This is a genomic window from Pantoea sp. SO10, assembly GCF_005281435.1.
GTDB lineage: Bacteria > Pseudomonadota > Gammaproteobacteria > Enterobacterales > Enterobacteriaceae > Pantoea > Pantoea leporis.
Genome location: NZ_CP040095.1, coordinates 57,110 through 114,508, shown reverse-complemented (window position 1 = coordinate 114,508; position 57,399 = coordinate 57,110). Strand labels below are relative to the sequence as shown.

Here is a 57,399-nt window from a genome sequence, read left to right as displayed (position 1 = left end):
TTCTCTACATTTTATTGACGCATCAATTTGTCAACAGTTGCAATGAACGTCAATACAGTGTGGGGTTATTTACATAGAGTGTGACTAAGTGCAAGCAACGATAAAAAACACCCTTCACAGCCTAAGCCAAAATTAAAAAAGGTGATAAAGCGCTCAATGCCGCGTGATTATCTGGCTATGTAGTCAAATAGCAGTGATTATCACCGCTAAAAAACACACAAAACTTATTGGTAAATGTTGAATATCTGAACGATTCTGCGTGCGTTATGACGTTCAGGCAGCGGAATGTGCTAGGGAAATGGCATAAGAAATCAGCATGATGCATAAACCGGTCATAAGAAGAATGTTTCGCGAATTAAGCGCGCGGGTTCGATTTGGCGTGGGGTACGCGGGAGTTAGTGGAGATAATGGTGAGTATTGCTGGTTTAGGGGATGGAATGGGTATATTTAGGGGTTTTGCTATTCGCTCGGTGCGTTGCTCAGGAAAGGCGGCTCGAACGCAAAGTCGGCGTGAATACGTCCCTGTAGCCTCGACCGCCGCATCCCTGCGGCGGACGCTTTGCTAAACGAGCCGCCTTCCCATCGCCAGGTTGGCTTCTGTTTTGCTGTTAAAAAAATGCAGAGGAGTTTGAAGAAGGATGGAATACAGGGCCGCGGAGTAAAGCTTCCGGCGCAGGGATGCGCCGGCAGAGCCCACAGGGATGTGTCCACGGCGACTTTACGGAGCGGCCCTGTATTTCAGCCTGATCGGCACAAGACCCAACAAATTACAGACGAAAAAAAACCTGCTTATAAAAGCAGGCTTCTTCAAAGATGGTCGGCGAGAGAGGATTCGAACCTCCGACCCACTGGTCCCAAACCAGTTGCGCTACCAAGCTGCGCTACTCGCCGATGGGGGCGCATATTACTGCGCTGCTAAAAAAGCGTCAATGCCTTTTACCGAAAACCCAACTGATCGCCTGGAAAGCAAGCAGCGGTCAACAACCCCAAAAAATCACAGCGCTTTAGCAGGCGCGGCCGCTGGTGCTGAACACCAATTATTTGCGTCTTTAATTCCGCCGTCCGGCGAGGTGTAGCCGAGGCAACCCATGATGGTGTCGAACAGCTCAACATGGCGATGGGTTTTACCCACGCGCTGCTGCGCCTGTAAACGTTCGAAGTTGCTGCGGTTGGTTGGATCTTCAAGATACTTATCAGAAGCCCACACCATCATCGGTACACGGAACTGCTCCGGTGGCGCCATCTCGCGCGGCGTACCGTGCAAGTGCATATTCTCGCTGATTGATTCACCGTGATCGGAGGCGTAGAACACAATCGCCTTCTTATCACGCAACTGATCGAGCACGCTATCCAGCATGGTATCCACGTATAAAATCGAGTTGTCGTAGGCGTTAATCAACTGCGCTTTACTGCACTTCTCATCAACGCCCATGCACTCCGGCTGATAGCGCGCGAAGTCTCGCGGATAACGTTGTGAATAAAGGTAATGCGAGCCTTTGGTGTGCAGAATCACCACGTGCTTGCCTTTCGGGAAGCGCTGTAACGATGCCTGCAACTCCGGCACTAACAGCATGTCATCGACCGCTTTGCCCTGATTACGCTTCTCTGAACCAATCTGCTCGCGGAACGAGAAGTTATTGGTGTCAGCGTTATCGTAGAACCACACTTCGCTCTGCATCGCGAACAGCTCAGAGGTGAAGCCCAGCTCTTTCAACACGGCGAAAACATTTTGTTCTTTCAACGTGCGGCCCGGATTATCCATGGTGCCGCCTTCGCGCACGAACATGCAGCGCAGCGACAGCTTGGTGGCGGTATCACAAGATTCACCACGGAACGCGACCAGGTTCTTCTCTTTCGACAGCTTCGGCGTGGTATCACGATCGTAGCCGAGCATGCCCATGTGATCCCAGCGCGTGGTTTCGCCAATCACAAACACCATATAGGTATCGTCGATGCCCGCAGGCGCGACGTAAGTAAACTCTTTTGCCGGATCGAGTAACTTCTGGCCATCCCACTCTTCATCAACTTTGGTCCAGGCGAACAGGCCTAGCGCGGCAATCCAGTTGGATGGCAGATACGAGTGCGCCACCACGCCGCCATAGCTCGGCAAATCGATGTTGGTGATCTCTTCATTCACCTTCTGCAGCTTGTCGAAATAGCGAATCGGCAGCCAGACCAGCGCCACGCTCAGCAGCATAACGGCTACCGGCTTAAGACGTTGGCCAGGCGTTTTAAGTTGTTCAATCAGTGTCTGGCTAAGCTTATTGCGCCAGATAAGCAGCAGCGGCAGCGCACTCACCAGCACCATCCACAGCACGAAATGCAGACCAATCACTTCTTTAGAGAGATCGATATCGGTGGTCATCACCGAGGCGATAATGCCGTAGCCAATCACCACGTTGAAGAACGCCATGTAATAGGCGGCGGCAACAGAGATGACCACGGTGAGTGTGGCGAGAATGCGGTAAACCCATTTGCCGCCCAGCGACAGCAAGCGCATCAGGAAGAAAGTCAGCAGTACCGCTGCCATCACTTCCGCCACTGCAGAGAGCCAGTTAGAGATATTGGATTTCGTTAAGAAGCCGTCAAAGCGGCGATAAAATATCGGTAAATTCAGTAAGATACCGAGATACAACGCAAGCAGCAGAGACAGCTTTTGCTGCGTTAAACTTTTAATATAATTCATGAAAATTTTCTATTCCCGACCTGGTGTCGTTGTATCAACCGTTATGTGACTGTTTAAAGACAGCAGAGTTCGCTAAACCGCAGTAAAAGCGTGACGCAAGATGCAGGATCGGGACGATTCCGACTGGCGAAAGGGCGATGGCGCGAAGCCGAGCAGTAGAACATTTAACCAATGGTAAGACCAGATAAATTTTCTCATCGAACCGGTTAGCGTTTTATTCAGATGTGAAAAAGGCTCCCGCAGGAGCCTGTTATCGTGAACAACATCAATTAGTTGATGATGTTCAGCGTCACGTCGATATTGCCACGCGTTGCGTTTGAGTATGGGCAAACGATGTGTGCCGCATCTACCAGCTTCTGCGCTTCAGCTGCATCCATCTCTGGCAGATGAATATTCAGTTTGGCTTCAATACCGAAACCGTTCGGGATTGGGCCAATGCCAACTTCGCCTTCAATCCACGCATCTTTCGGCATCGAAATCTTGTCGCGGCCAGCCACAAACTTCATCGCGCCGAGGAAACACGCTGAATAACCTGCAGCAAACAGCTGCTCCGGGTTAGTCACTTCGCCGCCTGCGCCGCCCATCTCTTTTGGCACGCCCAGTTTTACATCCAGCACGTTGTCGGAAGAAGTAGCACGACCATCACGACCGCCGGTAGCTTTAGCTTTTGCAGTGTAAACAACTTTTTCTAAAGACATAATAACCTCATCAATTCGCTATATAATCGCGCACTACTTATTATGCGCAAACCTGAACGTCATCTTTTGGGTTGTCGGGACAGCGACTTCCCCTGTTTATTAATTGGCGCGGTAAAGGCTATCGCGCAACTCGTCTAACTGAGCTTTCAGAGATGCCATCACCTGGTCATCGCAGGCTGTTGCGCACTGAATGGCTTCCGGAATACTTTCTGCTTTGTCACGCAACGCACGACCTTCATCGGTCAGCGTTACCACAACCTGACGCTCATCCTGACGGGAACGCTGGCGATGCAATAAACCCGCGCTCTCCAGACGTTTCAACAGCGGCGTCAGCGTGGCTGAATCAAGAAACAGCTGCTCGCCAATCTCAGAGACCGTCACATCGTCCTGACTCCACAGCACCAGCATCACCAGATATTGCGGATAGGTAATCTCCAGCTTTGATAGCAGCTGGCGATAGACTTTGTTCATCGCGAGATTCGCCGAATACAGTGCAAAGCAGAGCTGCTGATCTAACTGAAGTGGCGCCTGCTTCACTTTTTTGTCATCTTGATTACTGTTCATGGGTTTCAATATAAATAGCGCGCTAGATAATTGCAAGCGACTTTTCTCTGGGAGAGTGAAATATGCGAGATTCACTGGAAGAGCAAGCGCGCCGTTATGCCACTGAGGCGCATGCCGCTGCGGGTCAACGTCGCAAATACACTGACGAGCCTTACATTGTGCATCCGGCTGCCGTCGCCGAATTAGTGCGTAGCGTTACCGATGATGAACAGATGATTGCCGCCGCCTGGCTGCATGACACGGTAGAAGACACACCCAGCACCATTGACGATATCGAACGCCATTTCGGCCCGCGCGTGGCGGAACTGGTGGACCAGCTCACCGACAGCGCGCAGCCTGCGGCAAAAAACCGCGCCGCACGTAAGCTGGCGCATTTCCGTCATACCGCCGATGCCTCGCCCCAAGCGCAAACCATCAAGCTGGCCGACATCATCGACAACACCCGCGCCATCGTGCAGTACGATGCCGACTTTGCGCGCGTCTATCTGGTGGAAAAGCAGATTCAGATTCAGCTGTTACGCCAGGGCGATAGCCATCTTTGGCGGCAGGCAGAGCAGACCATTAAACAAGGGCTTGCGCAGTTAGCGCAACCGCCGTACAGCGTGCCGGAGAGCTGGTTCGTTAAACAGGCAGCAAAATATGGCGCCATAAATTAAAAAACCCGCCATCAAGGCGGGTTGGATCATCCCCAAAAAGGGATTACTCCAGCAGCTGGCGCCCTAAATAAGGGTTGGCCTGCAACAACTTCATCAATTTACGCGCCGTAGCGGAAGGACGTGTACGTTGCGCCTCCCAGCTTTTCACTGACGAAACGCTGACACCCATCACACGGGCAAATTCGTCAACCTGCATGCCGGTCATCTCGCGTAAACGCTGCGGCTCGGGAACTGTAGTCTGGTTGATTGAAATTTCTGATACGGATGGCTTCGCGTCACGTGTCAAAACAATCTGCTCAAGGCTGCTGAGCAACTCGACCATGGGATCTTTTAATTCCATAGAGAACTCCTTAAAAACTCACTATGAAGCACGTGAAAGTAGAGAGGTAAGCGCCACCAGGCGCTGAAACCGGACGATCAGGCTGTATCCCGAAGCGGTTTCGCATAGTTATTATCAAACCGATGCGGGACACAGCCTGTTGAGCACTGCAAAAGATGTCAGGGCAATGCAACAATAGTTCGGGTTTCTAAGTATGGGACATATCCCCGACTTTGCTGCCAGATTCCTGATTATTTTTTATTCTTTCTTATGCCACTTTTGGGTCGATCACCATAAGCAATTGACCTGCCTGCACTTGCTGCCCAGGTTGCCGCGTCAGACTATGGATTTTTCCACTGACGGGCGCGACGATCGGGATTTCCATCTTCATTGATTCGAGAATGCCGACCGTGGCCCCCGCACTGATTTCACTGCCTTCCTCCACCAGCCATTGCCACACGCTGCCCGCCACCTGGCTCTCAACGGGATGACAACCGGCTGGCACCACACTCTCTTCGGTGCTCTGCGCTTGCAGTTGGCTATCAAAGGTAAACTGCCCTTCCGCTCGCCAGCGCGCCAACTCCTCATCAAACGCCTGCTGGCGCTGCTGCTGGAAGGCATCAATCTCCTGCGCGTGCTGCGTCAGCATCGCCTGATACTCGGCGAGGCGGAATTCACCCTGTTCCACGCGTAGCGGATAATCGCCCCACGGGAAACGCTCACGAATCTGCAGCAACTCGTCGGCATCTACCGGATAAAAGCGAATTTGATCGAAGAAGCGCAGTAACCACGGCTGGGTAAACGCAGCTGTAGGGCGATCGCGGTTCCACATCTGCATAGTGCGTCCAACAAACTGATAGCCGCCCGGCCCTTCCATGCCGTACACGCACATATAAGCGCCGCCGATACCGACTGAATTTTCCGCCGTCCAGGTGCGCGCCGGATTGTATTTGGTGGTCACCAGGCGATGGCGCGGATCGAGTGGCGTAGCCACCGGCGCACCGAGATAGACATCGCCCAATCCCATGACCAAATAAGAGGCGCTAAATACGATCTCTTTTACCGATTCAATGCTATCCAGCCCATTGATGCGGCGAATAAATTCAATATTGCTTGGGCACCACGGCGCATTCGGTCTGACGGATTGGTCGTAGCGCACAATCGCTTCACGACAGGCCGCATCATCCCAGCTAAGTGGCAGCCAGACGGTGCGCGCAGGCACGGCCGCATCGGCCAGGCTACCCAATGCTAAATCAGCGTGCAATATTTGCGCCACTCGCTCACTTCTGCCACACATTTGTGCGTCATAATGAATTTGTAGCGAGCGGATGCCAGGCGTCAATTCCAGTTGCCCCGGCAGCGGGTGCGCTTCCAGCCATTGCATCAGCGCATGCACGCGAAAACGCAACGCGATATCCAGTTGCAAATCGCCATATTCCACCAGCAGAAAACGGTCGCCCGCCGCCCGAATACAGAGCGAAGGACGTTGCTCCGTTGCCGCATGATGGTGCAGAACCGGATCAATTAAGGGCAGCGCCGCGTTCACTGTAATCGGTTGAGATTGCAGTTTGATGATCTCGTCACGCTGCGCCTGCGCCAGTTGATCGGCGGTGGCAAGTTCGATCGGCTGGAACTGGATGCGATCGCCAGCTTTCAGCTGCCCCAGCTTCCACAGATCGGCTTCGATCACCGTTGCCGGACATACAAATCCTCCCAGCGATGGGCCATCCGGGCCGAGGATCACCGGCATATCGCCGGTAAAATCCACGGTGCCGAAGGCGTACGCATTGTCGTGGATGTTCGAGGGATGCATGCCCGCTTCGCCGCCATCGCTGCGTGCCCAGGTCGGTTTGGGGCCAATCAGGCGAATGCCGGTGCGGCTGGAGTTGTAGTGCACTTGCCACTCAGCGGCAAAAAATTCCGCGATGTCATCATCGGTGAAGAAGGTTGGCGCGCCATGCGGACCGTAAATCACCCGCAGCTGCCAGCTGCCGTTCAGTGACGGCAGCAAATTATCCGGCAAGCTGGCCGCTGTCAGTACCTGCGGCGCGGCGAGATGCAGCACATCACCGGCGCGCAGCGCGCGTCCGGCATGACCACCAAATTTGCCGAGGGTGAAAGTGCTGCGGCTACCCAGATAGCGCGGCGTATTGAGGCCACCGGCCAGCAGCAAATAGCTGCGGCTGCCATCTCGTACTTCGCCGAGCGTCAGCGTTTGCCCGACCTGCGCCGTCAGCCGCTGATGCATCGGTATCGTTTGTTGATCAAGCTGCGCGGCAATCGGCGCGCCGGTCAGGACAAAACTGCAGGCCTGGTTGAAGCGCAGCGTCGGGCCACGCAAGGTGATCTCCAGCCCGGCGGCCTGCGCATCATTGTCTAGCAGGCGATTACCCAGCTGGAACGCGCGGCTGTCGAACGGACCGGAAGGCGGCACGCCAACATGCCAATAACCGATGCGGCCCGGCGCATCTTGCACTGTGGTTAAGGTGCCGCCGCTGAGAATATCCAGCGTTGGCGGCTGCCACTGCAGGGTGCCGAGCGTGGCGGTGATGATGCGTCCCTGCTGCACGTCCGGCAGCGTGCACAGCTGGCGCAGCCACAGCAAATTGGTTTCGATGCCGTACAGTTCGGTGGCGGACAGCGCCTGCGCCATGCCGCCTAGCGCGCTGGTACGGTCAGCGGCATGCACGATAAGTTTCGCCAGCATCGGATCGTAAAATGGCGAAACCTCCATGCCGCTCTCAACGCTGCTGTCGATGCGCAGCGTAGCGCCCTCAATCGTAGTCGGGAACTGCACATGGCTGAGCAATCCCGCGCTGGGCTGGAACTGCTTAGCCGGATCTTCAGCGTAAAGCCGTACCTGAATGGCGTGACCTTGCGCCACCGGCTGCAAATCGGCCAGCGGCGGCAATTTTTGCTGCGCCAGTTCCACCATCCAGCGCACCAGATCGACGCTATACACCATTTCGGTGACGCCATGTTCTACCTGCAAGCGCGTGTTCACTTCGAGGAACCAGAACTGCTGGCTGGCATCGTCATAAACATATTCCACCGTGCCCGCGCTGCGATAGTTCACCGCCCGCGCCAGCCTTAAGGCGCTGGCCTGCAACTGCGCGCGCACCGCAGCGCTCAAGCCCGGTGCGGGCGTCTCTTCCAGCACCTTTTGATTGCGGCGCTGGGCCGAGCAATCACGCTCGCCGAGCGCGATGACTTCACCTGCGCCGTCGCCAAAAATCTGCACTTCGATATGGCGCGCACGCGCAATAAACTTCTCTAAAAACACGCCATCGTCGGCAAAGTTGTTGCCCGCCAGGCGCTTCACGCGGGTAAATGCCGCGTCGAGCTGTTCGGCATCGTCGCAGCGCTGCATGCCAATGCCGCCACCGCCCGCGGTGCTTTTCAACATGACCGGATAGCCAATCTGCGCCGCCATCTGCTGCGCCTCGGCCAGCGAAGACAGTAAGCCGCTGCCCGGCAGCAGCGGCACATTATTCTGTTCAGCCAGCGCACGCGCGCTGTGTTTCAGGCCAAAGGCCGCCATCTGCTCGGCGCTCGGCCCAAGAAAATGCACGCCCGCCGCTTCGCAGCGCGTGACAAACTCCGGATTTTCACTGAGAAAACCGTAGCCGGGATGCAGCGCCTGCGCGCCACTCTGCGCGGCTATCGCCAGCAATTTATCCTGATTGAGATAAGTGTCTCGCACCTGACCTTCACCGAGCGACCAGGCTTCATCCGCCAGACGCACATGGCGCGCATGACGGTCGGCTTCGGCGTATACGGCAATCGCCCGGATATTCATGGCTTGCAGGGTTCGAATAATGCGCACGGCAATCGCGCCACGGTTGGCAATTAATACGCGATCAATCATGACTGAATACTCTCGTTGCGGCAGGTCGTCCTGCGTAGCATTGACGGCAGAAAACGGGTCGTCCCGTTGCGTCAGAAAATCACCACACGCTGACTAAAATCGGCGTTGGGTTGTAACCGTTGCAGGGATTGTTGAGCTGCGGGCAGTTGGAGATCAGCACCAGCACGTTGATGTGCGCCAGCATCTCGACATATTTGCCCGGCGCAGAAATGCCGTCGGCAAAGGTCAATCCGCCATCCTGCGTCACCGGCACGTTCATGAAAAAGTTGATGTTGTGAGTAATGTCGCGACGCGTCAGGCCAAACTCCGGCTGTTCCGCCACCGCCAGCATCCAGCTATCGCGGCACGAATGCATATGGCGCTTCTCCAGGTCATAGCGCACCGTGTTGCTCTCGCATGAACAAGCGCCGCCGAGCGTGTCGTGACGGCCGCAGGTATCGGCAGTGATGGTCAGCATTGGGCGATCAAAGTTCGAGCGCAGCACGCTGCCGGCCGTCAGAAACACATTGTTTTGCCCGCGCAGCGTGTCGCTCATGCTGTAGCGTTCGGCGGTGTCATCAGCATTGAAAAACAGCGTATCGGCGGCTTGATTGCCTTCAAGATCGGTGATGCGTAGCGTTTGGCCCGCCTCGATGCGCTGCAGCCAGTAATCACCGGCATCAATTTGCTGCTGGAAGCGCGCTTCGGCTGGATTGCGCTGACTTTCAATGATCATCACATTTCTCCTTGCAGTTGATACAGCGCGTTATTGCGCAGACCGCGCTGATTCTCGTCGCGCTCGAGACACATCGCTGGCAGCGGCGCGTGTTGCGCATCCAGTTCGATCTGCACCGGCTGGCGCGGATAATCCTGCGATGCGCTGAGCGGATGCGGGCAAGTGTGCAGCAGCACCAGCGTGTCCATCGCGAAGCGTAAACGCACGCTGGCACCCGCCGCGCCCTGACGTTCCAGCTGCAAAGTGCCACTGTCGTCGGCGCGCACCTGCGCAAACAGGTTGAGGCAGGACGCGATATCGCGCTGGCCGAGCCCATATTTGGCCAGCTCGACAAGAAAACTGTCGTAGCCATTTTGATGGCGCAAATTGCGCGCCTGCTGATAGGTGCTGGCACCAAAACGCGCGGCGGTTTGTGCGGCATTCAGCGTGCCGCACACGCTTTCGTGCCAGCCGAAGCTGTCGTGTTCGATGCCGCAGAAAATACGTCCCATATCGGAATAGAGACAATGACCGGCGGTGAGGCGGAAAGTGTGCTGGCACTTCAGGGTGTCGGGCGCGTTATAGCGCTCCAGCAGGTTTTCCGGGTTGTAAAACAGCAGGCCGACGTTGGCGCCACCTTCGACATCGGTGAGGGTCAGCGCGCTGCCGCTGCGCATCACCAGCGACCAGTGTGCGCCGCTCGGCAACAAGGTTTGGTAAGGCTTCATGGTTTTCTCCTTTAGGCGACCTGCGGTTCGGATGGCTGTGCGCGATCCAGCGGCAGGTCGTAAGTGATGGTCGCGCCCCAGGCTTCAGGCGCGTGCGGATCGTGGCGCAGCTTGTCGAACACCAGCAGACGCGATGCAAGGCTAAATCCCTCTTTCAAATCGTGGGTGATCATGAAAATGGTCAGGTTATGCTGCTGCCACAAACGGGTGATCAGTTGGTGCATCTCGCTACGGATGCCGGGATCGAGTGCGCCGAAGGGTTCATCGAGCAGCAGAATGCGCGGCTGCTTCATCAGCGCCTGCGCCAGCGCCAGACGCTGCTGCATGCCGCCCGACAGCTGATACGGATATTTATTCTGTGCCTGTTCAAGCCCGACCTGCGCCAGCATGGCCTGCGCGCGCTGGCGAATCGCCCGGCGTTTCTTTCCCCACACGCGGCCCAGCCAACGCGCACTGCTGAACTCGTCGCCCAGCATCACGTTGCCCAGCACCGTCAGATGCGGAAACACGGAATAACGCTGAAACACCACGCCGCGATGCGCATCCGGTTCGTCGGGGATAGGTTCGCCATCCAGCAACAGCTGGCCTTTGCTGGGCGCTTCAGTGCCGAGCAGCATATTCAGGAAGGTGGTTTTGCCGCAGCCGGACGCACCGACAATCGCCACAAACTCGCCCTCTTCAACCTCGATGTTGAGGCGCTCCAGCACCACTTGCTGGCCGTAATGTTTCTCAAGGTTTTTCAGCTGCAGTAACGGCATCGCTCGCCCCTTATTTCGCGTGATACCACGGCCAGCAGCGACGGCTAATCAGCCGCAGCAACAGGTCGAGCAGGAAGGCCAGCAGCGCGATCCACGCCACGTAGGGTAGAATCACATCCATTGCCAGATAACGCCGCATCAGGAAGATGCGATACCCCAGGCCTTCCGTGGCGGCGATGGCTTCGGCGGCAATCAGAAATAGCCACGCCGACGCCAGCGACAGCCGTACCGCATCCAACAGCCGCGGCATCAGCTGCGGCAGGATCACGCGCCATAAAATCTGCGCGCTGTGCGCGCCGAGCGTCTGCGCTTTTACCAGCTGCTCGCGCGGGATCTTCTGCACCTGCAGCTGCAAATCGCGGGCAATCAGCGGCGTAATGCCGATGACAATCAGCACCACTTTCGATACTTCGCCGAGACCAAAACAGATAAACAGAATCGGCAGAATCGCCAGCGGCGGCACCAACGCAAACAGCGTCACCAGCGGCGCCAGCACCGCACGCACCACCGGCAGCGCGCCGGTGAACAGACCCAGCGCCAGCGCCAATAGCGCGCTGATCGCCACACCACACAGCAAACGCAGCAAACTGGCGGCGGTATCGCTCCACAACAGATATTCGCCGGTGCGCGGGCTGGGCTGAAACGCCATGCGGCTGATGGCGTCGCCCATGGCGTTAAAGCCCGGCAACAGCTTGTCTGCCGCATTCAGACTGAGACGCGCCTCCGACGCGAACAGATACACCAGCAGCAGCGCCAGCTGCGGCAGAATGCCCAGCAGCAAGCGCCCCAGCGGCAGCGGTTGGTAGTTGATCAACTTACGCATCGGCATCGCCTCGCTTACAGCTGCCCGGCGGCGGCCATTTTGGTGTACTCATCGGTGAAGCGCAGTTTGAGGTTACCCGCATCGCCCCAATTGCCCGCAGGCGTTGCCACGCCAACCACATCGGCGCTCGGCGCGCCCTCGCCCAGCAAACCGTGCTTAAACGAGAACTCGGCGACCATCTGCATGGTGGCTTTGAGCTGTGGGCTTTGGACGAAATCGAGGGTGGTTTTGGCATCGCTAAACAGATGCGTGGCGGCCAGCTGCTGGTCAAAGCCCGCCAGATCGGTGCCGGAAGCCTGCGCCATTTGTGTACGTGCCGCTTTAGCGCTGTCGGTTGGGCCGGACATGGTTTTCAACGTTTCATACCATGCGCCGGTCAGCGCTTTGCCGAGCTGCGGATACTTCTGCAGCGTGGCGCTGTTGACCACCAGCAGATCGAGGATTTCGCCAGGAATTTGCGCGGAAGAGAAAATCAGATGGCTGTTCGGCTGCTTCTCCGCTTCGGCGAGCAGCGGATTCCAGGTAACGATAGCGTTGACGTCGGCAGTGCCGAACGCCGCCACCAAATCGGCATCGGCGGTGTTCACCACTTTGACGTCTTTCTCGCTCATGCCGGATTTCTCCAGCGCCCGCGCCAGCAGGTAATGCGAAACCGAGAGTTCGACCAGATTGATCGGCTTGCCTTTCAGCGCTGAGAGGTTGCCCGCGCCTTTTAGCAGAATGCCGTCGTTACCGTTGGAGTAATCGCCGACGATCAGCGCCGTGCTATCCACGCCGCCGGTGGCCGGAATGGTCAGCGCATCCATGTTGGTCATGGTGCAACCAGCAAAACCCCCGGCGGTGTATTGATTCACCGACTCGATATAGTCGTTAACCTGCACAAACTGGATATCGATGCCGTATCTGTCAGCCCATTTTTTGACGATGCCGCTCTGCTGCGCGTAATCCCACGGCATCCAGCCCGCGTAGATCGACCAGCAAATCTTAAAGGAGGGTTTGTCGGCGGCCAGCGTGTTGACGCTGAACAGCGTGATGGTGCAAAGCAACAGCAGGCGAAGGCAGGCTTTGATCATGATGGTTCCTCTGGCGTTAACGGACGAAAAAAAAGCAGGAGGCGGCGAGCAACGTTCTCGCTTTCCTCCCGGGCTTTTTTCCCGCCGTGTAACCGTCAGAGGACGGTCGGTCACTCTCGGACCAGCATCTTTCGACCGGAACCCTAGTGACCCATTGCAAATTGTCTGGCGACCTCGGTTGCCCGCTATCGCTCCTGCATCTGCGTTAACACATACAAAATAGATGCCAAGGTTATATCCCGCTGAAAACCATCGGTTATTAACTCACCGCGCGTCGCCGCACTGCTGGCATTGCACAGATAAGCAGCGCGCGCGCACCACCGTGAAGCAGCATGCCGGTGAGGACGTTGACGCTTATCGCAATTCTCAACCGGCACTGAAAAAACTTTTACTTTGCGATCATGTGGTTATTACACATTGATGACACGCCAATCCGAACCAATTAAATATTGGTTCACTTCTTGCCTACGCTAAGAAAGCTGCCGAATTCGCCTTTCATCAGCAAAAGTGCTGGATACGCGGCGATTACCGATCTTTTTCTGATGCATAAACAGGCGAACCAATCATGAATGACACGCCAGAAACCAGCCGCAACTCCAGCACCGCACTTGAGCAACTGCGCCAGCTGATTCAGCAGCAGGAGCACACGCCCGATCGCGCGCTGCCCACCGAACGTGAGTTAGCCGAGCGGTTTGGCATCGGTCGCCGTGAAATTCGCCGGGCATTAGATGTGCTGGAAGAAGAGGGCCGCATCTGGCGTAAACAGGGCAAAGGCACCTTTGTTGGGCCCTCCGCGCCAGTGCAGCCGCTGGTGCTACAGGATCTGCCGCAGCAATCGAATCTGCTTGAAGTGATGGAAGCGCGTTTACAGCTGGAGCCGGGGCTGGCAAGTCTTGCCGCCCTGCGCGCCACCAAAGAACAAATCGCCTTAATGAATCGCCTGCTGGAGCGCATGCACGCCATCACGCCGCCTGAAGATGGCGATCAGCATGAACTGTGGGACAGCGCCTTCCATCGCGCCATCGCCGAAGCGGCGGGCAATCGCCTGATGCTCGGGCTGTTTGATGCCGTCGATGCGGTGCGCCGCGATCCCGGCTGGCAGCATTTGCGGGTGCAGGCGCGTACCCCGGCACGCCTGGATAACTATGACACCCATCATCAGCGGCTGGTGATGCACATCGCCCAGCGCCAGCCCCATGAAGCGGCAGCGGCGATGCGTGAGCATCTGCTTGCGCTGCAACAGGCGCTGATGGAAACGCTCTATTCCCGTCAGGAGGAAGCGCCATGACCGCACATCCCGTTTTATCGCTACGCAATCTGCGCGTGCAGTTTCGCGGCTCGCCTGTCACGGTACTGGATGATATTTCTCTGGAGCTACAGGCGGGAGAAACGCTGGCGCTGGTCGGTGAATCGGGCTGCGGCAAAAGCATCACCTCACTCACGTTGATGGGTTTGCAGCCTGACAGTGCGCAAATCTTGCAGGGCGACATGCTGTTTGATGGCCGCGATCTGCGCCAACTCAGCAGCAGTGAATACGCCAGCCTGCGTGGCAACCAATTGGCGATGATTTTTCAGGAACCGATGACCTCGCTTAATCCAGCCTTCACGCTTGGCGATCAGCTGAGCGAAGCGGTGATGCGCCATCGCAAAGTGAGTAAGCGCCAGGCAATGGACGCGGCGCTGGCGATTCTGCAAAAAGTGCAAATTCCAGCAGCGGAACAGCGGCTGAAAGCCTATCCGCATCAGCTCTCCGGCGGCATGCGCCAGCGCGTGATGATTGCCATGGCGCTGATCAACCAGCCAAAACTGTTGATTGCCGATGAACCCACTACCGCGCTCGATGTCACCATTCAGGCGCAAATTCTGGCGCTGTTAAACACCCTAAAACAGGAAACTGGCACCGCAGTATTGATGATCACGCATGATCTCGGCGTGGTAGCGGAAGTGGCGCAGCGCGTGGCGGTGATGTATGCCGGTCAGGTGGTGGAGAGCGGCAGCGTGGAGCGTATTTTCAACGATCCGCAGCATCCGTACACCATTGGCCTGATGGGCTCAATTCCCAGCCTGAGCGCGCGTGAAGGGGCGCTGGCCACCATTCCCGGCCAGGTGCCGCTGCCGGAAAACATGCCGGCTGGCTGCCGCTTTGCCACGCGTTGCCCCTTCGCCGAAATACGCTGCCACCAGCATCGTCCGGCGTTGCGCGCACTGGCGAACGATCATCAGGTGGCCTGTTTCCGCGCTCCGTTAGAGCAACACGTCACGCTGGGAGAAAGTGCATGAAGCCGATTTTAGAGTGCCGCGATTTAAGCAAAACCTTCTCCACCGGCAACCGGCTTTTTTCACGCAATCGCGGCGTGACGGCGGTCGATCGCGTTGCGCTACAGGTGATGCCGGGCGAAACGCTGGCGATTGTCGGCGAATCCGGTTCCGGTAAATCGACGCTGGGACGTTTGCTGCTGCGTTTATTAGCCGCCAGCGCCGGCGACGTGTTCTATCAGGGTGAAAGCATCACCGATGCCAGCGGCGCGCGACTCAATCAGCTGCGTCGCGAATTGCAGATTATCTTTCAGGATCCGTTTGCCTCGCTCAATCCGCGCATGACGGTGCAGCAGATCGTGGGCGAACCTTTGTGGCTGCACGAAAAGATGAGCCGCGATCAGCGCCACGCGCGCGTCGCCGAACTGCTGCGCACCGTTGGCCTGCCTGCGGCCTGGGCCGAACGTTACCCGCACGAGTTTTCAGGCGGTCAGCGCCAACGCATTGGTATTGCTCGCGCGCTGGCCTCACAGCCGAAATTACTGCTCGGCGATGAGCCGGTTTCAGCGCTGGATGTGTCCGTGCAGGCGCAGGTGGTGAATCTGCTTGAGAGCCTGAAACAGCAGTTTGGCCTGACGATGGTGATCGTGGCGCACGGTTTGGCGGTAATCCGCCATATGAGCGATCGCGTGGCGGTGATGTATCTCGGTCAGATTGTCGAACTGGCCAGCGTCGATGAGATTTTTGATGCGCCGCTCCATCCTTATACGCAAGCGTTGATTGCCTCCGCGCCACAAATGCAGCCGGGCGTCAGTCGCACCATCCCAATGCTGCAGGGTGATTTGCCCAACCCAGCAGATCCACCTAGCGGCTGCCGTTTTCATACCCGTTGTCCCTATGCCACAGCGGAATGTCGCCAGTTTGAACCGATTAATCAGGTGCTGAGCGGCGGCCGTCAAATTGCCTGTCACCGCTGGCAGGAGATTAATCGCGATCGCAGCGTCATCACCCTTGCGCCACCTTCCGCCGCTTTTTTACGTCGCCGCGCCCTGTTTGAGCAGGCGGTGAATCAGCAAGCCTAACCTCTGGAGATACACCGTGAAGCAAGCTCGTCATACGTTATTAACCGCCCTCAGCGGTCTGTTACTGCTCGGGGCTAGCGCCCACAGCCAGGCTGACAGCGTGATTCGCATCGGCCTGGGCGCCGATCCCGACATGCTCGATCCGCATCTGGCGCGCACCTATTACGGCCGTTTTGTGTTTGCGGCCATGTGCGATCGTTTGGTCGATGTTGACCAAAACCTCAAAGTGGTACCGGGTCTCGCGACCGATTGGGCGTGGAGCGAGGACGGCAAAACGCTGACCATGAATCTGCGCAGCGGCGTGACCTTCCACGATGGCGAAAAATTTGATGCGCAAGCGGTGAAATTCAATATCGAACGTGCGCAAACGCTGCCGGGTTCGCTGCGTAAAAGTGAAATCTCCTCGATTGAAAGCGTGGAAGTGAGCGGCCCGATGCAGGTGAAGTTCCACCTGAAAAGCCCGGATGCGGCGCTGCTGAGCCAGCTGACCGACCGCGCCGGAGCCATGCTGGCACCGGAAGCGGCGAAAAAGCCCGATTTCGCCGCTCATCCGGTCTGCTCTGGCCCGTATCAGTTCGACAGCCGTGTTCAGCAGGATCGCATCGTGCTGAAGCGCTATGACAATTACTGGAATAAAGGCGCCTATCACTTCGATAAGGTGATTTTCCTGCCGATCCCGGATGCTTCAGTGCGCCTCGCAAACCTGCGTGCCGGCGATTTGGATCTCACCGAAGGCGTGGCCGCCAGCGATGTGAAAACCGTTGAAGCCGATAGCAAACTGGCGCTGGCAAAAGTCACAGGTCTTGGTTATCAGGGCATCACTTTCAATATCAACAACGGCAAAGTCGATGCTAATAGTCCGCTGAAAGATGCGCGGGTGCGTGAAGCGTTCTCACTGGCGATTGACCGTGATGCGCTGAATCAGGTGGCGTTTGAAGGCTTATATACGCCAGCCAATCAGGCGTTTTCACCGGTCAGCGCGTATCACGTCAAAACACCGATCGCACCGCGCGATGTTGAGAAAGCCAAAGCACTGCTGAAGGCTGCGGGTGTTACCACACCGCTGAATCTGACGCTGCTGGTCAGCAATAACCCGACCGCGCAGCAGGTGGGCCAGGTGATTCAGGCGATGGTCGGTGAAGCCGGTTTCAACCTCAATCTGCAAATGAGTGAGTTCGCCACCCTGTTGGATCGCCAGCAGCGCGGGGATTATCAGCTTAGTCTGTCGGGTTGGTCTGGTCGTCCGGATCCGGACGGCAGCATCTATTCGTTTATTAACAGCAAAGGCACGCTCAATGACGGCCGCTACAGCAATGCGCAGGTCGATGAGTGGCTGAATGCCGCGCGTCTCACCAACGACCAGGCACAGCGTCAGGCGCTGTACACCCAGGTGGTGAACCAACTGCAAAGCGATATGCCGATTGCGTACCTCTACTTTGAGCCACGCATTTTTGGCATGTCGAAAAAACTGCAGGGCTTCAAAGCCTGGCCGGACGGATTGGTACGTTTGGCTGGCGTAAGTCTGGCGCAGTAAACCGCTAAGGAGCGAGGATGCTGGAACTGATTGTAAAACGGCTATTGCTGGCCATTCCGACGCTGCTGCTGGTGAGCATTATGGTGTTCGCACTGCAAAAGCTGCTGCCGGGCGATCCGGTGCTGGCGATGGCGGGCGAAGAGCGCGATCCAGCGGTTATCGCCCAGCTGCGGGCGGAATATCATCTGGACGATCCGATTCCCGCGCAATATTTCGCCTGGATGGGTAATGCGCTAACCGGCGATTTGGGCATGTCGCTGCGCACCAAAGAGCCGGTGACGGCGCTGATCGCCAGCAAATTGCCGGTCACGCTGGAATTGTCATTGCTGGCGATGATTATTGCGCTGGTGATTGGCATCAGCATGGGCATCATCGCCGCGGTGCGCAAAGACAGTTGGGTCGATCACACCACCAACTTTGTCGCGCTTTCCGGGATTTCAGTGCCTCACTTCTGGCTCGGTATTCTGCTGATTCTGCTTTTCTCCGTGCACTTGCAATGGCTGCCGGCATCGGGTTTTGTACCGGTTAGCGAAGATGTGGCGCAGAACCTGAAAACGCTGCTGCTGCCAGCGCTGGTGCTCGGCACCGGACTGGCCGCCACGTTAATGCGCCACACTCGCGCTTCAATGATCGCCGTGCTGAAAGCGGATTACATTCGCACCGCACGCGCCAAAGGGCTGCTGGCAAAGAAAGTGGTGCTCAAGCATGCGTTACGTAATGCGCTGATGCCGATAGTTACTCTCACCACGCTGCTGTTTGGCGAGTTGCTGGGTGGCGCGGTGCTGACCGAGCAGGTCTTCACGCTGCCCGGCTTTGGCAAGATGATTGTCGATGCGGTATTCAACCGTGATTACGCCGTGGTGCAAGGCGTGGTGCTGGTGGTGGCGATTGGCTTCTTGCTGCTCAATCTGCTGGCCGATGTGCTCTATATGATCATTAACCCGAAAATGCGAGGCTGACCATGAGCGAGGTATTAACCGCTGGCGCACTGCCTGCAGTGGCAAAGCCGAATCGTCGGGTGCTGAAAAAGTTCCTGCGTAATAAAAGTGCGCTGATTGGTGCGGTGATTGTGCTGCTGTTTGTCGCCGTGGCGCTGCTGGCACCGTGGCTGGCACCGTTTGATCCCATCAAAGCCAATTTCCTTGCGGTGCGTAAAGCACCTACGGTGCTGCACTGGTTTGGCACCGATGAGCTGGGGCGCGATATTTTGTCTCGCCTGGTGTGGGGCGCGCGTACTTCGCTGCTGGCGGGTTGCATTTCGGTGCTGATCGCCATTCTGATTGGTGTGCCGCTTGGGTTGATTGCCGGTTACTGGCAAGGCTGGTGCGACGGCATTATTTCGCGCTTTATCGAAGCGCTGCTGGCATGCCCGTTTCTGATTCTGGCAATCGCGCTGGGAGCGTTTCTCGGCCCGAGCTTATCAAATGCAATGATTGCCATCGGTTTATCTGCGATGCCGATTTTCGCGCGCTTGACGCGCGGCCAGGTGATCGCCATTCGCCACGAAGAGTACATTGACGGCGCGCGAGCGATTGGCTTACCCGATCGCTGGATCATCCTGCGTTACGTGCTGCCTAATGTGCTATCGCCAATTCTGGTGCAGGCCACGCTGGCGATTGCTTCGGCGATCATTACCGAAGCCAGCCTCTCATTCCTTGGCCTCGGCCAGCAACCGCCCTCGCCTTCATGGGGTGCGATGCTGAATACCGCCAAAGGCTTTCTCGAACAGGCGCCGTGGATGTCGATTTTCCCCGGCCTGGCTATTTTTCTCACCGTGCAGGGCTTCAACCTGCTGGGCGACGGTTTGCGCGACGCGCTCGACCCACGTGATGACTCACACTAAGGAACGATCATGAGTGAACTGGATTTTAACGTCAGCTATGCCTCACACCGCGTACCGATGATGGGGCGCAACGCGGTTGCCACTTCGCAGCCGCTGGCGGCGCAAGCCGGGATGCGTATGTTGCAACAGGGCGGCAATGCGGTAGATGCGGCGATTGCCAGTGCAATGGCGTTGACCGTGCTGGAGCCTAGCGGCAACGGACTCGGCAGTGACGCCTTTGCGATTATCTGGGATGGCAAACAGCTGCACGGTTTGAATGCCTCGGGCCGCTCGCCCACCGCATGGAACCCGGAACGCTTTGCCGGACGCGATGCCATGCCGGAAATTGGCTGGGAAGCGGTCACCGTGCCGGGCGCGGTTTCGGCGTGGGTGGTGCTGGCCGAACGCTTTGGCACGCTACCACTCACCACGCTAGCGCAACCGGCCATCGAATACGCGCGCGATGGTTTCCCGGTTTCACCGCTGATTGGTCATCTGTGGCAGCGCGCCTACCACAAGCTGAAAGATCAGCCTGGTTTTGTCGAGTGCTTTGCGCCCGATGGACGACCGCCGCGTGCCGGCGAGCTGTTCCGTAATCCGGCGCAAGCCGAAACGCTGCAAAAAATCGCCGAAACGCGCGGTGAAGCCTTCTATCGTGGCGAGCTGGCGGAAAAGATAGTGGCGTTTGCTGAGCAGCATGGTGCGGCGCTGAGCCTTGATGATCTGAAAAATCATCGCGCCGACTGGGTAGAATTGTTATCGCGCCCGTTTGCGAGCGGATCGGTGCAGGAACTGCCGCCGAACGGTCAGGGCATCGCCACCCTGATTGCGTTGGGCATTCTGGAACAGTGGGATATTGGTCGCTATGAACCGGATTCGGTGCCGTGGCTGCATCTGTCGATTGAAGCGATGAAGCTGGCGCTGGCCGATCTGGATCGCTATGTCAGCGATTACGATCACCTTGAGTTCCCGGCAGAATTGCTTCTCAGTGATGAGTATTTAAAACAGCGCGCGCAGTTGATTAATCCCGATCGGGCCGGAGATTTTACCTTTGGCTCCCCGCAGCAGAGCGGCACGGTTTATCTTTCTACCGCTGATGCCAGCGGCATGATGGTTTCCTTTATACAGTCAAACTACATGGGCTTCGGTTCTGGCGTAGTGGTGCCGGGCACCGGCATCAGCCTGCAAAATCGTGGCTGCGGTTTCTCACTCGATCCGCAGCATCCCAATGTGGTGGCCGGCGGCAAACGTCCGTTCCACACCATCATTCCAGCGTTTGCCCTCGACGGTAACGGCCAGCCGCTGATGTCGTTTGGCGTGATGGGCGGCCCGATGCAGGCGCAAGGTCATTTGCAGATGGCGCTGCGCATCATGCAGCATAAGCAAAACCCGCAGGCAGCGATTGATGCACCGCGCTGGCGCGTTGAGCAAGGACGTGCGGTGGTGGTTGAACCCGGCATCGACCGTAACGTGCTGGCGAAGCTGCGCGAGATGGGGCACCAGATTACGCTGGAAGATCCTTTGCTTGGCTATAACTTCGGCGGTGCGCAGGCGATTGTGCGCGATCCGCAAGGCTTCTATATCGCCGCCACTGAAAGCCGTAAGGATGGGCAGGCGCTGGTGTTTTGATTTAACGTGTTAAAACGGTCACCATTATTGGTGACCCTGGAATTCCGCCATTTCCTTATCGGGTGCGCATTTATGCGCACCAGGCAAACGCCGCCCGTTGTACCCGTCAGGCCATTGCACTATTCTTTAGGACCATTCCCATCGAATCGAATTAGCCATAACAGGAGTTCATCATGGCGTCAGGAATTTCTCGCATCTGGATGCGTACCGGCATGCTGATGGTCAGCGCGTTAGTGGTGCTGCAACTCACAGCCTGCGGTGACAAAGAGGGCGATCAGCGTAAAGCGTTCAGTGACTTCCTTCAGAACACGGTGATGCGCAGTGGCGAACATCTGCCAAGCCTGAGTGAAAACCAAAAGCAAACCTTCGGCAACTACGCCAGCGACTACGCCATCCTTTATGGCTTCTCGCAGCAGACCAATCAGGCGATTGAGCAAGGTATGCGCCCGGTGGTTGATGAGTTAGCAGCGATTCGTGTACCCCAGGATTACCTCACGCGTCGCGATAGCCTGCGCCAGGCCAGCGGCAATCTGAGCGTGCTGACCCAGCAGATTCAGAGCGCCAAAATGCAGGCGGACAGCAGCAAAGCCACCCTGAAGCAGCCGGATGATCTGAAGAAAGTGTATGACGCGGCCTACGTCAAAGTCGTGACGCAGCCAGCTAGCACGCTGATTCCGCTGCTGCCACAGCTGCAGGCGCTGAGCCAGGCAGCCGTGCAAACCGGCGACTATCTGCAATCGCAAGGCACGCGCGTAACCTTCAACGATGGCGGCGTACAGTTCCCAACCCAGGATCAGGCAACGCAATACAACACGCTGATGAGCAATCTCTCCAGCAACGCGCAAGCGCTGACGCAAGCACAAAATGCGGTGCAAGGCGGGTTGTAACAGCCGAACTATTTTAGTGGTCGCCATCAATGGCGACCCTGAAAGTCTGTTGTCCCTTTCCAGAATTTCGTCACTTCCTTACAGCTCACTTGTCTGCTGCAGCATATTGTGATCTGGCGCATTTTCAACCAAAAATAGTTTGTGACATTGATCACACTTACACAACAAAGCACCCACCTTAAAAGGTGACTTAAGTCACATTCATCGCCTTGTTTTGCTTAATTTTTCGGCACCGTTGCTTTCTTACAGCGCCTTTTTGTGATCGATGTCACCTTATTGCCCCCCAACCACCCCAGCTTAGCGTGATCTGCATCACACTTAGGTGCAGCTCTACGCAGCGTAATAAACTAGTGCTAGAGTCCGCGTGCATACAGTAATGCCACGGCCCCCGCCGTAACGTTCAAACAAAAACAAACGCGCTCTCTTATTGCAGCGCGTCTCAATAAGGGGTGGGTTTATGTCCTCATCAGTAAAGGTCAAGGTTCAGAGCTTTGGTCGCTTTCTGAGTAATATGGTGATGCCTAACATCGGTGCGTTTATCGCATGGGGTATCATCACTGCGCTGTTCATCCCAACCGGATGGATTCCAAACGAAACGCTGGCGAAACTCGTCGGCCCAATGATCACCTACCTGCTGCCGCTGCTGATTGGTTTCACCGGTGGACGTCTGGTTGGCGGCGATCGCGGTGGCGTGGTCGGTGCGATCACCACCATGGGCGTGATTGTCGGTGCCGATATGCCGATGTTCCTCGGCTCCATGATTGCCGGCCCGCTGGGCGGCTGGGCAATCAAATCCTTTGACCGCGTTGTTGATGGCAAGATCAAAAGCGGCTTCGAGATGCTGGTTAACAACTTCTCGGCCGGTATCATCGGTATGCTGCTGGCGCTGCTGGCGTTTGTCGCTATCGGTCCACTGGTTGAAGGCCTGTCTCACATTCTCGCCGCGGGCGTGAATCTGATGGTGCAGAACAACCTGCTGCCGCTGACCTCAATCTTTGTTGAACCGGCGAAAATCCTGTTCCTCAATAACGCCATTAACCACGGTATCTTCTCTCCGCTGGGTATCCAGCAGGCGAGCGAGGCGGGCAAATCAATCTTCTTCCTGATTGAAGCCAACCCTGGTCCGGGTATGGGCGTGCTGGTTGCCTACATGGTATTTGGCCGCGGTAGCGCCAAACAATCTGCAGGCGGTGCAGCGATCATCCACTTCCTTGGTGGTATCCACGAAATTTACTTCCCATACGTGCTGATGGCGCCGCGTCTGTTGCTGGCGGTTATTCTCGGCGGTATGACTGGCGTATTCACCCTGACACTGCTGAACGGCGGCCTGGTCTCTCCGGCTTCTCCAGGTTCTATCCTGGCGGTGCTGGCGATGACGCCAAAAGGCGCTTACTTCGCGAATATCGCTGCCATTATCGCTGCGTTTGCCGTCTCCTTTGTGGTCTCAGCTATCCTGCTGAAAACCAGCAAAGTGAAAGAAGATGAAGATATCGAAGCGGCGACACAGCGCATGCAGGATATGAAAGCGCAGTCAAAAGGTCAGGCTGTTGCCGGTTCGCCAGTCGCTGGCGATGCGATGAGCGTTGACCTGAACCACGTGCGTAAAATCATCGTAGCCTGTGACGCCGGTATGGGTTCAAGTGCGATGGGTGCAGGCGTGCTGCGTAAGAAAGTGCAGGACGCGGGTCTAAGCAATATCTCTGTCACCAACACGGCGATTAACTCGCTGCCGGGCGACGTTGATCTGGTGATTACCCACCGCGATCTGACCGAACGTGCAATGCGTCAGGCGCCGCAGGCGCAGCACATTTCGCTGAACAACTTCCTTGATAGCGCGCTGTACAGCAACCTGACCGAACGTCTGGTGGCCGCTAACCGCAGCGAAGCGCGTCGTGAAACCGTGCAGACCACGCTGGCTGACAGCTACGACGAAGGCAACGCGCACCTGTTCAAACTGGGTGCAGACAACGTGTTCCTTGGTCTGAGTGCCACCCATAAAGAGCAGGCGATTCGCTTTGCGGGTGAGCAGCTGGTGAAAGGTGGCTACGTACAGCCGGAATATGTTGATGCGATGCTGGAACGCGAAAAGCTGACGCCAACTTACCTCGGTGAATCCATTGCTGTGCCACACGGTACTGTAGAAGCGAAAGACCGCGTGCTGAAAACCGGCGTGGTGTTCTGTCAGTATCCGGCGGGCGTACAGTTTGGTGATGAGCCAGAAGACGTGGCGCGTTTGGTGATTGGTATCGCCGCTCGCAATAACGAGCACATTCAGGTGATTACCAGCCTGACCAACGCGCTGGATGATGACAGCGTGATTGAGAAGCTGGCCAATACCACCAGCGTGCAGGACGTGTTGGATCTGCTCTCGGGCAGCACCGTCAAAGCGTAATACCCCGTTTTACCTTCCCTGGGGCGGGTAAGCCCGTCCCACATTTCCGGGGCGGACTTGCCCGCCCTTTCGTCATTTGATATGGGTCAAATTTATGAAAGCGTTACATTTTGGAGCAGGTAACATCGGTCGCGGTTTTATCGGTAAGTTACTGGCAGATGCCGGCATCGAGCTGGTGTTTGCTGACGTCAATCAGGTGGTACTTGATGCCCTTAACGCCCGTCATGAGTATCCGGTTCATGTGGTTGGCGAACAGGCAAAAGTCGAAATCGTAACAGGCGTGAGCGCCGTCAACAGCACCAGCGATGACATCGTTACGCTGATTGCTGAGGTTGATATCGTGACCACGGCGGTTGGCCCGCAGATTCTGGAGCGCATCGCCGGTGGCGTCGCGAAAGGTCTGGCCAAACGCAGCGACAGCGGTAATGTGCGTCCACTCAACATCATCGCCTGTGAAAACATGGTGCGCGGTACCAGCCAGCTGAAACAGCACGTGCTAAAAGCGCTGCCAGAGCAGTATCACGCATGGGTTGAAACGCATGTTGGCTTCGTGGATTCCGCGGTAGACCGCATCGTGCCGCCGTCCGAAGCGGGCACCACCGATCCGCTGGAAGTGACAGTTGAAACCTTCAGCGAGTGGATTGTTGATAAAACCCAGTTCAAAGGGGAATTGCCGAACATTCCTGGCATGGAATTGACCGACAACCTGATGGCATTCGTTGAGCGCAAGCTGTTCACTCTCAATACCGGTCACGCCATCACCGCGTATCTCGGCCAGCTGGCTGGTCACGCTACCATTCGTGACGCGATTCTCGATGAGAACGTGCGTGCGGTAGTGCAAGGCGCGATGCAGGAGAGCGGCGCCGTGCTGATCAAGCGTTATGGTTTTGAAGCCGATAAACATGCTGCCTATATCCAGAAAATCCTCACCCGCTTCGAAAACCCGTACCTGAAAGATGACGTTGAGCGCGTCGGTCGTCAGCCGCTGCGTAAACTCAGCGCGGGCGATCGCCTGATCAAGCCAACGCTGGGCACGCTGGAGTATCAGTTGCCGCACGATAATCTGGTTCAGGGCATTGCCGCCGCGATGCACTATCGCAGCGAAGCCGATCCGCAGGCGCAGGAACTGGTCGCGCTGCTGGCAGAAAAAGGCCCGCAAGCCACGCTGGCGGAAATTTCTGGCCTGGATGCCAACAGCGAAGTGGTCACCTCAGTGGTGAGCGCTTACAACGCTATGGCATAATGCGCGCCCTTTAGTGGTTAACTCGGGCGCGCTTGCGTGCCCGCTGGCGGTAGCTGAACGATGCAGGCAATGATGGAAGAGAAGCAGGCTTTTGAAAACCGGGTGCTTGAGCGCCTGAACGCCGGTCGTTCGGTGAGAAGCTTCCTGATCGCCGCCGTTGAGCTGCTGACCGAAGCGGTTAACCTGCTGGTGCTGCAAGTGTTTCGCAAGGACGATTACGCGGTTAAATACGCGGTAGAACCGCTGCTGCTGGGTGATGGTCCGCTGGGCGAACTCTCGGTTCGCCTCAAGCTGATTTACGGCCTGGGCGTGATCAACCGGCATGAGTACGAAGATTGTGAACTGCTGCTGGCGCTGCGTGAGGAGCTGAATCACGATATCAGCGATTATCGTTTTACCGACGATGAGATCCTCGGCCCGTTTGGCGAACTGCACTGCGTGGCCGCCTGGCCACCGCAGCCAGACTTCAACCGCGACGACGACCAACTGCGCTCCATGCAGCAACAGCGCTATCTGCAGATGGTGCGTTCAACCATGGTGCTGTCGCTCACCGAGCTGATTTCACGGATTTCGCATAAGCAGGTGTTTAAAAAGCCGGCGCTGTAGTTTTTGTATGAACAAGCACGATGAAGCGTGCCGCTGCGGATAAGTGCGCGTGAGGCATCTACGTCTTAAATCAGCACGCATTGTCGCGGCGCGATTTATCGCGCGAAGTCATGCGCTGCAAAGTTGCCTGAATTTGATGTATCCTTTGCCTGTTTTCCTTAACGAGTTTTCCCCCAATGAAAGAACAAGAAAAAGCCGAGATCAAACTTCTGAGCGATCAGCTCGATGCGCTCAACCGCAAAGAAGCCCCGCTGTTAGCCTCTGGCGATGCCGAAAAGCTCGGTGAACTGCTGCGTGAAAAAGAGAAGCTGGAGCTGGAAATTGAGCGCCTGCGCGGTGTGCGCACCGAGAAGCTGAGCAAAGAAGCGCAACAGCTGCAGAAGCTGGGCTTTAGCCGCGAAATCACCAAAAAAGAACAAGCCAACATGGGCGCATTCAAGAAAAGCGTGCGCGGCTTGGTGGTGGTACACCCAATGACCGCGCTCGGACGTGAGATGGGACTGAAAGTGATGACCGGCTACGCGAAGCAGCCGTTCTAATCTTGACTTACGCGGCGTGTGAAACGTCGCGTAGGATGCCCGCCGCCTGATGAACTTGTTGATTCAGACTGTCCAGCAAGGCATAACGACGGCGATACTCGGCGCGCTTTTTGCTGGCAATCTCTTCCAGATCTTTACGCTCCGCGCGTAACGGCAACGCAAATAGCTCATCGCCACGCGCCACGCCACCCAACGACAACCAAAACTCGCTGTAGCTGGCAAAGAACTTATCGCCTTTACTGTGACGATAGCGCAGGCTGCGAAACACGTGCGTGGTATCGCCAACGGCGGTGATCGCCTCAACGCCACACTGTTCCGCCAGATTAAATACTGCTTCCATCAGCAGACGTTTTGGGAATACGCCATGCGCCGCTTTGGTGGCATCGCGAATCACATCGTTAGAAATATGCTTACGCGGCCCCTGCAATCCACCAATTAATAACGTGCGCTTCTGCTGTTCGCGAATAATTGAGAAAGAGAGCGACGCAATTAACTGCGTTTCATAGCGCAATTCCAAAGTAATTTCACCTTCACGGTCAAAGCGGCCCGGACAGCAGTGAATCACATACGTCTCATCATTTTTGCCGCTCAGGGTGGCCAGTAAATTATCACCCGGACTCTGCAACAGCTGACGCAGCGCCGCATTATCTAACTGATCCATCAACGTATAGTGATCGATGATCGCCTGTGCGCGCTGCGCCACGCTGAATCCCGCACGCAGATAAGGACGATGTGGCTTCGCCGGCAGCAAACCCTGCATGGTCAGCAGCTGTGGTAACGCAGATAATTGCGCCAACTGGTGCAGGTAATTAAAGGTAGTTACAGGAAAGACCAGCGATCTTAAGGCAAATTTCGCGCGAAATCTTCCGCTATTCCATAATTTATTTGGCCTGAACTTTCCGCTTATTAACGGCAAAAACAGCGGTGCTGACGAATCATTATTCGTCACAGAAGTTGTGATAGTAGACATGATTATTTAGGCTTGGCGAGACAAATTATCGCCACTATATGCCCCAAATTATCAACGGCAGGTTAATAGCTTTCGCAGCGGAATAGTCGTGTGCGGGAATATTCAGGTCGTTTAGTAAGGGTTTATAAAGGCGAAAAAAAACCGGTGAAGAGATCACCGGTTTAGTGCGTTGCGGCTATCGCCTGAACTTACTTCGCAGCAGCGAAACGTGCTGCAGCTTCGTCCCAGTTCACTACGTTCCAGAATGCTTTGATGTAATCAGGACGTTTGTTCTGATACTTCAGGTAGTAAGCGTGTTCCCACACGTCCAGACCGATGATCGGCGTGCCTGAAACGCCAGCAACGGCTTCACCCATCAGCGGGCTATCCTGGTTTGCAGTTGAAACCACAGCCAGTTTGTCGCCTTTTTTCACCAGCCACGCCCAGCCTGAACCGAAGCGAGTAGTCGCAGCTTTCTCAAACTCAGCCTGGAAAGCTTCAACGCTACCGAAATCTTTTTCGATGGCGGCTTTGAGGTCGCCCTGCAGCGAGGTGCCCAGCTTCAGACCTTTCCAGAAGAAGCTGTGGTTAGCGTGGCCGCCTGCGTTGTTACGCAGGGGACCTTTTTTGTCTGCTGGCAGCTGATCCAGTTTGGTGATCAGCTCTTCTACCGGCAGGTCAGCGAATTCGGTACCTTCCAGCGCAGCGTTAGCGTTGTTAACGTAGGTCTGGTGGTGTTTAGTGTGATGGATTTCCATCGTCTGCTTGTCGAAGTGCGGTTCCAGTGCGTCGTACGCATACGGCAGGGATGGCAGTGAATAACTCATGTTCTTCCTCTCCATTTTAGTGTTTTGCAGCACCACCTCACTGGGCGTGCCGCGTAAGCAGTCGGATCATTATAGTTAAAAACATGATCCGTAAAAGGGTTATCAATGCCTTAGAATTGATAAGGATTTGATGAATCTGGGAAAAGGTGCGCACGCACGGCTACACCTTGTGACTGCTGGCGCGCAGTTTTAGCTGCACCGGCAGTTCATTGATGGCTGGCGGCTCATCACCTTTGAGCGCCGCCAGCAGACGTTTACCCGCCATGCGCCCCATCTCTTCATACGGCAGCACAATGCTGGTGAGCGGCGGCGAACATACGGCCGCTAGCGGACCGCCGCCGATGCTGGCAATCGCCAACTGGCTGGGAATCGCAATCCCCGCCGCATGGCACGCCATGATAGCGCCGCAGGCCACTTCGTCGCTGGTGCAAATCAGCACATCCAGCTCCGGCCAGGTCAGGCGAATTTCCGCCAGCAAGCTGTGCCCGGCGGCAAAGGTCGGCATTTTCGGCGAGGTCACCACGCGATGCGGCGCCTGATTCATCGCCAGCATGCCGCTGTGCCAGCCATTCAGCAGCTGGCGGAAGATGGTGTTATTACTCTGCGAGCACAGCAAACCGAGATTGCGATAGCCGCGCTCGACCAGACTTTGCACCAACTGGCGAATCGCTTTGGCGTAATCGACACCAATGCTGATCCCCGCCGAATCCTGATGCACGCCGCCAATATCCATGACCGGCAGCCCGGAATTGCTCAGCAGACGATGCGCTTCGGCGGCGTTATCGAAATTGAAATGCACCATCGCCGCCGGATTATAGGAGAGCAACATTTCGATCAGCTCGCTCTCTTCTGCCGCCGAATGGTTGGCTTCCGCCAGCATCATATTGTAGCCCTGCGGCCGCAGCACTTCCTGCAGCGCTTCGGACACAATCGCACTGCCCGGCGTAGCAAACGACGGCACCACCATGGTGATCAGGCGTGATGTCGCCGATGCCAGATTGCTCGCCTGCACATTCGGCACATAGGAGAGCTCAATCACCGCCGCATCGATTTTGGCGCGAATTTCAGGCGACACTTTCTCCGGCATGCGTAGCGCGCGCGACGCTGTCATGGTGCTTACGCCCACCAAACGGGCAACATCGGCTAAAGTGCTTTTACCGGTACCGCGCCGTTTTTTTTCTGTCATGCGATCTCCTGCATTACTCGCTACTTTTTTGCCAGGACGCAGCTTAAAACCAAATCTGTTAACGCGCCATGTGAAAAACCACAGTTTCGGGCATGCCTCACCCCGCGATCTTTTCAGAATGATTGAGCATGTCAGGTGCTTGCAACCAAGACAAACGCACAGCAAGGAAATGTTAGCGATAACACGTTTTTTAACAATAACGGTGTTAGCGCTAACTTTTGCGACAATCATCACAGAAAACCGCTGAGAAAATAACCTACATTGCACTCCATCGACGAATAAACAGGAATGACTGATGCTCACTCAATGGCTAACGCCGCAACATATTCGGGTAGTCGAGCAGGTTAGCGACTGGCAGGAAGCAGTGCGATTATCTGCCGAACCGCTGCTGGCCGCTGGGGCGATCAGCCCGGCTTATCTCGATGCCATCTTCACTTCGCATGCCGAACTCGGTCCTTACTACGTGCTGGCGCCGGGCCTGGCGATGCCGCATGCCCGCCCGGAACAAGGCGCGCGCAAAAACGGCCTGTCGTTACTGCATGTGAAAAATGGCGTGAATTTTCAGGCCGATGAAAACGATCCGGTTTATGTGGTCATCATGCTGTGCGCGGTATCTGGTGACGATCACATTCAGATGATCACCGCCTTAGCGGACGTGTTCAGCGACGAATCCCGCCTGCAGCAGTTGCTGTCGGCTTCTACCCTGTCAGCGATTGAAGCTGTCATTGAAAATAAATAACCAGAGAACCCTATGATGAAAAAAGTCCTGATTGTGTGTGGAAATGGTTTAGGTAGCAGCTTTATTGTTGAAATGAACGTGAAGAAGATTGTGGCGGAATTAGGCAAAGAGGCAGAAGTGGGCCACACCGATTTAACCTCTGCGAAATCTGAACAGGCTGATTTAATCATTGCCGCAAAAGATATTGCCGACCAATTAGCCGGGCACAGCGCGAAAGTCGTTGGTCTGACAAACCTGCTGGATAATGCAAAGATTAAAGAAATTCTGGCTGAAAATATCTAATAACAGTTTATCCCGAAAAACTTTACTCACTATGGAGTAAGTTATGCTGCAGTTTATAATTAAGGATGTTCTTGGAACACCCGCTATACTTGTCGGCCTTTTTTCCCTGTTTGGTTTATTACTGCAAAAGAAACCGGTTTCTGATGTTATTTCCGGTACGCTTAAAACCATCATGGGTTTTGTTATTCTCATCGCCGGGGCCAATTTAATTGCGGCCACGCTGACCATCTTCAGTCAGCTGTTTGAGCACTCTTTTAATATTCAGGGCGTAGTGCCAAATACGGATGCAATGGCCGCGCTGGCGCAGAAAAGTTACGGCACCGAAACCGCCATGATTATGGTGTTTGGTATGCTGGTGAACATCTTGCTGGCGCGCATTACCCCGTTGAAATACATCTTCCTGACCGGTCACCACACGCTGTATATGTCGGCGATGCTGGCGGTAATTCTGTCGGTAGGCGGCATTCACGGCTTCTGGCTGGTGCTGATTGGTTCGCTGATTCTCGGCACCATGATGGTGGTTTGCCCGGCGATTCTGCAGCCGTTCACCCGCAAAATCACCAACTCGGACGATCTGGCGCTCGGCCACTTTGGCTCAACCGGCTATCTGCTCTCCGCGTTAGTGGGCAAAATGGTCGGTAAAGGCAGCCCGTCGATTGAAGAGCTAAAGGTGCCAAAAACCCTCAACTTCCTGCGCGACTCATCGGTAGCGATTTCGCTGACCATGATGATTCTGTTTATCGCGCTGGTTCTGGTTGCCGGTAAAGAGTTCACTGAAAGCATCAGTGGCGGCCAAAACTACATTGTGTTCGCCATCATTCAGTCGATCACCTTTGCTGCGGGCGTCTATATCATCCTTGCCGGTGTGCGCATGTTGATTGCCGAAATCGTGCCGGCCTTTAAAGGTATCGCCGATAAGCTGGTACCCAACGCCAAACCGGCGCTGGATTGCCCAACCGTGTTCCCGTTCGCGCCGAATGCGGTGATCATCGGCTTCCTGTCGAGCTTCTCCGCCGGCTTGATCAGCATGTTCCTGTGTCCGCTGTTTGGTCTGAGCGTTATCGTTCCGGGTCTGGTACCGCATTTCTTTTGCGGTGCGACCGCTGGCGTCTACGGCAATATCACCGGCGGACGTCGCGGCGCTGTGATCGGCGCCTTTGTGCAAGGCTTGCTGATCTCCTTCCTGCCAGCGATTCTGCTGCCGCTGATGGGCGACCTCGGCTTCGCTTCCACCACCTTCGGTGATGCCGACTTCGGCATTGTTGGTATCGTGCTCGGCCACATTATTTCGTTCTTCCATTGATGTCATCAACAGCGCCTGCGGGCGCTGTTGTTGTAATGAGGAAATAAGTTATGCAAGCCAAATTCTCCCCCTCCTTAATGTGCATGGATCTCACGCGTTTTCGCGAGCAGGTTGAAGCGATGAATAGCACCGCCGCCTTTTATCATGTCGATATTATGGATGGCAGCTATGTGAAGAATATTACGCTGTCGCCGTTCTTTATTGAGAACCTGCGTAAAATTACCGATGTGCCGATTGATGTGCATTTAATGGTAAATCATCCGGAAGATATTATCCCAATGTGCATTGAGGCCGGCGCAGATATTATTAGCTTCCACCCGGAAACCGCTAATAACAAAATTTTCCGCCTGCTGACGCAAATTAAAGACGCAGGCCGTCGCTGCGGCGTGGTGTTAAATCCGGCCACACCGGCAGAAACTATTCGTGAATATGCGCACCTGCTGGATAAAGTCACGGTGATGTCAGTGGATCCGGGTTTCGCCGGGCAGACATTTATCCCGCAAACGCTGAATAAGATTCGCCAGTTGATCGCCATGCGCGAAGAGCACGGTTATCACTATCTGACCGAAATTGATGGTTCATGCAACGCACGCACCTTCCGGCAGATTGCTGCTTCAGGCGTGGATGTGTTTATTGTGGGCACGTCAGGTTTGTTTAATCTGGATGACGATGTCGCGCAGGCGTGGCAGAAGATGGAGAGCATTTTCGCCGAGGAAACCGCAGCTGCGTAAACCTGCACATATCGTAGCGGCGCAATTTATTGCGCGATAAATCGCGCCGCGACAAAATATGCACAATCAATGATCTGTTAACGCCCCAGCTCACTCAGCGATTTATCCAGCGCGCCCACCAGCCAATCGATATCCGCTTCCTGGAACGCCAACGGCGGACGCAACTTCAGCACGTTGCCATAAGGTCCCGCCACTGACGTCAGCACGCGGTGTTCGCGCAGTTTCTCGATCAAATCCAGCGCCAGCGCTTTATCCGGCGTTTTACTGGTGCGGTCCTGCACCAGTTCGAAACCAATAAACAGACCCGCACCGCGCACGTCGCCGATCGACTCGTGGCGATCCATCAGTTTCTGCAGTTCACTCAACAGTTTGGCGCCCACCACGCGGCTGTGCTCCTGCAAGTCCTCTTCTTTAATTACCGTCAGCACCGCTTGCGCGGCGGCCATCGCCACCGGATTACCGCCAAAGGTGTTGAAGTAAGGAATCTCGTCACTAAATGCCGCTAGCACATCGCTTTTCGCCAGCAAACCTGAAACCGGAATGCCGTTGCCCATTGGCTTGCCGGTGGTGATCACATCGGGCACCACGCCGTGACGCGCAAAGCCCCAGAACGCATCGCCGGTACGACCAAAGCCCGGCTGCACTTCATCAGCAATGAAAATCCCGCCGTTGGCATGCACCACATCGACCGCTTTTTGCAGGAAGCCGCGCGGGTTCGGCAATACGCCATCGGATGAGAAGATCGAGTCAGCGAGGAAGCCGGCAAACTTAATGCCGTGCGCTTTCATATCGTCAATCTGCTGCTGGATTTCATTGGCAAACCACTCGCCGAGATCGGGCGCATTCACGCGATAGGCATCCGGCGGCGAAACCAGACGCGTGGTTGCCGCCAACGGCTGTCCGCTGCCGAGGGCGGGCGACACACCTGACGTGAGATCGCTGGTGCCGTGATACGCCTCCTGCGACACGATAATGCCGGTGCCGCCGCTGAAAGCCCGCGCCACGCGGATCGCCAAATCGTTGGCTTCCGAACCGGTACACATGTACATGGCGCGATCGATGGCATCTGGCGTGGTCGCCAGCAACTCTTCGGTGTAATCGAGAATGCGTTCGTGCAGATAGCGCGTGTGGGTGTTCAGCATCTTCATCTGCTGATTCACCGCCTCAATCACCGCCGGATGGCAGTGACCAATGCTCGCCACGTTGTTGTACACATCAAGATATTTATCACCGGCGGCATCCCACACATACTGCCCTTCGCCGCGCACTAAATGCACTGGCTTGCGGTAAAACAGGCGATACGACTCGCCCAACACTTTGCTGCGCTTGTCGGTTAGCTTGCGGGTTGCCGCATCCAGTCCGTCGGCGTGCTCAGCACGAAAACTGTTGGTATCCATGATGGTAGAACGTGTAGCCATGGTAACTCCCGTTGCGAAGGTGAAAGGGGTGCATGCGAAATCGCCGTTTGCCAATATCATGCCTGCTTTGGCGACAAATGCAACCAAACACACAAATACAACCAAATACACATGACGGCGCAATGACACTCAGGTAAGCTTAGGCCCAGGTTGAACACGCCACAGGGAAAAGTCATGCTGCAGGAAACCCGCTTACACCGCATTCGCGCGCTGCTGACCACGCAACATCAGCTCAGCACCGAACGCATCATCAATGAGCTTGGCATCTCGCGCGAAACCGCGCGGCGCGACATTATTGAGCTGGAAGCGCAGGGATTGGCGCGGCGGGTGCATGGCGGTTTGGTCGCCGTCGATAGCCAGCCAGAGCCGCCGCTGCAGGTGCGCCGTAACGCGCAGGCGAAAGAGAAACGCGCAATTGCGGTTGCTGCCGCGCAACATCTCCAGCCCGGCCAAACGCTGTTCCTTGATGCCGGCACCACCACCACCATGCTGGCCGAACAACTGCGCACCATGTCGGGTTTAACCATCATCACTAACAGCCTGCAGGCCGCGCTGGCGCTGAGCGCAGCGGAAGAGCATGAGACGCTGAATAATCAGGTGATTTTAATTGGCGGCATGATGATGGCAGGCGCACAGCAAACGCGCGGGGAGATGACGATTGGGGAAATTTATCGTTATCGCGCCGATGTGGCGCTGCTTTCGCCGGTCGGCATCGATGCGAAAAACGGTGCCAGCAGTTTTCATCCCCACGAAGCGGCGATTGCCCGCGCCATGGTGCAGCAGGCGAACCGCACCATTTTACTGGCAGATCACAGCAAACTCGGCGTGATGAGCCGCACCGTTTATGCTCCGGTTGCGGAAATCGATCTGCTGATCTGCGACAGCGGCGCGGCAAAACCCGGCGCGCTGACGGCGCTGCAACAGGCGCTGCCGCAGGTGCAGGTGGTTTAACGCAGCCGCTGCGGATGGCTGTAAACCGTGGCGCGGCCCGGTTTACTAAAGCCGACTAGCGTGAGATTGCAGCGTTCGGCCACCTCAACGGCGAGCTGTGTCGCAGCCGACACCGCGAACAGAATCTCCACGCCGCACATGGCGGATTTCTGCACCATCTCATAGCTGGCGCGACTGGAAACCAGCACCGCGCCCTGCTGCCACGGCTGCTGGCTGCGATTCCCCAGCAGTTTATCCAGCGCCACATGGCGACCGACATCTTCATACCCGCCCTGCAATTCGCCTTGCGGTGACATCCACGCCGCCGCGTGCGTGCAGCCGGTGAGGTTGCCGATCGGCTGGTAGTCGCGCAGCTGCGCCAGGCCTTTATCCAGATTGGCTAAATCAAAGGTTTGGCTGAACGGCAGCGGCTGTAATGGCTTACCGATTTGATCAAGTTGCTCCACGCCACACACGCCGCAGCCGGTACGGCCAGCCATGGCGCGGCGCTGCTCTTTCAGCGCCATAAAGCGGCGGCTGGAGAGTTCAATCTGTACTTCAATGCCATTACAGCCCGGAACCACATCGATACCGTAGATTTCATCCGGGCGCGCAATAATGCCTTCCGAGAGCGAGAAACCTATCGCAAAAGCTTCCAAATCATTGGGTGTCGCCATCATCACAACGTGCGAAATGCCGTTATAGACCAGCGCCACCGGTACTTCCTGCGCCAGCCAGTCTGTTTCCGCAAGGCTGATATCACGCCGCTGATGCACCTGCGCCTGCACCGCTCCTGAGATCTTATTCACATTAATGTGACTTTCCTGCTCATTCTCTGTCACTTTTTTCGCCTCACATAACAACCTTACTAAAGTAGTGGTAATATTAGGTCGCTATTGCCGCAATATTCGTCGGGTTATTGTGACGCCCGATTCACTGCTCTGCAAAAGTAAAAATCATTCATGTTGAAAGGATAATCCATGAACGTCAGCCGAAGAAAATTCTTCAAGGTCTGTGCTGGCGGTATGGCAGGGACAACGGCAGCGCTGCTTGGCTTTGCGCCAGAGGTAGCGCTGGCGGAAACGCGACAGTATAAACTGCTGCGCGCACGCGAAACCCGTAACACCTGCACTTACTGCTCAGTTGGCTGTGGCTTGTTAATGTACAGCCTCGGTGACGGCGCGAAAAACGCCAAAGAGACCATTTTCCACATCGAAGGGGATCCGGATCATCCGGTGAGCCGCGGCGCATTGTGCCCGAAAGGCGCAGGCCTGCTCGACTTCATCCACAGTGAAAGTCGCCTGCAATACCCGGAATACCGCGCGCCAGGCTCCGATAAATGGCAGCGCATTAGCTGGGACGATGCCTTTGATCGCATCGCGAAGCTGATGAAAGCCGACCGCGACGCTAACTTCGTGGCGCAAAACGCTGCGGGCGTGACGGTAAACCGTTGGCTCTCCACCGGCATGCTGTGTGCTTCCGCATCCAGCAACGAAACCGGCTACTTAACCCAGAAATTTACCCGATCGCTCGGCATGTTAGCGGTCGACAACCAGGCACGCGTTTGACACGGACCAACGGTAGCAAGTCTTGCTCCAACATTTGGTCGCGGTGCGATGACCAATCACTGGGTCGACATCCGTAATGCCAATCTGATCGTTGTGATGGGCGGGAACGCCGCTGAAGCGCATCCTGTGGGATTCCGCTGGGCGATGGAAGCCAAGATTCACAACAAAGCCAAACTGATTGTTATCGATCCGCGCTTCACGCGTACGGCATCGGTAGCCGATTTCTATACGCCGATTCGTTCGGGTACCGACATCACTTTCCTGTCGGGCGTCCTGCTGTGGCTGATACAAAACGACAAAATCCAGCATGAATATGTGCAGGCGTACACCAATGCCAGCCTGATCGTGCGCGAGGATTATCATTTTGAAGATGGCCTGTTCAGCGGCTACGACGAAGAGAATCGCAAATACGACAAAACCAGCTGGAACTACGAGCTGGACGCCGACGGCTTCGCCAAACGCGACACCACGCTCACGCATCCGCGCTGCGTATGGAACCTGCTGAAGCAGCACGTCAGCCGTTACACGCCAGAAATTGTTGAACGCATCTGCGGCACGCCAAAAGCGGACTTCCTGCACGTGTGTGAACTGATTGGCGAAACCAGCGCGCGCGATCGCACCACCTCGTTCCTGTATGCGCTCGGCTGGACGCAGCACTCGGTCGGTGCGCAGAACATCCGCACCATGGCGATGATTCAGCTGCTGCTCGGCAACATGGGCATGATTGGCGGCGGCATCAATGCGCTGCGCGGCCACTCGAATATTCAGGGGCTGACCGATCTCGGTTTGCTGTCGCAAAGTTTGCCGGGTTACATGACTTTGCCGTCGGAAAAACACACCGATCTGCAGAGTTATCTTGCTGCCAACACGCCGAAAGCGCTGCTGCCGGGCCAGGTAAACTACTGGAGCAACTACCCGAAATTCTTTGTCAGCCAGATGAAAGCCTTCTTTGGTGACAAAGCCCAGGCGGAAAACAGCTGGGGCTTCGACTGGTTGCCGAAGTGGGATAAAGGTTACGACGTGCTGCAGTACTTCGAGATGATGTCGCAAGGCAAGGTCAATGGCTATCTGTGCCAGGGCTTCAACCCGGTGGCATCGTTCCCGAACAAGCGCAAAGTGATTGATTCACTGTCGAAGCTGAAGTTCCTTGTCACCATCGACCCGCTCAACACCGAAACTGCCACCTTCTGGGAGAATCACGACGAGTTTAACGATGTTGATCCGTCAAAAATTCAGACCGAAGTGTTCCGTTTGCCCTCCACCTGCTTCGCCGAAGAGAACGGTTCAATCGTTAACTCCGGCCGCTGGCTGCAGTGGCACTGGAAAGGTCAGGATGCACCGGGCGAAGCGCTGAATGACGGCGAGATTCTTTCCGGCATCTATTCACGCCTGCGCAAAATGTATGCCAGTGAAGGCGGTGCATTGCCTGAGCAAGTGCTGAACATGAGCTGGAACTACCTGACGCCAGAAAATCCGGCGCCGGAAGAAGTGGCGATGGAGAACAACGGCAAAGCGCTGGCGGATGTATACGATGACAAAGGCACGCTGCTGGTGAAAAAAGGCCAACAGCTCAGTACCTTTGCCCATCTGAAAGATGACGGCAGCACCAGCAGCGGCTGCTGGATTTTCGCCGGCAGCTGGACGCCGGACGGCAACCAGATGGCACGCCGCGACAACACCGATCCTACCGGCTTGGGCAACACGCTGAACTGGAGCTGGGCGTGGCCGCTCAACCGCCGCATTCTCTACAACCGCGCCTCGGCTGACCCGCAAGGCAATCCGTGGGATCCGAAACGTCAGATCCTGAAGTGGGATGGCAGCAAATGGGGCGGCATGGATGTGCCGGACTACAGCGCCGCCGCGCCAGGCAGCGATGTCGGGCCGTTCATCATGCAGCCGGAAGGCATGGGCCGCCTGTTTGCGCTCGATAAAATGGCCGAAGGTCCGTTCCCGGAACACTACGAGCCGTTTGAAACGCCAATCGGCACCAACCCGCTGCATCCGAACGTGGTATCCAACCCGGCGGCGCGCGTGTTCAAGGACGATTTGGCGTCGATGGGCCAGGCGGAGCAGTTCCCGTATGTCGGCACCACTTATCGCCTCACCGAGCATTTCCATTACTGGACCAAACACGCGCGGCTCAATGCCATCGCGCAGCCGGAACAGTTTATTGAAATCGGCGAGAAGCTGGCCAACAAGCTCGGCATCGCGCAGGGCGACACGGTGAAAGTGAGCTCCAATCGCGGCTACATCAAAGCCAAAGCGGTGGTCACTAAGCGCATCCGTCCACTCAACGTCGACGGCAAAATCGTCGATACCATCGGCATTCCGATTCACTGGGGTTATCAGGGCGTGGCGAAAAAAGGCTTTATCGCTAATACCCTGACGCCGTTTGTCGGTGATGCCAACACGCAGACGCCAGAATTTAAAGCGTTCCTGGTCAACGTCGAGAAGGTGTAAGGAGAACGAATATGGCTTATCAATCTCAAGACATTATCCGCCGCTCCGCCACCAATGGACTCACGCCTGCCCCGCAGGCACGTAACCATCAGCAGGAAGTGGCGAAACTGATCGACGTGACCACCTGCATCGGCTGCAAAGCGTGTCAGGTGGCGTGCTCGGAGTGGAACGATATCCGCGATGAAGTGGGACATAACGTTGGGGTGTACGACAATCCCGCCGATTTGACCGCCAAATCCTGGACGGTGATGCGCTTCTCAGAAGTGGAGGAGAACGGCAAGTTAGAGTGGCTGATCCGCAAGGATGGCTGCATGCACTGCGCCGATCCCGGCTGCCTGAAAGCCTGCCCATCTGAAGGCGCGATTATTCAGTACGCCAACGGCATCGTCGATTTTCAGTCAGAACAGTGCATTGGCTGCGGCTACTGCATTGCGGGCTGTCCGTTCGATGTGCCGCGTCTGAATAAAGAGGACAACCGCGTGTATAAATGCACGCTGTGCGTCGATCGTGTCAATGTCGGTCAGGAACCGGCGTGCGTGAAAACCTGCCCGACCGGCGCGATTCACTTCGGCAGCAAAAGCGATATGCAGGCGCTGGCCGGTGAACGCGTGGCCGAGCTCAACACGCGCGGCTATGCCAACGCCGGCTTGTACGATCCGGAAGGCGTCGGCGGTACGCACGTGATGTACGTGCTGCACCACGCCAACAAACCGCAGCTCTATCACGGTTTGCCGGATAATCCGAGCATCAGCCCGGCGGTAACGTTCTGGAAAGGGATCTGGAAACCGCTGGCGGCGATCGGTTTTGCCGCCACCTTCGCCGCCTCAGTATTCCACTACGTTGGCGTAGGGCCAAACCGCGTGGAAGAGGATGAGGACGAGAACCTGCACGAAAAAGAGGAGCGCGAATAATGAAAAAACGCGATCGTCTGGTGCGCTACAGCGCACCGGAACGCATCAATCACTGGATTGTGGCGTTCTGTTTTGTGCTCGCCGCGCTGAGCGGACTGGGTTTCTTTTTCCCGTCGTTTAACTGGCTGATGCACGTGCTCGGCACGCCGCAGTTGGCGCGTATCCTGCATCCGTTTGTTGGCACGGTGATGTTTGCCGCCTTTATCATCATGTTCTTACGCTATTGGAAACATAATCTGATCAATCGCGAAGACCTGGTTTGGGCGAAAAACATCCACAAAATCGTGCAAAACGAAGAGGTCGGCGATACCGGCAAATACAACTTCGGGCAGAAGTGTGTGTTCTGGGCTGCTATCATCAGCTTAGTCTTGCTGCTGGTGAGCGGAATTGTTATCTGGCGCCCGTACTTTGCCGGTGCCTTTACTATTCCGCTGATTCGCATCGCGCTAGTGGTGCATTCGGTCTCAGCTGTGGCGCTGATCGTGGTGATTATGGTGCACATTTACGCCGCCTTGTGGGTAAAAGGCACCATTACCGCCATGGTTGAGGGCTGGGTTCCGGCCGCGTGGGCGAAGAAACATCACCCACGCTGGTATCGCGAGCAGCGCCAACGCCAAACACAACAGGAAAAACGTCCCTGATGAGTATTCGCATCATCCCGCAGGACCAGCTGGAGAAAAGCGAAAAGCATACGGCGGAGCAAGTTCCGCCGTTACTTTTCCCCCGGCTGAAAAATCTGTATAGCCGCCGTGCGGCACGTTTGCGCGACCTGGCCGCGAAGAATCCGCTGGGTGATTACCTGCGCTTTGCCGCGGTGATCGCCGAGGCGCAGGAGATCGTGCTGTATGACCATCCGCTGCAGCTCGATCTGCAGCAGCGGCTGACGCAGAGCGCCGAGCAGGGCAAACCGCCGCTCGATATCCACACCTATCCGCGCGATGCGCACTGGCAGCGTTTGCTGCATTCGCTGATCGCCGAGCTGAAGCCAGAGATGAGCGGCCAGGCACTGGCGGTGCTGGAGAATCTGGAAAAATCCTCCACTAGCGAACTGGAAAATCTGGCACATGCGCTGCTGGAAGGCGATTTCGCACAGGTGAGCAGCGATAAATCGCCGTTCATCTGGGCGGCGTTGTCGATTTACTGGGCGCAGATGGCGGCATTAATTCCCGGTAAAGCGCGCGCCGAATACGGTGAGCATCGCCAGTTCTGCCCGGTATGCGCCAGCGTGCCGGTCACCAGCGTGGTGCACATGAGCGTGGGTCAGCAAGGGCTGCGCTATCTGCACTGCAATCTGTGCGAAAGCGAATGGTATGTGGTGCGCAGCAAGTGCTCCAACTGTGAACAAACCGGCGATCTGCATTACTGGTCGCTGGACAGCGAAAAAGCGGCGGTGAAAGCAGAGAGCTGCGGCGATTGCGGCACCTACCTGAAGATGTTGTATCAGGAGAAGGATCCCGCCGTGGAGCCGGTGGCCGATGATTTGGCCTCGCTGGTGCTGGATGCCCGCATGGAGCAGGAAGGATTCGCCCGCAGCAGTCTGAATCCGTTTATGTTCCCCGGCGATTAGCTTTTCCCATGTTTCTGCGGTCCGCAGCGGCGCGATTTATCGCGCATTGTGCCAGCGCTGCGCCAGGGATATGTGCGGTTTGTTATCGCGTATTTTCATTCAACACGGAGGCGCACGATGAAACTGATTGGCAGCTACACCAGCCCTTTTGTCCGCAAAATATCAGTGATATTGCTGGAAAAAGGCCTGGTTTTCGAATTCGTTAATCACTCTCCGTGGATCGATGACAGCGATGTACCGCAGTACAATCCGCTGGGCAAAGTACCGGCGCTGATTGACGACAACCAGCTCACCTGGTTCGACTCTTCGATCATCGCGCAAGTCATTGAACTGCGCGGCGATGCGCCTGCGCTGCTGCCCGATGATGCGCTGCACGCGTTGCACATCCGTCAGCTGGAAAAACTGGCCGACGGCATTAACGATGCGGCGGTGATGATCGTGCGCGAGCAGATGCGTCCCGGCGATCAGCAATCTGAAGAGGTGCTGCTGCGCAACCGTGACAAAATCCAACGCGGCCTCGATGCGCTAGAAACTGCCGCCGCACGAGGCGAATGGCTCAATAGCGGCACGATCAATCTGGCCGATATCGCCACCGGCTGCATGATTGGTTACCTCAACTTCCGCCGCGTGCTGCCAAACTGGTGCGTAAATCGCCCGGCGCTGGTGAAGCTGGCCGAAAACCTGTTTGCGCGCGAAAGCTTTGCCCGCACCGTTCCGCCCTCTCTGTAAGTCACCCGATGAAAACCCTGTACAGCCAATTACCTGCTATCGACAGCCTGCTGCGCGATCCCGCGCTGCAGCCGCTGCTTGCCGATCACGGAACCGCCTTCGCTACGCGCCAGCTGCGCAGCATGCAGCAGGAAGCGCGCGACCACATTCAGCAGCACCAAACCTTGCCAGAGTGGCACCTGAACTGGCCGGATGAAGCGCTGCGCCGTATCCAGCAACAGCAGCAAAGTGCGCTGCGTCCGGTGTTCAATCTCACCGGCACCGTGCTGCACACCAATCTTGGCCGCGCACAGCTGAGCGATCGCGCTATCGACGCGGTGGTGAATTGCCTGCGTCAGCCGGTCACGCTGGAATACGCGCTGGATGAAGCGGCGCGTGGCCACCGCGATCGTGCGGTTAGCGCGCTGCTGTGCGAGTTAACCGGCGCGGAAGCGGCCTGTATCGTTAACAACAATGCCGCCGCCGTGTTATTGATGCTGGCCGCGTTAGCGCCGGGGTGCGAAGTGATTGTCTCGCGCGGCGAGCTGGTGGAAATTGGCGGCGCCTTCCGCATTCCTGACGTGATGCGCCAGGCGGGCTGCAAACTGGTGGAAGTGGGCACCACCAACCGCACGCACCTGAAAGATTATCGCGCCGCCATCGCGGAAAACAGCGGCCTGCTGATGAAGGTGCACACCAGCAATTATCAGATTCAGGGCTTTACCCATGCGGTAACGGAAGCAGAGCTGGTTGAGCTGGGTGACGCTTATCAATTGCCGGTGATCACCGACCTTGGCAGCGGATCGCTGCTCGATATGACCGAATTTGGTCTGCCGGCTGAACCGATGCCGCAGCAGCTGATCGCCGCAGGCGTCAGTCTGGTAAGTTTCTCCGGCGACAAACTGCTCGGCGGTCCGCAGGCGGGGATTATCGTCGGCAAGCAGACGCTGATTGATCAGCTCCAGTCGCATCCGCTGAAACGCGCGCTGCGCGTCGACAAAATGACGCTCGCGGCGCTGGAAGCCACGCTACAGCTCTATCGTCAGCCGGAAACGCTGCGCGAAGCCCTGCCGACGCTGCGGCTGCTCACCCGTCCAGCGCAGGATATTCAGCAACAAGCTGAACGATTACTGCCCGCGTTACAACAGATTTATGGAGATGACTTTTCGCTGGCGATTGCGCCCTGTTCATCCCAAATCGGCAGCGGATCGCTACCAGTTGAACGTATTCCCAGTTTCGCTATCACCTTTGCGCCGAGCGATGGGCGCGGTAGCCAGCTCGTCAATCTGTCACAGCGCTGGCGCAGCTTAGCGCGCCCGGTGATTGGCCGCGTTCAGGAAGGCAAACTGTGGCTGGATCTGCGCTGCCTTGATGATGAAAGCGCGCTGATTCAGGCTTTAGCGTCATGATTATTGCCACCGCTGGACACGTCGATCACGGCAAAACCGCGCTGTTAAGGGCATTGACCGGCGTGGATGCCGATCGCCTGCCGGAAGAGAAACGGCGCGGCATGACCATCGATCTCGGCTACGCGTACTGGCCGCAGCCGGATGGTCGCGTGCTCGGCTTTATTGATGTGCCGGGCCACGAGAAATTTCTCGCCAATATGCTGGCGGGCATTGGCGGCATTCATCATGCGCTGCTGGTGGTGGCCTGCGACGATGGCGTGATGCCGCAAACCCGCGAACATTTGCAATTGCTGAGCCTGGCCGGACAGCCGCCGCTCAGCGTCGCGCTAACCAAAGCCGATCGCGTGGACGAAGCGCGCATCGCGGAAGTCCAGCGGCAGGTGGCGCAGCTCACGCAGCAACTCGGCTGGCCGGCGGTGCCGCAATTTGTCACCAGCAGCCACACCCAGCAAGGCATCGACGCGCTGCGCCAGCATCTCAGCACGCTGGCGGAACCGGCCTTCGACTCTCGTTACCGTTTCCGTCTCGCTATTGATCGCGCCTTCACGCTGAAAGGCAGCGGATTGGTGGTCACCGGCACCGCGCTGTCGGGCGAAGTGAACGTCGGCGATACTCTTTGGCTTAGCAGCCTGAATCTGCCGCTGCGCGTGCGCGCGCTGCATGCGCAGAACCAATCGGTGACGCGCGCGCAAGCCGGTGAACGTATCGCATTGAATATCGTCGGCGATGTGGAAAAAGCGCAGATCGCGCGCGGCGACTGGCTGCTGTCACAGGCCAGAGCGGAAGGCACCTCGCGCTTAACCGTGGCGCTGCGCTTGCTGCAGCCGCTGAAGAGCGCGTCGCAGCCGATTCATCTCCACCACGCCGCCAGCCACGTCACTGGACGCATTACGCTGCTGGCGGATGATGTCGCGGAACTGGTGCTGAACCAACCGCTGTGGCTGGCCGAGAATGATCGGCTGATTATCCGCGACAGCAACGCACAGCACACGCTGGGCGGCGCGCGCGTGCTGCTGCTCAACAGTAAAAAGCGCGGCAAACGTCAGGCGGAGTATCTTGCCTGGCTGCAGCAGCTGGCCGCCGCACAAGATGATGACGCCAGCCTGCATGCGCATCTGGCCTATCAACCGACAGAACGGCGTGACCTGGCGTGGGCGCGCCAGCTTACCGAGCCCGCGCTGGATGCACTGATCGAGCATGCAGCGCCGGTGCAGCTTGATAACGCGCTAATGAGTGCCGCGCAGGCAGCACAATGGCGGCAAAAGCTGCTGGAATCACTGGCGCATTTTCATCAGCAGCATCCCGAGGTGCCGGGCATCGGCCACGATCGTTTGCGTCGTGTGGCAATGCCGCATCAGCCTGCGGAATGGGTGTTAGCGCTGATTGATCAACTGCTGGCGCAAGGTCAGCTACAACAGCGACAAGGCTGGCTGCATCTGCCCGACTTCGAACCGCGCTTTAATCCGCAGGAAGAAGCTCTTTGGCAGCAGATCGGCCCGCTGTTTGGCGATCAGCCGCTGTGGGTGCGCGATATCGCGCTGGCGCTGCAGCAGGATGAACAGGCGATTCGCTCGCTGCTGCTCACTGCTGCCCGGCTCGGACATATCACCGCGATCGTACGCGATCGCTACTACCGCAGCGACCAGATCCAGATCTTCGCCGATCTGATTCGGAGCCGTGCCGCGCAAGAGGGCAGCACCAGCGCCGCCGACTTCCGCAACCAGCTTGGCACCGGGCGCAAAGTGGCGATACAGATTCTGGAATTCTTCGACCGCAGCGGCTTCACCCGCCGCCGTGGTAACGATCATCTGTTGCGCGACGACCGCCTGTTTCCCGCCTCATCTGCCTAAAATCTCTCGCGTTGCCTCGCAGTTCAGCCTGTAACTGCGCTGCAACGCACATTCCCTGTTGCGCAAAAAAGTGACAGAATGTAAGAAATACTCTTACACGGGATGACGATGATGGCACGTACCATGACGATCGATTTAGGCGATGAACTGCGCGAATTTGTTGAATCTCTGGTTGAATCCGGCGACTACCGTACGCAAAGCGAAGTGGTGCGCGACTCGCTACGCTTGCTACGTGAGAAGCAGGCGGAATCAAAGCTGGAGAATTTAAAAAAACTGATTCAACAAGGGCTGGATAGTGGCGTAGCTGAAGACTGGGACATAGACGTTTTTCTTAACAGAATGAGAGCCAGGGTAGGCATTGATGAAAAGGATGATCAAGATAATGAAGGAAGCCGATGAAGATTTAGAGTCGATCTGGTTTTACGGCTATTGGAACTTCGGCAGCAAAAAAGCGAAGCAATATGTGCTCATGCTGCATCAACGTTTTAGTCAGCTGGCCACAAATGAGTTAGGCCGTAAGCGCGCAGAGTTGGGCAAAAATGTATTTGCACTACCGCACCGGGAACATGTCATTTATTACCGCTCGGAAGTTGAAAAGGTATTTATTGTGCGTGTGCTACATCATTCGCAAGACGTCTTAGTTCATTTTACTCAGCTTCACTGGCTTTAAAAAAAGGGACGATCTCTCGTCCCCTTTGTTTCGTAGCATCGCCATTCATGGCGACCACGCCAATTACTGCAGCAGCGAAATATCCGCCACCTGCAGGAACAGCTGGCGCAGCTGTGCCAGCAGCGTCAGACGGTTAATACGCACCGCCTGATCGTCAGCGTTCACCATCACTTTATCGAAGAAGTTATCTACCGCTTCACGCAGCTGCGCCAGTTCAACCAGCGCATCCTGATAGCGACCTTCTGCAAAGTACGGCTGCAGCTTGTCGCCGAGCGCGGTCACGAAGGTCGCCAGTTGGATCTCTTCGTTCTCTTTCAGCAGGGAAGCCTGCACGCTGTCGTTCAGGGTTTCGGTCGATTTCGCCAGGATGTTCGACACACGTTTGTTGGCAGCAGCCAGCGTGGCGGCCGCTTCCAGCGTACGGAAGTGCGAAACCGCCTTCATGCGCGCATCGAAATCAGCCGGACGGGTTGGACGACGCGCCAGCACCGCCTGAATGGTGTCAACGCTGTGGCCCTCTTCCTGATACCAGGTACGGAAACGGCCCAGCATAAAGTCGATCACTTCATCGACCACTTTGGCGTTGCTCAGCTTGCTGCCGTACAAACGCACCGCTTCTTCGGTCAGCGTTTGCAGATCGAGCGGCAGATTTTTCTCCACGATGATACGCAGCACGCCCAGCGCAGCACGGCGCAGTGCGAACGGATCTTTGTCGCCTTTCGGATGCTGACCGATACCGAAGATACCCGCGAGGGTGTCCATTTTGTCGGCAATCGCCACGGCGCAGGCCACAGGATTTGACGGCAGATCGTCACCGGCAAAGCGCGGCTGATACTGCTCATTCAGCGCTACCGCCACATCTTCCGCTTCGCCATCGTGGCGCGCGTAGTGCATGCCCATCACGCCCTGCGTGTCGGTGAACTCGAAGACCATGTTGGTCATCAGGTCACATTTCGACAGCAAGCCCGCGCGGGTAGCGTGATTCACATCAGCGCCAATCTGCGCGGCAATCCAGCCAGCCAGCGCCTGAATGCGATCGGTTTTATCACGCAGCGTACCCAGCTCTTTCTGGAACAGTACGGTTTCCAGACGCGGCAGATTATCTTCCAGACGCTTTTTGCGGTCGGTGTTGAAGAAGAACTCGGCATCCGCCAGACGCGGGCGCACCACCTTCTCGTTACCGGCGATGATCTGCTGTGGATCTTTGGATTCGATGTTGGTGACGAAGATGAAATTCGGCAGCAGCTTGCCCGCCGCGTCGTACACCGGGAAGTACTTCTGGTCACCTTTCATGGTGTAAACCAGCGCTTCAGCTGGCACCGCGAGGAACTTCTCTTCGAATTTCGCCGTCAGCACCACCGGCCACTCCACCAGCGAGGTCACTTCTTCCAGCAGGCTTTCGCTCAGATCGGCGATGCCGCCAATTTTCTGCGCTGCCGCTTCCGCATCCGCTTTGATTTTGGCTTTACGCGCCGCGTAATCCGCCACCACTTTACCGCGCTCCAGCAGCAGCTGCGGATATTGATCGGCGTTGTCGATGATGAATTCTGGCTCGCCCATAAAGCGATGGCCGCGAATCACGCGATCGGATTTAATACCGAGAATCTTCGCGGGAATCAGCTCGTCACCCAGCAGCAGCGTAACGGTGTGCACCGGACGCACAAACTGCACGTCGCTCGCGCCCCAGCGCATCAGCTTAGGAATTGGCAGCTTGCTCAGCGCGGTAGCCACCATAGCGGGCAGCAGCGCCTGCGCGCTTTCGCCGGTGATGGCAGCGCGATGCACCAGCCATTCACCTTTATCCGTGCTCAGACGTTCGGCCTGCGCCACAGTGATGCCGTTACCACGCGCCCAACCTTCGGCCGCTTTGGTGGCGTTGCCATCGGCATCAAACGCGGCGGCGATAGCCGGGCCACGTTTTTCAACTTCGCGATCCGGCTGCGCGGCAGCCAGCTGGGCCACTTTCAGCGCCAGACGGCGCGGAGCAGCAAACCAGCTCACTTCGCCGTGCGCCAGACCGGCGCTATCAAGTTCAGCAGTGAAATGCGCAGCAAAGGCTTCCGCCAGACTGCGCAGCGCTTTCGGAGGCAACTCTTCGGTGCCAATTTCCACCAGGAAAGTTTTATCGGTCATGGCTGCCTCTTACTTGTTTTTATTGCACATCGGGAAGCCAAGCGCCTCACGGGACGCATAATAGGCTTCCGCCACGGCTTTCGTCAGGGTGCGGATACGCAGGATATAGCGCTGGCGTTCGGTAACCGAAATCGCTTTGCGGGCATCCAGCAGGTTAAAGCTGTGCGCCGCTTTCAGAATGCGCTCGTAAGCCGGCAGCGGCAGCGGTTTTTCCAGCGCCAGCAGCTGCTGCGCTTCTTTCTCATACTGCTCGAAGCAGGTGAAAAGGAAGTCAACATCTGCGTATTCGAAGTTATAGGTCGACTGCTCCACTTCGTTCTGATGGAACACTTCGCCGTAGGTGGTTTTACCGAACGGACCGTCGCTCCACACCAGATCGTAAACGCTGTCTACGCCCTGAATGTACATCGCCAGGCGCTCTAAGCCGTAAGTGATCTCGCCGGTTACTGGCTTACACTCGAGGCCGCCAACCTGCTGGAAGTAAGTGAACTGCGTCACTTCCATGCCGTTCAGCCACACTTCCCAACCGAGTCCCCACGCGCCCAGCGTTGGGTTTTCCCAGTTGTCTTCGACAAAGCGAATGTCGTGGATGGTGGGATCCATACCCAGCTCTTTCAGCGACCCAAGGTACAGCTCCTGAAGGTTGTCCGGGTTGGGCTTAATCACCACCTGGAACTGGTAATAGTGCTGTAAACGGTTCGGGTTTTCACCGTAACGTCCATCGGTCGGACGACGAGATGGCTGCACGTAAGCGGTCGCCATCGGCTCTGGGCCTAAGGCACGCAGACAGGTCATCGGGTGTGAGGTGCCGGCGCCCACTTCCATGTCCAACGGTTGGACAATGGTGCAGCCTTGGCGCGCCCAGTAATCCTGCAAGGTCAGGATCAGGCCCTGAAAGGTCTTGGTATCAAACTTTTGCATGTTGAATTCGCACGCGATACGGATCGGTTAAAAAAAGAGTGCGCCAGTATACCCTTTGACCGCGGATTGTGCAGCCGGAAATCCAGGCCAGTGCGCAGGCGATTACGGCAAGGTTTAACGGGCAAAAACAGAACAATAAGAAAATCGTATACGATTCACACTCATCGCGAGCACTCGTCATAAAATTTTCATTAAAATATTACATATCAGATGCTTGGTCGATGTATCAGCAAATCCTATTACGTGATGAATATCACCTTTTTGACCCAATGGTTAAAAATCGCGCGTTGACACTCGTATAATCGTATACGAAATTGCGGTGAAACAGTTTTGCTTGAGATTTCACCATGAAGATTGCGTTGAGTTATCCCGGCATGAACGCCAGCGACCGCCCAATGGGGCCTGCGCCGCTCTCCGCCGCCGTGCTGCATGAACCGATGTTGTTCATTTCCGGCCAGGTGGCGATTGATCCCTACAGCGGCGAGATTATGGGCAACGACATCGCCAGCCAGACGCGTCAGGTGTTGAAAAACGTCGGCGATCTGCTGAGCGAAGCGAATATGACCTTCGACAACGTGGTCCGCGTCACTGTTTACCTGACCGATCTCAGCACGTTCAGCGCGATGAATGCCGCTTACAGTGAATTCTTCCGGTTCCCCTTCCCGGCGCGCGCCACCGTGGGCATTCAACTCAACCATCCTGACCTGCTGGTCGAGATGGAAGTGACGGCGATGCGCTGATGCATATTCACATCGAGAACGACGCCAGCGCACCGCGCGCACTCCATCTCTCTGTCGAGCAGCTGCAACTGCAACTCGACGCGCATCCGCCGTTGCGCAGCCACTTCACGCTGAGCGAAAACCGCGATCCGGCGCAGACCGCCGACTTTCTCGCCCGCTGCGACATTCTGTGGAGCGGACGTAAGCTGGCGCTCGATCAGTTCAGCACGCCGCGTCTGGGTTGGGTGCAGGTGATGTCCGCTGGCGTTGAGCAGTGGCTGGCGCACTGGCCGCAAGGCGTGACGCTCACCAATGCTTCTGGCGTACACGGCGATAAAGGTGCCGAGTTCATTTTGATGGCGGCGCTGATGTTCAACTTCGGCATTCCCGGTTTTCTGCAGGATCAGGCGCAGCGTGTGTGGCGTCCGACCTTTGGCGGCTGCGCACGCGGCAAAACCGTGCTGCTGCTGGGCGTGGGCGGCATTGGCGCCGCGGCGGCAAGTCTGCTGACGGCACAAGGCTATCGCGTGATTGGCGTGACGCGCAGCGGCCAGTGCGATGCCAACGTGGCTCGCTGCATCCGCATTGATGCGCTAGACGAGGTGTTGCCGCAGGTGGATGTGGTGGTATCGACGCTGCCGCTGACGCCACAAACCCGCAATCTGTTCGATCGCCGCCGTCTCAATCTGCTGCCCGCATGCGCTGGCATCGTGATTGTTGGCCGCGCTGATGTATTTGATTACAGCGCGATGCGCGAAAAACTCAACGTAGGCGAACTGGCCGGCGCGGTGCTGGATGTCTATCCGCAAGAGCCGCTACCGGCCGACGACCCGCTGTGGCACACACCCGGCGTGGTGATGACACCGCACTGCAGCCTTGACGATCACAGCGCCTACCTCGCCGGTTGCCTTGACGTGTTTATCGATAACCTGGCGCGCTTCCGCCACGGACAACCGCTGCGTAATCAGGTTGATCCGGCACGAGGTTATTAACCCCCGATATTTCCGTAGGGCCGCCATTCATGGCGACCACCTAAAAAAGCACCAAAGACGTTCATAAATCACAAGGTCATCGCTTTCTCATTCACCAGCATCAGGGGAACCTTATTATGAAATTTGCACGCACTGCTTTATTAATCTCTGGTCTCAGCGGCAGCTTACTGGCGGGCATCTCCAGCGCTCACGCAGCCAGCACCGATCCCATCACACCTGCCGCCAGCGACTTCGCGGCGATGGCGCAGTGCAAAGCACTGCAAACCAAATATCCCTCGCTGAAAGGCAAAGATCTGGTCGTCGGCCTCGGCGGCTACACCAAAGGCTTTGAAGCGCCATCGGAAAAAGACCCCAGCATCATTGAAGGTCTCGATCCTTCCCTGTTCGATCGCATCAGCAGCTGCCTCGGCGCGAAACACAGTTACCAAAGTGGCTCGTTCAACGTGCTGCTCACCTCGATCGCCAGCGGACGCGCGGATATCGGTCCGATGCTGTACGTCACCGAAGAACGCATGAAGCAGATCGCCTTCGTCGCCTCAATGCAGGTGCAGGATGGTTCGGTGCTGGCACAGGGCAATCCGAAGAAAATCAACAGCGTCGATGATCTGTGCGGCAAAACCGTCGCCGCCGCTGCGGGTTCGTACGAAGCCAACAAACTGGTGCCGGAACAAAGCGCCAAATGCAGCGACGCCGGTAAGCCCGAAGTCAGCATGTTGATGGTGCAGAACACCGACAACAGCATTCAGGCAGTGAAAAGCGGTCGCGCGGACGTCTATCTGACCGAAGCCGGTTCCGCCGTTGCTATCGCCAAAGCGGACAAATCGCTGCAAAGCGGTTTCACCGTGGATCTGCCGATCATGGTGGGCTTCCCGATCGCCAAAGACAACGCCACGCTGCGCGCGGCGGTGCTGGACGCGATGAAGGTGATTCAGGCGAGCGGTGCACAGAAAAAACTGCTGGATTACTGGGGCCAGGGCAGCGCTGCCGAGCGTCCAGTGGTTGCGCGTGGTTAATGCATAAACTCAGCCGCCTCGGTGACGAAACCGAAGCGTTGAGGAGGATAACGCCTTGGATGATTTTCTTAAGTACCTGACTTTCCCCTACTTATGGGAAGGCGCTGTTATCGCCGTGCAGCTGCTGATTGGCGCGCTGGCGGGCGGCATTGTGATTGGCTTTTTCCTGGCGTTAGCCAGCAGCTCAAAGCACGGGTTTATTCGCGTGCCGGTGAAAATCTACATCTATACGCTGCGCGGCACGCCGGTGCTGCTGCAGCTGATTTTGCTGTACAACGTGCTGCCGGAATTTGGCCTGCGTTTGAGCCCGTTCACCAGCGCGCTTATCGCCCTGATGATCAACGAAACCGCCTTCTGCGCCGAAATCATTCGCGGCGGCATTATGGCGACCGATCGCGATCAAAGCATGGCGGCGCAGGCGTTCGGTTATTCGCGCAGCAAAGAGATGATTCACGTGGTGATCCCGCAGGCGCTGCGCGCCATTCTGCCCACCATGGGCAATGAAACCGTCGGGCTGCTGAAATCCACCTCGCTGGCTTCGGTGGTGGGCGTCAATGAGCTGACGATGCGCGGCCAGGCGATTGTGTCGCAAAACTTCCTGTTTATTCCAGTGCTGGTCGCGTCGGGCGGCATCTACCTGATTCTTTCCACGCTGCTGGCGGGCGGTCAGTGGTGGCTGGAGAAGTTCTACAACCTTGATGAACGTGCGCGTCGGGCACGCGCGCGCCTGGCGAAACTGCCGCCGGAAGCAGACGTGATGCCGATGCAGCTACCAAAACGGCGCTGGGATACGCAAACCGCCGCGCCGGTGCTGGAAGTGAATCAGCTGTGCGTCGACTACGCCGGTAAAGCGGTACTGAAATCGCTGTCGTTAACCGTCCGTCGCGGCGAAGTGGTGGTTTTGCTTGGTCGCTCCGGTTCGGGCAAAAGTACGCTGCTGAAATCGATTCTGGCGCTGACGCCACGCAGCAGCGGCACCATTCAAACCGAAGGCCACTTCATGGGCAGCGACGAAAACGGTCGCGCACTGGCGCCGCGACATCTGCCGGTCAACCGCGCCAAGTCGGGCATTGGCATCGTGTTCCAGCACTTCGCGTTGTTTGATCATCTTACCGCGCTGGAAAACGTGATGAGCATTCTGCTGCGCGTGCAGGGCGCACAGCCGGAAATCGCGCGCGGCAAAGCGATGCGCGCGTTGAAAATGGTAGGACTCGGTGATTTCGCCGCCTCGCTGCCGCACGAACTCTCTGGCGGACAGAAACAGCGCGTCGGCATTGCGCGCGCGCTGGCGGCAGAACCGCAAATTCTGCTATTTGATGAACCGACTTCCGCGCTCGATCCCGAACTGGTGCGCGAAGTGAACCAAACCATGCGCAGCCTGGCGCAGACCGGCATCACCATGATCATCAGCACCCACGACATCGCGTTTGCGGCGGGCGTGGCCGATCGGGTGGTGTTCCTGCAGGATGGCGCGCTGATTGAAGAAGGCCCGCCGACGATTCTGCAAAATCCGCAAACGCCGGCTTTTGCCACCTTCCTTGAACATGAAAATGCTGCGGAGGCGCCACATGCCAACGCGCTTTGAACTCACGGCACGCGAGCGCCTCGGCGATGCGCTGTTCCGCTATATGCAGGGCCAACCGGCCGATGCGCTGGGTAATGAACCCGATGCCAATCAGCAGGCGCTACGCCGCTTTCGTCTGTTACCGCGCGTGCTGCAGGGCAATGAAAGCATCGACACGCAGATTTTCCTGCACCAGCAAAACTGGTCCGCGCCGATTGGCGTCGGCGCGTTTGCCGGTGACCGTATTTTCCATGAAGAAGGGGTGCTGCCGATTGCGCGCGCCTGCAAACGTCTGCAACTGCCGCTGGTGATCTCCGAAGAGAGCGTCACAACGCTGGAGCAGATTGGCGCCGAGTACGATCGCTGCTGGCTGCAACTGCGCGCGGCGGGCAATGTCGGCCGCATCAACGCCTTGATCGACCAGGCCGCGCAGGCCGGATTCAAAAATATCGTGCTCACGGTGCTGGCGCCGGTGCATCCGGTGGCCGGGTTACAGCCCGGCGGCTTCTCTATCGGCGACGCCCTGAAACAGCGCGGCTGGCACACCATCGGCGGCACGCAGCCGGGTGTTGCGCCGATGCCCGCTTTCCCGGTGTGGCGCTGGCAGGAGATTGATGAGGTGGCGGCACACTGCGCCGATCGCCAGCTTCCGCTGTGGCTGAAAGGCGTTTTGCATCATGACGATGCGGCGCAGGCTGCGCAGCACGGCGTCAGCGGAGTGATTGCCTCAAACATCGGCCTGCGCCAGAGCGCGCGCTGGGCTACGCCGGTCGATCAGCTGCCCGATTTGCAGGCGGTGACGCGGCTGCCGCTGCTGCTGGATGGCGGCGTACGCTGCGGCAGCGATGCGGTGGTGGCGCGCTGTCTTGGCGCGTCGCTGTCGCTCAGCGTGCGCCCGATCATCAGTGCTTTAGTCGCCGGTGGCGAGAGTGCGGTGTTCGATCTGCTTTCCGGCTGGATCAATGAAGTTACGGCCATTAGTCATTGGTGCGGTGTCAGCGATATGGCGGCGCTGAACGGCAGCTTTATCACCGAGGAGCGCTACTGATGCAGACACTGATTTTCAACCAAGGCGATGCCAGCGAATCCCGCATCTATTACTGCGCGCACTATCTGGCGCACAGCCTCGGCCTGTTCGCCGCAGAGCAGCTGCAGGTGATCTTCACCACCAGCGAATCAGGCGGGCATACGGTACAAGGCGGCCAGGTTCCCGCAGTGCTGAATCGCGACGCCGATCTCACGCTGGGCGGCCCGATGGTGGTGATGAAGCATTTTCAGCAGCACGGCGCAGAGTTGCAGTGTTTCTGCGCCTCGGTGGCGGCCAATCCGTGGTTTCTTGCGGCGGCGCAGGCGCAGCCCGATTTTCAGCTCAGCGATCTGCGCGGCAAACGTGTGCTGGATGTCGGCAATGTCGGCACCGCCACGCTGACGTTCCGCTGGCTGCTGGCGCGTCACGGTTTGCAGGATGACGTTGAGCTGATCGCTGGCAGCGGCGATCAGGCGCGGGATTTCACCGCCGTGGCCCAGGGGGCAGCGGATTATGCGCTGCACGCCATGCATATGCTGGCGCCCGCCATCGCCGCCGGACAACTCCACAGCATCAGCAGCCTCGCCAGTTTGTGCGGCCACGTACCCTGGAGCGCCTACATCGCCCGCACCGATGTATTGCAGGAGAGAGCCGCCGCTTTCGCCGCCTTCTCCCGCGCCATTGCCCAGGCGCTGACGTGGATCGCCAACCATGACGCCACTGCACTGGCGCAACAGGTGCAGGCGTTTTACCCCGATTATCCGCGCGAGGCGCTGGTGCGCGGCCTCGCGGCCTATCAACAGGCCGGTGTCTTTGCGCCAGATAGCGTGATTCCGCGCGCTGAGTTTACGCATTTCAGCCAGCTGTTAACTGCTATCGGCTGGCTCGACTCTTCACAGCCGGTGCCGTACGCGGCGCTGGTGACGCAGGCAGGAGCAGAATGATGAAACAGCTGATTATTAATGGTTTGGTGGTGACAGAAACCCGCGCTGAACTGGCCGATCTGCTGATCGAAAACGGCAAGATCAGTGGCGTGTTATCGCCTGGCGCCATCACGCACGGCGTTGACGAGGTGATCGATGCACGTGGCTTGATCATCGTGCCCGGCGCGATTGACGTGCATACCCATTTCACCGGCTCGCACGATTTTCCCGAACAGGAGCTGCGTGAAGGCACGCGCGGTGCGGCGGCGCACGGCGTTACCACCATCGTCGAGATGCCGCATTCTCTGCCACCGGCCACATCGCTGGCTAACTTCAGCGCCAAAAAAAGCTGGCTGGCAGACAACTGCTCGGTGGATTACGCCCTGTGGGCTGGGTTAGATGGAAATAACGTGCATGAACTGGCGGCGCTGAATCAGGCCGGTGCGCTGGCCTTCAAAGCTTTCCTGTGCAGCGGCGCACCCAACGGCGACGCCACCGACGAGAAAGGTTTGCCGCGTCTCGACGATGACGGTCTGCTGCGCGCCATGCGCGAGCTGGCCACGTTCGACGGGCTGATTGGCGTGCACGCTGAGAATCACGAGATTTTGATCGGTGCTGGCAGCGAACAGCGCCGCGCCGGACGCAAAGATGCGCGCGCTCATGCGCTGGCGGGGCCGGAAATCGCCGAGATCGAAGCGGTGGGACGCGTGTTAGCGATTGCCGAAGAGACCGGCGCGCGCTGCCATATCGTGCACGTCAGCTCGGCGCGCGCGGCGGAAACCATCGTCGCCGCTAAAACCCGCGTACGCGCCAGCTTCGAAACCTGTCCGCACTATTTACTGCTCGACGAAGACGATTTGGTGCGCATCGGCCCCAACGCGCGCTGCGGCCCGCCAATCCGCCCACGTCCGGTGGTGGATGCGCTGTGGCAGGTGCTGCTGCGCGGCGATATCGACATGATCGCCTCTGACCATTGTCCGTACACGCCCGCACAAAAACAGGCGGGTGAAGCCAGCATCTGGGAGGCGGGCATGGGCCTGACCGGCGTGGAAACCCTCAGCCCGATGTTCTTCAGCGCGGCCCATATTGAACGTGGCGTGGCGCTCAGCGAGTTTGCGCGCATGACCGCCAGCGGCCCGGCCAAAGCCTTCCAGCTGTGGGGCAAAAAAGGGGCGATTGCGCCCGGCTTCGACGCCGATTTGGTGTTCTACGACGCCAGCCAAAGCTGGACGGTGCGCGGCGCCAATTTTCAGGGACTCGGCAAGTGGAGCGCATTTGAAGGGATGCGCTGTCAGGGTAGAGTGGTGCGCACATTGATTCGTGGCGTCACGGTATTCCAGGATGACCAGATGCAGGTTGAACCCGGCTTCGGTCAATTCGTGACCCGACAGGTTTAAACAGGATAAACAACATGGCAGGAAAACCCTCTACCGCTCGTCGTAAAAACAGCGCCCCGCTGGCGCAGGACGCGGCCACCGATAACAGCTGGAATAGCGCGCGTCCGCGCACGCTGGTCGATCACGCCGTGGATGCCATTCTCAGCGCCGCCTCGCGCGGCCTGATCCTGCCCGGCGACCGCATCGCAGAACCCGAGCTGGTGGCGAAACTCGGTATGAGCCGCGTGCCGATCCGCGAAGCGCTGCGCATTCTGGAGAGCCAGGGCATTGTCACCAGCGAGCCGTATAAAGGTATCCGCCTGATGGAGATTTCGCATCAGCGGCTGGAGCAGATTATCGATGTGC

General features: G+C 57.1%; 52 protein-coding genes, 1 tRNA gene and 1 riboswitch (1 of these 54 running past the window's edge). Of the genes, 35 read left to right on the top strand and 18 right to left on the bottom strand.

From position 1 onward, the window contains the following. Positions 1 to 814: 814 nt before the first annotated feature. From FCN45_RS00540 to FCN45_RS00525, 4 genes are all read right to left on the bottom strand, one after another. Positions 815 to 891 (bottom strand) — tRNA-Pro (locus FCN45_RS00540). 103 nt (positions 892 to 994) lie between these two features. Further along, positions 995 to 2,686, bottom strand: a complete 1,692-nt coding sequence (eptB, locus tag FCN45_RS00535) for a kdo(2)-lipid A phosphoethanolamine 7''-transferase (protein WP_137384882.1) — start codon at positions 2,684 to 2,686, stop codon at positions 995 to 997. Between the two features lie 269 nt (positions 2,687 to 2,955). After that, positions 2,956 to 3,384, bottom strand: a complete 429-nt coding sequence (locus FCN45_RS00530; protein ID WP_101763806.1) for an organic hydroperoxide resistance protein — start codon at positions 3,382 to 3,384, stop codon at positions 2,956 to 2,958. A 99-nt stretch (positions 3,385 to 3,483) separates the two neighbouring features. Then, a complete protein-coding gene (locus FCN45_RS00525) occupies positions 3,484 to 3,948 on the bottom strand; it encodes a MarR family winged helix-turn-helix transcriptional regulator (protein ID WP_137384881.1) in 465 nt (154 codons plus the stop codon). Positions 3,949 to 4,010: 62 nt separating this feature from the next. Between FCN45_RS00525 and FCN45_RS00520 the strand changes: the two genes are divergently transcribed. Then, complete coding sequence (locus tag FCN45_RS00520) at positions 4,011 to 4,604, top strand: HD domain-containing protein (protein WP_110867889.1); 594 nt, start codon at positions 4,011 to 4,013, stop codon at positions 4,602 to 4,604. 43 nt (positions 4,605 to 4,647) lie between these two features. Here FCN45_RS00520 and FCN45_RS00515 read toward each other — a convergent pair whose 3' ends face one another. From FCN45_RS00515 to FCN45_RS00485, 7 genes are all read right to left on the bottom strand, one after another. After that, positions 4,648 to 4,944 carry an HTH-type transcriptional regulator gene (locus tag FCN45_RS00515; RefSeq protein ID WP_008104629.1) on the bottom strand — a complete coding sequence of 99 codons (297 nt, stop codon included), beginning with the start codon at positions 4,942 to 4,944 and terminating at the stop codon, positions 4,648 to 4,650. Between the two features lie 247 nt (positions 4,945 to 5,191). Further along, the gene (gene uca / locus FCN45_RS00510) at positions 5,192 to 8,791 is read right to left on the bottom strand and encodes an urea carboxylase (RefSeq protein WP_137384880.1); all 3,600 of its coding nucleotides are present in this window, start codon (positions 8,789 to 8,791) and stop codon (positions 5,192 to 5,194) included. A gap of 79 nt (positions 8,792 to 8,870) precedes the next feature. Further along, positions 8,871 to 9,506: an urea amidolyase associated protein UAAP2 gene (locus FCN45_RS00505; protein ID WP_101763810.1), complete on the bottom strand. Its 636-nt coding sequence runs from the start codon at positions 9,504 to 9,506 to the stop codon at positions 8,871 to 8,873. Continuing rightward, the gene (locus FCN45_RS00500) at positions 9,506 to 10,213 is read right to left on the bottom strand and encodes an urea amidolyase associated protein UAAP1 (RefSeq protein WP_137384879.1); all 708 of its coding nucleotides are present in this window, start codon (positions 10,211 to 10,213) and stop codon (positions 9,506 to 9,508) included. Before FCN45_RS00500 ends, FCN45_RS00505 begins: the two co-directional genes overlap by 1 nt. 11 nt (positions 10,214 to 10,224) lie before the next feature. Then, positions 10,225 to 10,971 carry an ABC transporter ATP-binding protein gene (locus FCN45_RS00495; protein ID WP_137384878.1) on the bottom strand — a complete coding sequence of 249 codons (747 nt, stop codon included), beginning with the start codon at positions 10,969 to 10,971 and terminating at the stop codon, positions 10,225 to 10,227. Positions 10,972 to 10,981: 10 nt separating this feature from the next. Continuing rightward, positions 10,982 to 11,794, bottom strand: a complete 813-nt coding sequence (locus FCN45_RS00490) for an ABC transporter permease (RefSeq protein WP_137384877.1) — start codon at positions 11,792 to 11,794, stop codon at positions 10,982 to 10,984. 14 nt (positions 11,795 to 11,808) lie between these two features. After that, on the bottom strand, positions 11,809 to 12,867 hold the full coding sequence (locus tag FCN45_RS00485) for a putative urea ABC transporter substrate-binding protein (protein ID WP_137384876.1): 1,059 nt from the start codon (positions 12,865 to 12,867) through the stop codon (positions 11,809 to 11,811). A gap of 63 nt (positions 12,868 to 12,930) precedes the next feature. After that, positions 12,931 to 13,025: riboswitch (guanidine-I (ykkC/yxkD leader) on the bottom strand. Between the two features lie 407 nt (positions 13,026 to 13,432). Between FCN45_RS00485 and FCN45_RS00480 the strand changes: the two genes are divergently transcribed. The 12 genes from FCN45_RS00480 to FCN45_RS00425 all read left to right on the top strand — a co-directional run bounded on the left by FCN45_RS00480 (position 13,433) and on the right by FCN45_RS00425 (position 26,857). Continuing rightward, a complete protein-coding gene (locus FCN45_RS00480) occupies positions 13,433 to 14,155 on the top strand; it encodes a FadR/GntR family transcriptional regulator (RefSeq protein WP_110867883.1) in 723 nt (240 codons plus the stop codon). Further along, complete coding sequence (locus FCN45_RS00475; protein ID WP_137384875.1) at positions 14,152 to 15,147, top strand: ABC transporter ATP-binding protein; 996 nt, start codon at positions 14,152 to 14,154, stop codon at positions 15,145 to 15,147. The genes FCN45_RS00480 and FCN45_RS00475 overlap by 4 nt, the downstream gene beginning before the upstream one ends. Beyond that, positions 15,144 to 16,205: an ABC transporter ATP-binding protein gene (locus FCN45_RS00470; protein WP_101763817.1), complete on the top strand. Its 1,062-nt coding sequence runs from the start codon at positions 15,144 to 15,146 to the stop codon at positions 16,203 to 16,205. The genes FCN45_RS00475 and FCN45_RS00470 overlap by 4 nt, the downstream gene beginning before the upstream one ends. Before the next feature lie 16 nt (positions 16,206 to 16,221). Continuing rightward, entirely contained in the window at positions 16,222 to 17,739 is a 1,518-nt protein-coding gene (locus FCN45_RS00465; RefSeq protein WP_137384874.1) for an ABC transporter substrate-binding protein, read from the top strand. Between the two features lie 17 nt (positions 17,740 to 17,756). Beyond that, complete coding sequence (locus FCN45_RS00460; RefSeq protein ID WP_137384873.1) at positions 17,757 to 18,698, top strand: ABC transporter permease; 942 nt, start codon at positions 17,757 to 17,759, stop codon at positions 18,696 to 18,698. A 2-nt stretch (positions 18,699 to 18,700) separates the two neighbouring features. Next, on the top strand, positions 18,701 to 19,582 hold the full coding sequence (locus FCN45_RS00455) for an ABC transporter permease (RefSeq protein WP_101763820.1): 882 nt from the start codon (positions 18,701 to 18,703) through the stop codon (positions 19,580 to 19,582). A gap of 9 nt (positions 19,583 to 19,591) precedes the next feature. Further along, the gene (locus FCN45_RS00450; protein WP_137384872.1) at positions 19,592 to 21,190 is read left to right on the top strand and encodes a gamma-glutamyltransferase family protein; all 1,599 of its coding nucleotides are present in this window, start codon (positions 19,592 to 19,594) and stop codon (positions 21,188 to 21,190) included. Positions 21,191 to 21,363: 173 nt separating this feature from the next. Further along, positions 21,364 to 22,077: a DUF3053 domain-containing protein gene (locus tag FCN45_RS00445; RefSeq protein ID WP_110867877.1), complete on the top strand. Its 714-nt coding sequence runs from the start codon at positions 21,364 to 21,366 to the stop codon at positions 22,075 to 22,077. Positions 22,078 to 22,534: 457 nt separating this feature from the next. After that, positions 22,535 to 24,469, top strand: coding sequence for a PTS mannitol transporter subunit IICBA (locus FCN45_RS00440; protein WP_137384871.1), 1,935 nt, complete (start codon positions 22,535 to 22,537; stop codon positions 24,467 to 24,469). Between the two features lie 94 nt (positions 24,470 to 24,563). After that, complete coding sequence (gene mtlD / locus FCN45_RS00435; protein WP_101763824.1) at positions 24,564 to 25,712, top strand: mannitol-1-phosphate 5-dehydrogenase; 1,149 nt, start codon at positions 24,564 to 24,566, stop codon at positions 25,710 to 25,712. Between the two features lie 60 nt (positions 25,713 to 25,772). Then, positions 25,773 to 26,318, top strand: coding sequence for a mannitol operon repressor MtlR (gene mtlR, locus FCN45_RS00430; protein ID WP_192236852.1), 546 nt, complete (start codon positions 25,773 to 25,775; stop codon positions 26,316 to 26,318). Positions 26,319 to 26,494: 176 nt separating this feature from the next. Next, entirely contained in the window at positions 26,495 to 26,857 is a 363-nt protein-coding gene (locus FCN45_RS00425; RefSeq protein ID WP_007893377.1) for a YibL family ribosome-associated protein, read from the top strand. Between the two features lie 7 nt (positions 26,858 to 26,864). Here the strand turns inward: FCN45_RS00425 and FCN45_RS00420 are convergent, their stop codons facing one another. The 3 genes from FCN45_RS00420 to FCN45_RS00410 form a co-directional block, all read right to left on the bottom strand. Beyond that, complete coding sequence (locus FCN45_RS00420) at positions 26,865 to 27,827, bottom strand: VirK/YbjX family protein (RefSeq protein WP_137384870.1); 963 nt, start codon at positions 27,825 to 27,827, stop codon at positions 26,865 to 26,867. 188 nt (positions 27,828 to 28,015) lie between these two features. Continuing rightward, on the bottom strand, positions 28,016 to 28,633 hold the full coding sequence (gene sodA, locus FCN45_RS00415) for a superoxide dismutase [Mn] (protein ID WP_101763826.1): 618 nt from the start codon (positions 28,631 to 28,633) through the stop codon (positions 28,016 to 28,018). Positions 28,634 to 28,793: 160 nt separating this feature from the next. Continuing rightward, complete coding sequence (locus FCN45_RS00410) at positions 28,794 to 29,819, bottom strand: LacI family DNA-binding transcriptional regulator (RefSeq protein WP_137384869.1); 1,026 nt, start codon at positions 29,817 to 29,819, stop codon at positions 28,794 to 28,796. Positions 29,820 to 30,114: 295 nt separating this feature from the next. On the opposite strand from FCN45_RS00410, the gene FCN45_RS00405 reads away from it, so the two are divergent. From FCN45_RS00405 to alsE, 4 genes are read left to right on the top strand one after another with little or no spacing between them, the layout of a single operon-like run. Further along, complete coding sequence (locus FCN45_RS00405) at positions 30,115 to 30,558, top strand: PTS sugar transporter subunit IIA (protein WP_137384868.1); 444 nt, start codon at positions 30,115 to 30,117, stop codon at positions 30,556 to 30,558. Positions 30,559 to 30,573: 15 nt separating this feature from the next. Beyond that, on the top strand, positions 30,574 to 30,840 hold the full coding sequence (locus FCN45_RS00400; RefSeq protein WP_101763934.1) for a PTS sugar transporter subunit IIB: 267 nt from the start codon (positions 30,574 to 30,576) through the stop codon (positions 30,838 to 30,840). Between the two features lie 43 nt (positions 30,841 to 30,883). Next, entirely contained in the window at positions 30,884 to 32,143 is a 1,260-nt protein-coding gene (locus FCN45_RS00395) for a PTS ascorbate transporter subunit IIC (RefSeq protein WP_137384867.1), read from the top strand. A 50-nt stretch (positions 32,144 to 32,193) separates the two neighbouring features. Then, positions 32,194 to 32,874, top strand: coding sequence for a D-allulose 6-phosphate 3-epimerase (gene alsE, locus FCN45_RS00390; protein WP_101763830.1), 681 nt, complete (start codon positions 32,194 to 32,196; stop codon positions 32,872 to 32,874). Positions 32,875 to 32,951: 77 nt separating this feature from the next. On the opposite strand, the gene FCN45_RS00385 is transcribed toward alsE, so the two are convergent. Next, the gene (locus tag FCN45_RS00385; protein WP_137384866.1) at positions 32,952 to 34,292 is read right to left on the bottom strand and encodes an aspartate aminotransferase family protein; all 1,341 of its coding nucleotides are present in this window, start codon (positions 34,290 to 34,292) and stop codon (positions 32,952 to 32,954) included. 174 nt (positions 34,293 to 34,466) lie between these two features. On the opposite strand from FCN45_RS00385, the gene FCN45_RS00380 reads away from it, so the two are divergent. Beyond that, the gene (locus FCN45_RS00380) at positions 34,467 to 35,243 is read left to right on the top strand and encodes a DeoR/GlpR family DNA-binding transcription regulator (RefSeq protein WP_110867873.1); all 777 of its coding nucleotides are present in this window, start codon (positions 34,467 to 34,469) and stop codon (positions 35,241 to 35,243) included. On the opposite strand, the gene fdhD is transcribed toward FCN45_RS00380, so the two are convergent. After that, the gene (fdhD, locus tag FCN45_RS00375; protein ID WP_233501805.1) at positions 35,240 to 36,031 is read right to left on the bottom strand and encodes a formate dehydrogenase accessory sulfurtransferase FdhD; all 792 of its coding nucleotides are present in this window, start codon (positions 36,029 to 36,031) and stop codon (positions 35,240 to 35,242) included. The genes FCN45_RS00380 and fdhD overlap by 4 nt on opposite strands. Before the next feature lie 171 nt (positions 36,032 to 36,202). On the opposite strand from fdhD, the gene fdnG reads away from it, so the two are divergent. The 9 genes from fdnG (at position 36,203) to FCN45_RS00330 (ending at position 46,365) form a co-directional block, all read left to right on the top strand. Then, positions 36,203 to 39,250, top strand: coding sequence for a formate dehydrogenase-N subunit alpha (fdnG, locus tag FCN45_RS00370; protein ID WP_137384865.1), 3,048 nt, complete (start codon positions 36,203 to 36,205; stop codon positions 39,248 to 39,250). Positions 39,251 to 39,261: 11 nt separating this feature from the next. Then, complete coding sequence (gene fdxH, locus FCN45_RS00365; protein WP_101763836.1) at positions 39,262 to 40,161, top strand: formate dehydrogenase subunit beta; 900 nt, start codon at positions 39,262 to 39,264, stop codon at positions 40,159 to 40,161. Next, a complete protein-coding gene (gene fdoI, locus FCN45_RS00360; RefSeq protein ID WP_101763837.1) occupies positions 40,161 to 40,802 on the top strand; it encodes a formate dehydrogenase cytochrome b556 subunit in 642 nt (213 codons plus the stop codon). Before fdxH ends, fdoI begins: the two co-directional genes overlap by 1 nt. Continuing rightward, the gene (gene fdhE, locus FCN45_RS00355) at positions 40,802 to 41,728 is read left to right on the top strand and encodes a formate dehydrogenase accessory protein FdhE (RefSeq protein ID WP_137384864.1); all 927 of its coding nucleotides are present in this window, start codon (positions 40,802 to 40,804) and stop codon (positions 41,726 to 41,728) included. The genes fdoI and fdhE overlap by 1 nt, the downstream gene beginning before the upstream one ends. A gap of 117 nt (positions 41,729 to 41,845) precedes the next feature. Beyond that, positions 41,846 to 42,457: a glutathione S-transferase gene (locus FCN45_RS00350; protein ID WP_137384863.1), complete on the top strand. Its 612-nt coding sequence runs from the start codon at positions 41,846 to 41,848 to the stop codon at positions 42,455 to 42,457. A gap of 8 nt (positions 42,458 to 42,465) precedes the next feature. Further along, positions 42,466 to 43,845, top strand: coding sequence for an L-seryl-tRNA(Sec) selenium transferase (selA, locus tag FCN45_RS00345; protein ID WP_137384862.1), 1,380 nt, complete (start codon positions 42,466 to 42,468; stop codon positions 43,843 to 43,845). Continuing rightward, positions 43,842 to 45,695: a selenocysteine-specific translation elongation factor gene (selB, locus tag FCN45_RS00340; protein ID WP_137384861.1), complete on the top strand. Its 1,854-nt coding sequence runs from the start codon at positions 43,842 to 43,844 to the stop codon at positions 45,693 to 45,695. Before selA ends, selB begins: the two co-directional genes overlap by 4 nt. A 111-nt stretch (positions 45,696 to 45,806) precedes the next feature. Next, complete coding sequence (locus FCN45_RS00335) at positions 45,807 to 46,094, top strand: type II toxin-antitoxin system ParD family antitoxin (RefSeq protein WP_137386832.1); 288 nt, start codon at positions 45,807 to 45,809, stop codon at positions 46,092 to 46,094. Next, positions 46,078 to 46,365 (top strand): type II toxin-antitoxin system RelE/ParE family toxin, encoded by a 288-nt coding sequence (locus tag FCN45_RS00330; RefSeq protein WP_246862543.1) that lies wholly within the window; start codon positions 46,078 to 46,080, stop codon positions 46,363 to 46,365. Before FCN45_RS00335 ends, FCN45_RS00330 begins: the two co-directional genes overlap by 17 nt. 63 nt (positions 46,366 to 46,428) lie before the next feature. Here the strand turns inward: FCN45_RS00330 and glyS are convergent, their stop codons facing one another. Together glyS and glyQ are read right to left on the bottom strand one after the other, a co-directional pair. Continuing rightward, positions 46,429 to 48,498, bottom strand: coding sequence for a glycine--tRNA ligase subunit beta (gene glyS, locus FCN45_RS00325; RefSeq protein ID WP_137384859.1), 2,070 nt, complete (start codon positions 48,496 to 48,498; stop codon positions 46,429 to 46,431). Positions 48,499 to 48,507: 9 nt separating this feature from the next. Next, positions 48,508 to 49,419 carry a glycine--tRNA ligase subunit alpha gene (glyQ, locus tag FCN45_RS00320; RefSeq protein WP_008105242.1) on the bottom strand — a complete coding sequence of 304 codons (912 nt, stop codon included), beginning with the start codon at positions 49,417 to 49,419 and terminating at the stop codon, positions 48,508 to 48,510. A 347-nt stretch (positions 49,420 to 49,766) separates the two neighbouring features. On the opposite strand from glyQ, the gene FCN45_RS00315 reads away from it, so the two are divergent. From FCN45_RS00315 to FCN45_RS00280, 8 genes are all read left to right on the top strand, one after another. Next, positions 49,767 to 50,159, top strand: a complete 393-nt coding sequence (locus FCN45_RS00315; protein ID WP_101763844.1) for a RidA family protein — start codon at positions 49,767 to 49,769, stop codon at positions 50,157 to 50,159. Continuing rightward, entirely contained in the window at positions 50,159 to 51,130 is a 972-nt protein-coding gene (locus tag FCN45_RS00310; protein ID WP_137384858.1) for a D-2-hydroxyacid dehydrogenase, read from the top strand. The genes FCN45_RS00315 and FCN45_RS00310 overlap by 1 nt, the downstream gene beginning before the upstream one ends. A 116-nt stretch (positions 51,131 to 51,246) precedes the next feature. Continuing rightward, positions 51,247 to 52,143, top strand: coding sequence for a transporter substrate-binding domain-containing protein (locus FCN45_RS00305; protein ID WP_137384857.1), 897 nt, complete (start codon positions 51,247 to 51,249; stop codon positions 52,141 to 52,143). A gap of 55 nt (positions 52,144 to 52,198) precedes the next feature. Next, positions 52,199 to 53,728, top strand: coding sequence for an amino acid ABC transporter permease/ATP-binding protein (locus FCN45_RS00300; protein ID WP_137384856.1), 1,530 nt, complete (start codon positions 52,199 to 52,201; stop codon positions 53,726 to 53,728). After that, positions 53,712 to 54,755, top strand: a complete 1,044-nt coding sequence (locus tag FCN45_RS00295) for an alpha-hydroxy acid oxidase (RefSeq protein ID WP_137384855.1) — start codon at positions 53,712 to 53,714, stop codon at positions 54,753 to 54,755. The genes FCN45_RS00300 and FCN45_RS00295 overlap by 17 nt, the downstream gene beginning before the upstream one ends. Next, positions 54,755 to 55,678, top strand: a complete 924-nt coding sequence (locus tag FCN45_RS00290) for an ABC transporter substrate-binding protein (RefSeq protein WP_137384854.1) — start codon at positions 54,755 to 54,757, stop codon at positions 55,676 to 55,678. The genes FCN45_RS00295 and FCN45_RS00290 overlap by 1 nt, the downstream gene beginning before the upstream one ends. After that, positions 55,678 to 57,054, top strand: a complete 1,377-nt coding sequence (locus FCN45_RS00285; RefSeq protein ID WP_137386831.1) for a dihydroorotase family protein — start codon at positions 55,678 to 55,680, stop codon at positions 57,052 to 57,054. The genes FCN45_RS00290 and FCN45_RS00285 overlap by 1 nt, the downstream gene beginning before the upstream one ends. A gap of 14 nt (positions 57,055 to 57,068) precedes the next feature. Next, positions 57,069 to 57,399, top strand: partial view of a GntR family transcriptional regulator gene (locus FCN45_RS00280; RefSeq protein ID WP_101763851.1) — the 5' portion only. Its footprint extends 431 nt past the window's final position; 331 of the gene's 762 nt are visible here — the first part of the coding sequence; its start codon is at positions 57,069 to 57,071; its stop codon lies off the right edge, out of view.

Bases quoted from the DNA above. Each gene is read 5' to 3' on its own strand.
- eptB (WP_137384882.1), bottom strand. From the start codon at position 2,686: ATGAATTATATTAAAAGTTTAACGCAGCAAAAGCTGTCTCTGCTGCTT.
- FCN45_RS00530 (WP_101763806.1), bottom strand. From the start codon at position 3,384: ATGTCTTTAGAAAAAGTTGTTTACACTGCAAAAGCTAAAGCTACCGGC.
- FCN45_RS00525 (WP_137384881.1), bottom strand. From the start codon at position 3,948: ATGAACAGTAATCAAGATGACAAAAAAGTGAAGCAGGCGCCACTTCAG.
- FCN45_RS00520 (WP_110867889.1), top strand. From the start codon at position 4,011: ATGCGAGATTCACTGGAAGAGCAAGCGCGCCGTTATGCCACTGAGGCG.
- FCN45_RS00515 (WP_008104629.1), bottom strand. From the start codon at position 4,944: ATGGAATTAAAAGATCCCATGGTCGAGTTGCTCAGCAGCCTTGAGCAG.
- uca (WP_137384880.1), bottom strand. From the start codon at position 8,791: ATGATTGATCGCGTATTAATTGCCAACCGTGGCGCGATTGCCGTGCGC.
- FCN45_RS00505 (WP_101763810.1), bottom strand. From the start codon at position 9,506: ATGATCATTGAAAGTCAGCGCAATCCAGCCGAAGCGCGCTTCCAGCAG.
- FCN45_RS00500 (WP_137384879.1), bottom strand. From the start codon at position 10,213: ATGAAGCCTTACCAAACCTTGTTGCCGAGCGGCGCACACTGGTCGCTG.
- FCN45_RS00495 (WP_137384878.1), bottom strand. From the start codon at position 10,971: ATGCCGTTACTGCAGCTGAAAAACCTTGAGAAACATTACGGCCAGCAA.
- FCN45_RS00490 (WP_137384877.1), bottom strand. From the start codon at position 11,794: ATGCGTAAGTTGATCAACTACCAACCGCTGCCGCTGGGGCGCTTGCTG.
- FCN45_RS00485 (WP_137384876.1), bottom strand. From the start codon at position 12,867: ATGATCAAAGCCTGCCTTCGCCTGCTGTTGCTTTGCACCATCACGCTG.
- FCN45_RS00480 (WP_110867883.1), top strand. From the start codon at position 13,433: ATGAATGACACGCCAGAAACCAGCCGCAACTCCAGCACCGCACTTGAG.
- FCN45_RS00475 (WP_137384875.1), top strand. From the start codon at position 14,152: ATGACCGCACATCCCGTTTTATCGCTACGCAATCTGCGCGTGCAGTTT.
- FCN45_RS00470 (WP_101763817.1), top strand. From the start codon at position 15,144: ATGAAGCCGATTTTAGAGTGCCGCGATTTAAGCAAAACCTTCTCCACC.
- FCN45_RS00460 (WP_137384873.1), top strand. From the start codon at position 17,757: ATGCTGGAACTGATTGTAAAACGGCTATTGCTGGCCATTCCGACGCTG.
- FCN45_RS00455 (WP_101763820.1), top strand. From the start codon at position 18,701: ATGAGCGAGGTATTAACCGCTGGCGCACTGCCTGCAGTGGCAAAGCCG.
- FCN45_RS00450 (WP_137384872.1), top strand. From the start codon at position 19,592: ATGAGTGAACTGGATTTTAACGTCAGCTATGCCTCACACCGCGTACCG.
- FCN45_RS00445 (WP_110867877.1), top strand. From the start codon at position 21,364: ATGGCGTCAGGAATTTCTCGCATCTGGATGCGTACCGGCATGCTGATG.
- FCN45_RS00440 (WP_137384871.1), top strand. From the start codon at position 22,535: ATGTCCTCATCAGTAAAGGTCAAGGTTCAGAGCTTTGGTCGCTTTCTG.
- mtlD (WP_101763824.1), top strand. From the start codon at position 24,564: ATGAAAGCGTTACATTTTGGAGCAGGTAACATCGGTCGCGGTTTTATC.
- mtlR (WP_192236852.1), top strand. From the start codon at position 25,773: ATGCAGGCAATGATGGAAGAGAAGCAGGCTTTTGAAAACCGGGTGCTT.
- FCN45_RS00425 (WP_007893377.1), top strand. From the start codon at position 26,495: ATGAAAGAACAAGAAAAAGCCGAGATCAAACTTCTGAGCGATCAGCTC.
- FCN45_RS00420 (WP_137384870.1), bottom strand. From the start codon at position 27,827: ATGTCTACTATCACAACTTCTGTGACGAATAATGATTCGTCAGCACCG.
- sodA (WP_101763826.1), bottom strand. From the start codon at position 28,633: ATGAGTTATTCACTGCCATCCCTGCCGTATGCGTACGACGCACTGGAA.
- FCN45_RS00410 (WP_137384869.1), bottom strand. From the start codon at position 29,819: ATGACAGAAAAAAAACGGCGCGGTACCGGTAAAAGCACTTTAGCCGAT.
- FCN45_RS00405 (WP_137384868.1), top strand. From the start codon at position 30,115: ATGCTCACTCAATGGCTAACGCCGCAACATATTCGGGTAGTCGAGCAG.
- FCN45_RS00400 (WP_101763934.1), top strand. From the start codon at position 30,574: ATGAAAAAAGTCCTGATTGTGTGTGGAAATGGTTTAGGTAGCAGCTTT.
- FCN45_RS00395 (WP_137384867.1), top strand. From the start codon at position 30,884: ATGCTGCAGTTTATAATTAAGGATGTTCTTGGAACACCCGCTATACTT.
- alsE (WP_101763830.1), top strand. From the start codon at position 32,194: ATGCAAGCCAAATTCTCCCCCTCCTTAATGTGCATGGATCTCACGCGT.
- FCN45_RS00385 (WP_137384866.1), bottom strand. From the start codon at position 34,292: ATGGCTACACGTTCTACCATCATGGATACCAACAGTTTTCGTGCTGAG.
- FCN45_RS00380 (WP_110867873.1), top strand. From the start codon at position 34,467: ATGCTGCAGGAAACCCGCTTACACCGCATTCGCGCGCTGCTGACCACG.
- fdxH (WP_101763836.1), top strand. From the start codon at position 39,262: ATGGCTTATCAATCTCAAGACATTATCCGCCGCTCCGCCACCAATGGA.
- fdoI (WP_101763837.1), top strand. From the start codon at position 40,161: ATGAAAAAACGCGATCGTCTGGTGCGCTACAGCGCACCGGAACGCATC.
- fdhE (WP_137384864.1), top strand. From the start codon at position 40,802: ATGAGTATTCGCATCATCCCGCAGGACCAGCTGGAGAAAAGCGAAAAG.
- FCN45_RS00350 (WP_137384863.1), top strand. From the start codon at position 41,846: ATGAAACTGATTGGCAGCTACACCAGCCCTTTTGTCCGCAAAATATCA.
- selA (WP_137384862.1), top strand. From the start codon at position 42,466: ATGAAAACCCTGTACAGCCAATTACCTGCTATCGACAGCCTGCTGCGC.
- selB (WP_137384861.1), top strand. From the start codon at position 43,842: ATGATTATTGCCACCGCTGGACACGTCGATCACGGCAAAACCGCGCTG.
- FCN45_RS00335 (WP_137386832.1), top strand. From the start codon at position 45,807: ATGGCACGTACCATGACGATCGATTTAGGCGATGAACTGCGCGAATTT.
- FCN45_RS00330 (WP_246862543.1), top strand. From the start codon at position 46,078: ATGAAGGAAGCCGATGAAGATTTAGAGTCGATCTGGTTTTACGGCTAT.
- glyS (WP_137384859.1), bottom strand. From the start codon at position 48,498: ATGACCGATAAAACTTTCCTGGTGGAAATTGGCACCGAAGAGTTGCCT.
- glyQ (WP_008105242.1), bottom strand. From the start codon at position 49,419: ATGCAAAAGTTTGATACCAAGACCTTTCAGGGCCTGATCCTGACCTTG.
- FCN45_RS00315 (WP_101763844.1), top strand. From the start codon at position 49,767: ATGAAGATTGCGTTGAGTTATCCCGGCATGAACGCCAGCGACCGCCCA.
- FCN45_RS00310 (WP_137384858.1), top strand. From the start codon at position 50,159: ATGCATATTCACATCGAGAACGACGCCAGCGCACCGCGCGCACTCCAT.
- FCN45_RS00305 (WP_137384857.1), top strand. From the start codon at position 51,247: ATGAAATTTGCACGCACTGCTTTATTAATCTCTGGTCTCAGCGGCAGC.
- FCN45_RS00295 (WP_137384855.1), top strand. From the start codon at position 53,712: ATGCCAACGCGCTTTGAACTCACGGCACGCGAGCGCCTCGGCGATGCG.
- FCN45_RS00290 (WP_137384854.1), top strand. From the start codon at position 54,755: ATGCAGACACTGATTTTCAACCAAGGCGATGCCAGCGAATCCCGCATC.
- FCN45_RS00285 (WP_137386831.1), top strand. From the start codon at position 55,678: ATGAAACAGCTGATTATTAATGGTTTGGTGGTGACAGAAACCCGCGCT.